We start from the raw sequence: 40976 nt of genomic DNA, 5'->3' as shown, positions 1-40976 counted from the left end.
TCCGCAACCGCGCAATCAGGGATGAAACAACGGGACGAAAACACCCTCTCACGGATGCGGTCGCATCTCACGCGTGAGAAGGAGCCCCGTGCGAAGGAGTCCCCCGCCGGTAGCTGCTGCCGTCCCGGGGCCGCTCCAGCAGGCCGGCCACCACCAGGTAGCGGCGCAGGGCCGAGCAGTCCTCGTGCACCGTGAGCAGCGCGTCGTTGACCTCGCGCTCGGTGTAGACGCGGTCGCGCTCGAAGAGTGTCTGTGCGAGGTGCACCAGCAACTGCTCGCGGCGGGCGGCCTTCCGGGGGATCGCCGTCAGGCGCCCGCCTGAGAAGAGGGCGGCCACCTGGTGCGAACTTCGGGGTTCCGTATGGGACATGCACGGAGCCTCGCAGGAGGTCATCGGCCCGGCAACGTCTTTTCCCACGATTCGAGCGCTTGTTGACGTTCGGGCGGACCGTCGTACGGTGTGACCATTCACTCACGCTCATGACATGAGGCGGTTCCGCATGGCCCTGTTCGACCTCCCCCTCGACGAACTGCACACCTACCGCAGCCGGTCGGTGGAGCCGGAGGACTTCGACGCGTTCTGGTCGGCCACGCTCGACGAGGCACGGACGCACGACCTGGACGCCCGCTTCGAGCGGCGTACGGACACCGGGCTCGTCACGGTCGACGTGTACGACGTCACCTTCGCCGGCTTCGGCGGCCACCCGGTCAAGGGGTGGTTCGTGATACCCGCCGGGACCACCGAACCCCTGCCGGTGGTCGTGGAGTTCATCGGGTACGGCGGAGGGCGCAGCCTGCCCCACGCCCATCTGCTCTGGGCCTCGGCCGGCCTGGCCCACTTCGTGATGGACACCCGGGGCCAGGGCAGCGGCTGGGCCCCGGGCGACACCGCCGACCCGGTCGGCTCCGGCCCGTCCCTGCCCGGATTCATGACCCAGGGCATCGAGGATCCGGCCACGTACTACTACCGCAGAGTGATCACGGACGCCGTACGCGCGGTGGAGGCGGCCCGTTCGCATCCGCTGGCCGACGCGTCCCGCACCGCCGCGATCGGTGCGAGCCAGGGCGGCGGGCTGGCCTTGGCCGTCGGCGGGCTGATCCCGGACCTGGCGGCCGTCGCCCCGGACGTGCCGTTCCTCTGCGACTTCCCCCGGGCGACCCGGATGACCGACCGCAAGCCGTACCGCGAGATCGGTGATTACCTCAAGACGCACCGGGGCCGCGCCGAGCAGACCGCCAGGACGCTGGCCTACTTCGACGGGGTCCACTTCGCCGCGCGAGGGCGGGCACCCGCCCTGTTCTCCGTGGCCATGGAGGACCTGACCTGCCCGCCGTCCACGGTGTTCGCCGCCTTCAACGCCTACGCGCACCCCGAGAAGGAGATCGAGGTGTACGACTTCAACGACCACGAGGGCGGCGGCCCGTTCCAGCACGCCCTGCAGCTCACACGGCTGCCGCGGCTGCTGAAGGCCTGACGCACGCGCGCGACCCGGACCCCTTGACCCGCCTCGCGCGCGGAGCCTAGGTTTCCCGGGAGAAAGCGCTTGCTATCCGGTGAGCGCCCCGATGTCTCCGCCTGAAGGGGTGTTTGTCACGACCAGCCATCCTTCGCACCGGAAGCCGGTGCGGGTCGCGATCGTCGGCACGGGTGCGATCGCGCGCGGCAGTCATCTGCCCGCGCTGACCGCGCTCGCCGCCGGGCAGCCGCTGGAGATCGTCGCCGCCGTCGATGTCGACGCCGCGGCGGTCGAGGCGTTCTGCGCCGAGGCGGGGATCACCCACCCGTACACCGATCTCGACCGGATGCTGGCCGAGCAGCGCCCGGACCTGGTCACGCTCGCCACCCCGCCCCGGTTCCACCGCGACCAGACCGTGGCCGCGCTGCGCGCCGGGGCGTGGGTGTGGTGCGAGAAGCCGCCCTGCCCGTCACTGGAGGACTTCGACGCGATGGAGGCGGCGGAGGGTTCCGGTGACGGCCCGTACGCGGCGATCGTGTTCCAGCACCGCTTCGGTTCGGGCGCCCGGCATGTCCGGGAGCTGCTCGCCGGCCGGGCCATGGGCAGGCCGCTGGTGGCCCACTGCCAGACCACCTGGTACCGGGACGAGGCGTACTACTCCGTTCCCTGGCGGGGCAGTTGGAGCAGCGAGGGCGGTGGCCCCACGATGGGGCACGGCATCCACCAGATGGATCTGCTGCTCGACCTGCTGGGCCCGTGGGCGGAGATCCGCGCGATGGCGGGGCGGCTGGTGCACGACGTGGAGACGGAGGACGTCTCGACCGCGCTCGTACGCTTCGAGAACGGCGCCGTGGCCACCGTCGTGAACAGCGTGCTCAGCCCGGACGAGGTCAGCCGTATCCGGATCGACTGCGAGCGTGCGACGGTCGAGCTCACCCATCTGTACGGGCATCGCAACGCGGACTGGCGCATCACACCGGCCCCCGGGGTCCCACCGGAGGAGGCGGATGTCTGGCGGGACTTCGGACCTGATGTGCCCAGCTCGCACGAGGCGCAGCTGACGGGCCTGCTGGAGGACCTGCGGGCCCGCCGCAGGCCGCGGAGCAGCGGGGCGGACGGACGCAAGAGCCTGGAGCTGGTCGCCGCGCTGTACAAGGCGGCCTTCACCGGGGCAACCGTACGGGCGGGCGAGATCGGCCCCGGCGATGCGTACTACGGCGCGCTGCACGGCAACGCTCCCGGCTGGGCGCCGCAGCCGGCGGACCGGGCCGCGGATCGGCCGGCTGATCGGTCGACGGCGCGGCCGGTGGAGCAGCCCGCGGAGGCACCGGCATGACGAAGGCAGTGGACCTGGTCCACCGGCACGGCGAGCACCTCTCCGTCATCGCGTCGGAGAGCGGCGTGGAACTGCTGCGTTACGTCTACCGGGCCGAGGGCGCGTGGGAGGCCCCGAAGCCGTACATCCACCCCCTGCGCACATTGTCCGGCCAGGTGGTGACCGGATACCGGCCCAACGACCACCGCTGGCACAAGGGTCTGCAGATGACAGCCTCGCATCTGTCGGGCGCCAATCTGTGGGGCGGCAACAGCTATGTGCACGGCGAGGGGTACCGCGCCCTGCCCGAGCGCGTCGGTTCCATGGCGCACGCCGGCTTCGACGAGGTCTCGGTGCACGACGGCGGGGCACGTTTCGCGGAGCGGCTGACCTGGCACCCGCGCAGTGGCGAGCTCTGGGCCGAGGAGACGCGCCGTATCGAGGTCCACGACGTCGACGCGGTGACCGGGAGCTGGGCGCTGACCTGGTCGTCCGCGGTCACCAACCGGCGCGGCGAACCCCTGCGGTTCGGCAGTCCCACGACGCACGGCCGCCCGGACGCCGGATACACCGGTCTGTTCTGGCGGGGGCCCCGCGCCTTCCGGGACGGGCGGATCATCGGCCCCGACGGCGAGGGGCCGGACCTGATGGGGCGGCAGGCGCCCTGGCTGGCGTACGGCGGCGAGCACGACGAGGCCGACGGGCACGCGACGCTCGTCTTCGTCCACTCCCCCGGGAACGACCACTCGGGTGCGGGCGGCGCGCATCCGGCGCACTGGTTCGTGCGCGCCTCCCCCTATGCGGCGGTCGCCCCGTCCTTCGCCTTCCACCAGGAGTTGGTGCTGGACCCGGGGGCGACCCTGACGCGGCGCTACCGGGTGCTGGTCGCCGACGGGGCCTGGGACCGGGAGCGGATCGCCTCCGCGGTCGGCGGGCTGTCCTGGTAGCGGGCTTGGGGGCCTGCCGACGGGCTTAGGGCCTGGTAGCGGGCTTCGGGCCTGCCGGCGGGTTTCTGGCTGCCGGCGGGTTTCGGGGCCCGCGCCGCACCTCGTGGCCGGGACGGTCCGTGCGGCGTACGGACCCGTCGGGCCGGCCGGCTCACCCGCGGGACCCGGCCGGTCCGGTCACGGCGTCCGGCTCAGCTCTTCCCGGCCGGGGCGAGGACGAAGACCGGGATCTCGCGGTCGGTCTTGGTCTGGTAGTCGGCGTAGTCGGGGAACGCCTCGACGGCACGCTCCCACCACCGGGCCTTCTCCTCGCCCGTGACCTCGCGAGCGACCATGTCCTGCTTCAGAGTGCCGTCGCGGAGCTCCACCTCGGGGTCGGCCTGCACGTTGTAGTACCAGACGGGGTGCTTGGGCGCGCCGCCCAGCGAGGCGACCACGGCGTACTCGCCGTCGTGCTCGACCCGCATGAGAGGGGTCTTGCGGACCTTGCCGCTCTTGGCGCCACGCGTCGTCAGAAGGATGACGGGCATGCCGCGCATGGTGGTCCCCTCCGTTCCGCCGGAGCTCTCGATGAGCTCGACCTGCTCACGGACCCACTGCGTCGGGCTCGGCTCGTACTCGCCCTCGATCGGCATGACACATGTCCTCTCGTCGGAGTGCTGCGGTCGTGCGTCCATCATGGCTCCGCCGCGGACCGGGGGCGCGCAGGGACACCGGCGTACAGCCTGCCCGCCACCCCTCGTCTCATTCCCTGGAACCCCATGAGACGACTGGAGAGAAATCCGTTCACAGAAACCGGACCTCTTCAAGCCCATACGTCCCTTTATTTCCGATATATGCACTCGCCCCACTCCAGGGGCTTCCGCGCACAGGCCGTACCGTGGGGGCAGCGGAGTAAGCCAAGCCTTACCCCGCTGCACTCTGCCCGTGCTCGTCCGCCCTAAGGAACATCACTCCATGACACGCCCCGTCCGCGTCGCCATCGTCGGAGCCGGTCCTGCCGGAATCTACGCAGCGGACGCGCTTCTCAAGTCCGAGGCCGCCCAGGAGCCGGGCGTATCGATCGACCTGTTCGAGCGCATGCCCGCCCCCTTCGGTCTGATCCGGTACGGAGTCGCTCCCGACCACCCGCGGATCAAGGGCATCGTCAAGGCCCTGCACCAGGTCCTGGACAAGCCGCAGCTGCGACTGTTCGGCAATGTCGACTACCCCAACGACATCGGCCTGGACGACCTGCGGTCCTTCTACGACGCCGTGATCTTCTCCACCGGCGCGGACGCCGACCGCGCGCTCGACATACCGGGGATCGAGCTCGAGGGCTCCTACGGTGCCGCCGACTTCGTCGCCTGGTACGACGGACACCCGGAGGTCCCGCGCACCTGGCCGCTGGAGGCCGAGAAGGTCGCCGTGCTGGGTGTCGGCAACGTGGCCCTGGACGTCGCGCGCATCCTCGCGAAGACGGCGGACGAGCTCCTCCCGACCGAGATCCCCGCGAACGTCTACGACGGTCTCAAGGCGAACAAGGCGCTCGAGGTGCACGTCTTCGGGCGACGCGGGCCGGCCCAGGCGAAGTTCAGCCCGATGGAGCTGCGCGAGCTGGACCACTCGCCGAACATCGAGGTCATCGTCAACCCCGAGGACATCGACTACGACGAGGGCTCGATCGCCACGCGGCGGGAGAACAAGCAGGCCAACATGGTCGCCTCCACGCTGGAGAACTGGGCGATCCGGGACGTCGGCGACCGCCCCCACAAGCTGTTCCTGCACTTCTTCGAGTCCCCGGTGGAGGTCGTCGGCGAGGACGGCCGCGTCGTCGCCCTGCGCACCGAACGCACGGAGCTGGACGGCACGGGCAACGTGAAGGGCACGGGCCGCCACACGGACTGGGACGTGCAGAGCGTTTACCGCGCGGTCGGCTACTACTCGGAGGAGCTCCCGAAGCTGCCCTTCGACGTGGTCTCCGGCACCGTCCCGCACGCTGCCGGGCGCGTACTGGCCGGCGACGAGCCGATGCCCTCGGTGTACGTCACCGGGTGGATCAAGCGCGGTCCGATCGGCCTGATCGGGCACACCAAGGGCGATGCGAACGAGACCGTGGCCTGCCTGCTGGAGGACCACGCCGCCGGACGGCTGCCCGTCCCCACGCAGCCGGGCGCCGACGCGATCGTCGACTTCCTGGAGCAGCGCGGTGTCCGCTACACCACGAAGGAAGGCTGGCACCGACTGGACGCCCACGAGCAGGCGCTCGGCGCCGAGCAGGGCCGTGAGCGGATCAAGGTCGTCGAGCGCGCGGCCATGCTGGACGCGTCGGGAGCCTGACCACCGACAGCCCCTTCCGCGCCCCGGTGCCCCTCCTCGCGAGGGGCACCGGGGCGCGGTGCGTCCGGGGGCTGGACCGGCGCCCCGCGTTCACGGACCGAGGGCGGGTACCGAGGGCGGGCCCATGGACGGACGCTCACGCGGCGGGAGCCCTGCCCTTCGCGGCCCCCGGACCGAACCAGAGCACGAGAGGCACCAGGATCGCCGCCACGGTGGTGAGGGAGGCCCAGACGAAGACCGAGGAGATGGTGTCCGCGGCCCCCTGGCCCGCCCCGGCGAACGGGATGAGCAGCAGGGCCAGTCCGACGGAGCCTCCGATGGTGAGTGCCGTCTGCAGGACACCCGCCGTGATGCCAGCGTGCTCGGCCGGGGCGGTGGCGAGGATGACCGTGTTGAACGGGACGATCGCCACGCCGACCCCGGTCCCGATGAGCACGATCTGGGGCAGCACCCCGGCCGCGTACGTGCTGTCCCCGTCCAGGAGGGTCAGCCAGGCGACCCCGGCGAGGACGACGACGAGGCCACCCATGGCACGGATCCTGAGGTCCACCGTGGAGACGAAACGGGTCAGGCCCTGCGTGGTGAGCAGCAGCGCGACACCGAAGGGCAGAATCGCCAGGCCGCTCCGCAGCGCGTCGAGGCCCTGGACGTTCTGCAGGTACTGGACCAGGGAGACGAGGAAACCGGTGAGCACCGCGGCGAGCAGCAGCAGCCCCGCGAAGGCGCCCGCCAGCTCCCGGTCGGCGAAGACGGCCCCGGGGCCTGGGCGTCGTCCCAGTGCCGGAAGCGTGGCGGCCCGTCGCCGGGCAGATAGCTGAACACGTCGCGGCCCGAGTCGTCGACGCCGAGATGGCGCGGGGCTCCGGCGAACCCGCGCCGCTCGTAGAGGTGGAGCAGATCGGCGACGAAGGGCGAAGCGTCCGTGGCGGGGCGCCGGACGGTGTCGCCCACGCGGACCACCGCCGTCGTCACCCGGCCTCCCCGCAGGGGGACTTCCACTTCCTCCGCCTCCTGTGCGCACATGACTTCACTCTCCCCCCGCCGGACGGATGCGACCGGTGCACGCCCCGCACGCCGTAAGCGGAACGCGATCGGCCCGAGGCCGTAGACTCGCCGAATGGCCAAGTACTTCGATGTGCACCCCGAGAACCCCCAGCGCCGCACCATCACCAACGTGGCCGAGAGCATCCGGTCCGGCGCGCTCGTCGCGTATCCGACCGACTCCTGCTACGCCCTGGGCTGCCAGCTGGGCAGCCGCGACGGGATCGACCGCATCCGGTCGATCCGGAACCTCGACGACCGCCACCACTTCACCCTGGTGTGCCAGAACTTCTCGCAGCTCGGCCAGTTCGTCCAGATCGACAACGACGTCTTCCGTGCGATCAAGGCGGCGACACCGGGGAGTTACACCTTCATCCTCCCCGCCACCAAGGAGGTGCCGCGGCAGCTGCTGCACCCCAAGAAGAAGACCGTCGGCGTCCGGATCCCGGACCACACCGTCACCCAGGCCCTCCTGGCCGAGCTCGGTGAGCCGCTGCTGTCCAGCACGCTGCTCCTGCCGGACGAGGAGGAGCCGCTGACGCAGGGCTGGGAGATCAAGGAGCGCCTCGACCACGTCGTGGACGTCGTGCTCGACTCCGGCGACTGCGGCACCGAGCCGACCACCGTGATCGATTTCTCCGGCGGCGAGCTGGAGGTCGTACGACGGGGAGCCGGCGACGTGTCCCGGTTCGAGTAGCGGACCGCCCGCACGGTCACTCCGCGCTTCCGGCGTCCTCGCTGAGATGCGCGCACCCCCGGGTGCCTGGTTCGGTGGAGGGGTCCGCTCCGCCCAGCCAGGGAGTGATCATGAGCGAGTCGGAAGACGTCCGCAGCCGCCTGAAGCAGATGCGCGGCCGGGCCGAAGATCTCGAGAAGGCCGCCGAGCAGGCCACCGATCCTGAGGAACGCCGTCGCCTCCAGGACGAGGCACACCAGCTCGAATCCCGGAGCGTGCAGGTCAGCGGCATGGCCAGCGGCGACATCTACCCCATGGAGTAGCCCGGGCCCCATGGTTCCCCGGACCGCGGGCCCGGTCTCCGTTTGCCGTCACCTGGATGGCGTGTTAACACCGGAATTGAGGTGACATGCGGTGGATGCGCGGAGGGCGGGGCACGGGCTTCCCCTCCCCCGCCCCGCTCTCCGCTCCGGCCGCGTCCGCGCTCCGTGAAGGGGAACTCGTGACGTACATGCGATGGCAGCCGTTCCTGGAAGCCGTCCAGGAACGCGGCGAATATCCATCGGGCCTGGAAGCGGAGCGGGCGTCCCGCGTGGTGCTGGCCCTGCTCGGCGCGCATCTGGTCGGTGAGGAGCGGAACGAGCTGGCAGCCCGGTTGCCGGAGACGTTCGCACTGATCCTCCTGAACCCGCTGCAGGCCGCCGAACCGCTCAGCTCCGAGCGGTTCGTACGTGCCGTGTCGGCCTGGATCGAGGGAGCGAACGAACAGACGGCCGCCTGGGACACGAGCGCAGTTCTCAGCGTGGTGGCCGATGCCGCGGGCGAGGAACTGCTCCAGCGCCTGCTTCTGCAACTGCCCCCGGGGTACGACCTCTTGTTCGGCCATCCCTCCGCCGGCTGACGGCCGGCGTCAGCCGAGGCCCGCGATCCCGGCGAGCCGCCGCATCGAGTCCACCAGCGCCTCACGGTCGTACGTACTGGTGGTCACCAGCACCTCGTCGGCGCCGGTCTCCTTGAGGACCAGCTCCAGCCCGGCCGCCACCGTGTCCTCGGTGCCCGCCAGATGTCCGCGTACGCCGCTCTCGAAGAGGCCCCGTTCCTTCTCCGTCATGGTCAGCGCCTCGATCCGCTCGGCCGGCGCCAGCGGCGGGAAGGAGCCATGGGTCCGCGAGTACGCCATGGCCCAGGCCTCCGGGACCAGCAGCCGGCGCGCCTCCTCCTCGGTCCCGGCGACGGCGACGGTGCCCGCCACGATCACATAGGGCTCCGGGCTCCACGCGGAGGGGCGGAAGCCGCCGCGGTAGCGCTCGACCGCCCGTATCAGCTTGTCCCGGCCCCGGAGATCGCCGATGACGAGCGGCAGGCCCGCGGCGGCGGCGATGTCGGCGCCTTCCCCGGTCGCCAGGACGTACGGGGGGATGCGCAGCCCCTCGGCGGGGCGGGCGTGGACCTGAGGATGGGCCTGCTGGGTGCCGTCCAGCCACCCGAGGAGTTCCGCGAGCTGCGCGGCGAACGCGCCGGCGTCCTCCTTGTCCCGGCCCAGGGCTCTGCGGATCCCGTCGGTGAAGCCGACCGAACGCCCGAGCCCCATGTCGATCCGGCCGGGGAAGAGCGAGGCGAGCACCCCGAACTGTTCGGCCACGACGAAGGGCTGATGGTTCGGGAGCATCACACCACCGGTGCCCACCCTGATGGTGCTGGTCGCCGCCGCGACGGCGGCGGCCAGCACCGTGGGCGCCGAACCGGCCACGCCGGGCACGCTGTGGTGCTCGGACACCCAGAAGCGGTGGTAGCCGAGCGCCTCGGCCGTGCGCGCCAGAGCGACTGTGTCCCGCAGCGCCTGCGGGCCGTCATGGCCCTCCCGGGTACGGGAGCGGTCGAGGAAGGAGAACCGGGTCGATGCGATGGAAGAGCTCACGCATGGTTCAACGCCCCTGGCGCACCGGGATTCCCGCCCGCGCCCGCGCGCTCGGCGCCAAGCGTCCGGCGGTCAGCGGCGTGTGGCCGCCGCGGTGATCTCGGCTGGCGTGTCACGGAGCCCCAGACGCAGGTGCTCGACGTGGTGGAGCGCCTGGTCGAGGAGTTCGGCGACATGATGGTCGTACAGGGCGTAGACGATGGAACGCCCCCGGCGCTCCCCCGCGACCAGTCCGAGGTTCCGCAGGAGACGCAGCTGGTGGGAGCAGGCGGAAGGCTCCATCTCCACCGCTTCGGCGAGATCACCGACCGCGCAGGGGCCCTCCTGGAGGCGCGCCAGGATCCGCAGCCGGGAGGGCGTGGCCAGCGCCTGGAGGGTCTCGGCGACCCGCGTCGCCCCCACGGCGTCCAGGCGCTCGCGGGTGGTGGCGGTCGTCTGCTCGTCGCGTCCATGACCCATGGTGCTCATTCTACGGATGACACCTGGGACCCACGGGTGACACATGAAGACCTGTTCATATGTTCCTGTACGGTGAGGGAGTCGTCGTCCCGCCACCCATGAGGGGTCGTTCCGTCATGCCCGCTGGTGTCCTCCCGCGCCCCTCGCGCACCACTCCCTCCCCCGCCGACGGGATCCCCCGGCGCCGCACGCGCGCCCTCGCCCTGACCGAGGCCCGCTGGGCGGGTGCGGCCCTGACGCTCTTCCTGCTCGCGCTCCCACTGGATCTCACCGGCGCCCCCGGCTGGACATGGGGCCCGCTGTACGCCCTCGTGTACGCCGCCGGGGGCTGGGAGCCGGCCCTTTCGGGGCTGAGGGAGCTCCGGGAGAAGGTCCTGGACGTGGACCTGCTGATGATCGTGGCGGCGCTCGGCGCGGCCTCGATCGGGCAGGTGAGGGACGGGGCGCTCCTGATCGTCATCTTCGCCGCCTCCGGCGCGCTGGAGGCGCTGGCCACCGCGCGCACCCAGGACGCGGTCCGCGGACTCCTCGACCTGGCCCCGACCACCGCCTCCCGCATCGCGGCGGACGGCGGCGAGGCGAGCGTCGCGACGGGGGATCTCGTGGTCGGGGATGTGATCAGGATCCGGCCGGGCGAGCGGGTCGGGGCGGACGGCCGGGTCCTCGACGGAGCGAGCGAGGTCGACCAGGCCACCATCACCGGCGAACCACTGCCCAGGGTGAAGGAGCCGGGGGACACCGTCTTCGCCGGGACGCTGAACGGCACGGGCACGCTGAGGGTAGCCGTGGAGCGGGACGCGTCCGCATCGGTCATCGCCCGGATCGTGGCCATGACCGAGGAGGCGTCCCGGACGAAGGCACCCACCCAGCTGTTCATCGAGAAGGTCGAGCAGCGCTACTCGCTGGGCATGGTGGCCGCCACCCTGGCCGTCTTCCTCGTACCCCTCCTCCTCGGTGGCGACATGACGGACAGTCTGCTGCGCGCCATGACGTTCATGATCGTGGCCTCGCCCTGCGCCGTGGTGCTGGCGACGATGCCGCCCCTGCTCTCCGCCATGGCCAACGCGGGACGCCACGGTGTCCTGGTGAAGTCCGCCGTCGTCATGGAGCGTCTCGGGCAGGCCGACGCGGTGGCCCTGGACAAGACAGGCACCCTCACGGAGGGCACTCCGCGGGTCACCCGTGTCCTGCCTCTGGCCGGGTCCGGGCTGACCGCCGACGCGCTGCTGACCCTGGCGGCCGCCGCCGAGCACCCGAGCGAGCATCCGCTGGCCCGCGCCGTGGTGAACGCCGCCCAGGAGGCCGGGCTGCCCCTGCTCCCGGCCACGGGGTTCACCTCGGCACCGGGCACCGGCGTCGCGGCCACCGTCGGGGGCCACCGGATCGCGGCCGGTTCACCGGAGCGGCTCCTGCGCGACCCCGCAGCACCCGATGCACCCGATGCACCCGAAACAGCCGAGGCGGCAGCAGCGGTCGCCGGGCTGGAGGAGACCGGCTGCACCGCGGTGCTCGTCCTGCGGGACGGCGTGCCGGCCGGGGTCCTGGGCCTCACCGACCGCATCCGGCGCGACGCCGCGGCGACCGTCGCCGCCCTGGCCCGCCTCACCGGCGGCTCGCCCGTGCTGCTGACCGGCGACCATCCGCGCGCCGCGGCCCGGCTGGCGGCCGAAGCGGGCATCACCGATGTCCGGGCGGGGCTCCTCCCCCAGGACAAGGCAGCCGCCGTTCGCGAACAGGAGCAGGCGGGGCGCAGGGTGCTGGTCGTGGGCGACGGAGTCAACGACGCGCCCGCGCTGGCCGCCGCGCACATCGGGATCGCGATGGGCCGCGCGGGCTCCGATCTCGCGCTGGAGACCGCGGACGCCGTCATCATCCGTGACGAACTGGCCACCGTGCCCGCGGTGGTGGCCCTGTCCCGTGCCACGCGCCGACTGGTGGCGCAGAACCTGACCATCGCCGGTCTGTTCATCTCCGTACTGGCCGTCTGGGATCTCGCCGGTCATCTCCCGCTCCCGCTGGGCGTTCTGGGGCACGAGGGCTCCACCGTCCTGGTCGGCCTGAACGGTCTCCGGCTGCTGCGCGCATCGGCCTGGCGGCGCGCCGCCGGCCAGGGCGGCGCCGGGCCGTCCGGGAGTGCCCTGACTGCCACCGCCATCGACTGAGCCCCCGTCAGCACAGCGCCTCCGGCTCCGCGGCGGCTCCACGCGACCCGCCGCCACCGCGATCCCCTTTCCTCCGTTACGTCCTGTTTGACGTTAAAGTTCCCTCGTATCTGCATCACATGAGGGGACGAGATGACCAGCTCCCGATCCGGCACCGACGTCCCTCAAGGCCCCACCACCGCGGTGAAGATGTCACTGCTCACGCTGACCACCATGGTGGTGGGCTCGATGGTGGGCGCCGGGGTGTTCTCCCTCCCGTCACGCTTCGCGCAGGAGACGGGTGTCGCGGGGGCGCTGATCGCGTAGGCGATCGCCGGTACGGGCATGCTGATGCTCGCGTTCGTGTTCCAGACCCTGGCCGTCCGCCGGCCCGACCTCGACGCCGGTGTCTACGCCTACGCCAGGGCCGGGTTCGGCGAGTACCTGGGGTTCTTCTCCGCCTTCGGCTACTGGGCCAGCGCCTGCGTCGGCAATGTGACGTACTGGGTGCTGATCACCTCGACCGTCGGAGCGGTCTGGCCCGCCCTCGGCGATGGCGACACCGTCCTGGCCGTCATCGTGTCCACGGCCGGTCTGTGGGCCTTCTTCCTCCTCATCCGGCGGGGCGTGAAGGAGGCGGCGGCCATCAACAGGGTGGTCACCGTGGCCAAGGTGGTCCCGATCATCGTCTTCGTCATCCTCGCCCTGTTCTTCTTCGACGCGAAGGTGTTCGCGGACAACTTCGGCGGCGCCGACTACGCGGGCTCCCTGTTCAACCAGGTACGCGGCACCATGCTGGCCACCGTGTTCGTCTTCCTCGGGGTGGAGGGCGCCAGCGTCTACTCGCGCCACGCGAAGCGCCGGGAGGACATCGGGAAAGCCACCGTCCTGGGTTTTCTCAGTGTCTTCGCCGTCTTCGCGTCGGTCACCATCGTGTCGTACGGCATCATGCCGATGGCCGAGATCGCCGACCTCCGCCAGCCCTCCATGGCGGCGGTCCTGGAGGAGGCGGTCGGGACCTGGGGGCAGGTCTTCGTGAGCGTGGGCCTGATCGTGTCCGTGCTCGGGGCCTATCTCGCGTGGACCCTGATGGCCGCGGAAGTCCTCTTCGTCGCCGCCAAGGACGACGACATGCCGCGCTTCCTCCGCCGCTCCAACTCCGCCGACGTACCCGTGCCCGCGCTGCTGATGACGACGCTGCTGTCCCAGGTCGTCCTGGTCATCACCTACTTCTCGGACGACGCGTTCAACTTCGCCCTCGATCTGACCAGCGCCCTGTCCCTGATCCCGTTCCTCCTCGCCGCGGCGTTCGCGGTGAAGATCATGGTGCGCCCCGACGAGCTGACCAAGGGACGGGGTCACGGGCGCTATCTGGTCGTCAGTGTCGTGGCGACGCTCTACACCGCTTTCCTGCTGTTCGCGGCCGGGCTGAAGTTCGTCCTGGTCTCCTTCATCGTCTACGCCCCCGCCACGATCCTGTTCGCGATGGCCCGCAGGGAACAGGGCCGCCGGGTCTTCTCCCCCGCCGAGCTGGTGATCTGCGCGGTCTCCGTCGCCGGAGCCGTGGTCGGGGTGATCGCCCTGGCCGCGGGCTGGATCAGCCTCTGACGGTCCCTCTCCCCACCCCGCACGGCCCTCCATGAGCAGGTGCCGTGGCCCCCGACCGAAAGGCAGCTTCATGACGAACGCATCCGCCGCGGGCGCCGGCCCGGCGCTCGGCGTCCATTCCGAGGTCGGCCGGCTGCGCAAGGTGCTGGTCTGCGCGCCGGGCCTCGCGCACCGCCGGCTGACTCCGAGCAACGCCGGTGACCTGCTCTTCGACGACGTGATGTGGGTGGACAACGCCCAGCGGGACCACGCCGACTTCGTCGATCAGCTCCAGCAGGCAGGTGTCGAGGTGGTCGAACTGCACGACCTGCTGGCCGCGACCCTCACGGACCCCGCGGCCAAGGCGTGGCTGCTCGACCGCAAGATCACCGCCAACGAGGTCGGCCTGGGGCTCGTCGATCCGACCCGCGCCTTCCTGGAGTCGCTGGACGTACGCACGCTGGCGGAGTACCTGATCGGCGGCATGGCCACCGCGGACCTGCCGGATGCCTACCGTTCCGGCTATCTCGCCCTGGCCCGCGAGTCGACGGGGGTACGCGAATACCTGATGCCGCCGCTGCCGAACACCCTGTACACCCGCGACACCACCTGCTGGCTGTACGGAGGCGTGACGCTGAACCCCCTGTACTGGCCGGCGCGCCACGACGAGACCCTCCTGATGAAGGCGGTCTACCGCTTCCACCCGGACTTCTCCGACGCCACGGTCTGGTGGGGCGATCCCGAGGTGGACTGGGGCCAGGCCACCTTCGAGGGCGGTGACATCATGCCGGTGGGCAAGGGTGTCGTCCTCATGGGAATGAGCGAACGCACCTCACGGCAGGCCATCACCCAGGTCGCCGCGTCCCTGTTCAGGCAGGGGGCGGCCGAACACGTCGTGGTGGCCGCGATGCCGAAGCTGCGGGCGGCCATGCACCTGGACACCGTCTTCACCTTCGCCGACCGCGACATCGTCACCGTGTACCCGAAGATCATGGACGCGGTCCACACCTTCTCCCTCCGCCCGGGCGACGGTTCACCCGGGGTGGAGGTCATCGACGAGGGGACGCGCCCGTTCACCGAGGTGGTCGCCAGGAGTCTGGGCCTGCCCGCCCTGCGCGTGATCGAGACGGGCGGCGACGTGTACGCCTCGGAGCGTCAGCAGTGGGACAGCGGGAACAACGCCGTCGCCCTCGAACCGGGGGTCGTCTTCACGTACGACCGCAACACCCAGACCAACGACCTGCTGCGCGCGGCGGGCGTCGAGGTCATCACGATCGTGGGGGGCGAGCTGGGCCGTGGCCGCGGCGGCGGGCACTGCATGACGTGTCCGCTGATCCGCGAGCCGGTGGACTTCTGAGCCCCCGCCCGGCCGCGGATGCCCGTGGGGCCCGCGGCCGGGGCTCAGCAGGTGCGGCGTACGTACCCCTTCTCGCCGGCGGGGAGCACGTCGAGGTCGCGCAGGACGAGGGAGATCCTGTCGCCCCACGCGGAGCATGCCTCGTCGAAGTCCACGTCACCCTCGCCCTCGTACTCGATCGCGAAGACCCGGTCGTCGTACGCGTCGGCGTAGGCACCGCACTCGTCGAACTGGGCGCACTCCTCCGTCACCGCGAAGTCGAAGCCGATCTCGTCGTGCCGGTCGAGGAGGTCGGTGGTGTTCTTCTGCCCGATCGCGAGTCCGGCGCTGTGGGCGCGTGCGGCCAGTGCCCCCGCGAAGGCTGCGTTGTGATTCTGCGTCAGCTTGCCCTGCGAGCGTTCGAAGGAGTCGAGGTTGTCGGGCTCGACCGCCTGGAAGCCGCTCTCCGCGCACCCGTCGATCCAGCCGCCGACGATCTCCGCGAGCTCGGTGCGGTTGGCGGCCGTCGAGGTGTCCAGGAGGACCTCGTCCCAGCCCTCGTCGATGATCAGCTCACCGTCGTCGTCGCGCAGCAGCAGGCCGGGGTGTTTGTCCTGCCACCAGCTCAGTGCGCCGGGCTGTGTCTGGAATGCGTTGACGTAGCAGACGTTGTAGAGGCCGGGGGCCGGTTCGTCCTCGCGGTCCCGGGAGACCGCCCGCACCCCTTCGGGCGGCGTGTAGCCCTCGCCGATCTGGTAGTCGAACTCCATGCCGGCGGTCGGCAGGAGCACGTCGGCCGCCCGGGTCGGCTGCCCGGATCCGGCGGTGCCGGGCGCTCCCTCCGCGACGGAGCAGCCCATCAGCACTCCCGCTCCTACGACGGTGGCGAGGGCCGCCACCAGGCAGGCCGCCACGCGCCCACGGCGGAAGGACAGGGAAAGGGGGCGGGTGTTCACACGTGCTCCAGGTGTCGGGGATCCGGAAGAGTATCTACGTATCCTCCGTCACCGTGTCGGCGAGCTGCTGCGCCCGGTCGATCTCGGCCATGTGCTCCTCGGCCCACCGGCGTACGGCCGCCAGCGGGACCTCCAGCGACAGTCCGAGGTCGGTGAGGCCGTAGTACACGCGCGGCGGGACGGTGCCCTCCACGCGCCGGCTGACGAGCCCGTCGCGGCACAGGGCCTGCAGCGTGACCGACAGCATCTTCTGCGAGACGCCCGCCATGCGCCGCTGCAGTTCGGCGAAGCGCACCTCGTCCGGTGAGGCTTCCGCCAGCACCTTGACGGCCATCGAGGTCCACTTGCCTCCGATCCGGTCGAGAAGCCGCCGGGTCGGGCAGAGAGGGTCGAACAGATCACCGCGGGCGCCCTCTTCGGGCGTCCGTGCGGTCCGTGGGGTACGGGGGGCCACCTGGAGCTCACCACCTGGGATGAAAGTGCGGTCTTGGCCGGTCCAGAGTAGTTACCTATCGTTGTGTTGTCACCATTGGTAACCACCGGAAGGCCGACATGTCCGTACCTCCGATCTCCTCACCGGCGGGCCCAGCGCCGGAGCCCCGGCTGCACCGGGTCGGCGTCGGCGGCGTCGAACTCAACGTGGCGACCGCCGGGACCGGCCCGGCCGTGCTGCTGCTCCACGGGTTCCCGCACACCTGGCGGCTGTGGACCCACGTCATGCAGGACCTGGCCGGCCGGTACCGGGTGATCGCACCCGACCTCCGGGGTCTCGGCGCGAGCACGCGAGCCGCGGACGGCTACGACCCCGGGACCCTCGCCGAGGACTGCCTCGGGCTGCTGGACGCGCTCGGCGAGGCGTCGGCGTCCGTGATGGCCATCGACGCCGGTGTCCCGCCCGCCTTCCTGATGGCCATGCGCAGCCCCGGGCGCGTCCGCCGTCTGGTGCTCATGGAGTCGCTGGTGGGCACCCTGCCCGGCGCGGAGCGGTTCCTGGCCGGAGGGCCGCCCTGGTGGTTCGGCTTCCACTCGGTTCCCGGCCTGGCCGAGACCGTGCTGCGGGGCAACGAAGCGGCCTACATCGACTGGTTCCTCGACGCGGGCACTCTGGGGCAGGGCGTCGGAGGCGAGTTCCGTGACGCCTTCGTCGACGCGTATTCCGGTTCCGAGGCCCTGCGTTGCGCCTTCTCCTACTACCGCGCCATGCCCACGGGCGCGCGGCAGATCCGGGAGGCCGTGGAGGCCGGCCGGCTGTCCGTGCCCACGATGGCCGTCGGCGCCCAGCCGGTGGGGAACGCGCTCGAACAGCAGTTGCGGCCCGTCACCGACGACCTCACCGGCCACCTCGTCGAGGACTGCGGCCACATCATTCCGCTGCACCGCCCGGAGGCGCTCCTGCGCCTGGTCCGCCCGTTCCTCGTCTGAGACGGTGTCGGGCCGGTTCATGGGGACGTCAGCTCACCGAGATGTTGGAGCTCCCGCTGCTCTGGTAGCCCTCCGTCGCCATGATCATGTAGTAGTTGAAGCTGCCCAGCGGCATCCCGTAGCGGGCCCACGCGTCGAAGTGGTTGCCGGCGGTGATGCTCCCGCCCGTCCGCTTCGACTGGCGGACGCTCCAGTACTGGTTGAAGGTCTTGGTGCCTTCGACGGACGGGGCGTTGACCCGGGTCGTCTGGTAGACGTCGTACGTACCGCCGTCGCTGGTGACCGTGCCCTTGTACGTCCCTGTGGGCCGGTAGGTGCCCCAGTTGTCGACGATGTAGTACTCCACGAGCGGGTTGGCGGTCCACCCGTAGAGGATCAGGTACGCATTGCCGGACGGGTTGAAGCTGCCGGAGTAGTTCACCGTCCGGCGTGCGCCGTTGGCCCAGCCCTTGCCTGCGACGAAGTTGCCGCAGTTGGTCCACGAGGTGCCGTAACTGCCGCCGGACGCCAGGTTCATGGAGACCGAGCCGCCGCCGTCGGTCCAGAACGAGTATTAGTAGCCGTTGTTGGTGCCCGTCTGGTTCGTGGTGATGACCGTGTCGGCGCGGGCCGTGCCAGGCAGCATCAGTCCGGACGTCGCCAGCGCCAGGGCGCCGGCCCGGCCGATGAAGCCTCTGCGGCTCACCGGTCGGATGGGGGTGTTGTCCTTGGTCACGCTTCCTCCTTGTGACGGCGTGCGGGCAGCCAGGGAGCACGTGGGCCCTACGGCCCTGGCGATGCCGACAGTGTTGAGCCGCACCCGTCAACAGTTTCCGCACGGATTGCAAAACTCTCGACCCTGCCCGGAGTGCACCGATCAGTAATATCCGCAGGTCCAAGCCAACTTTCGCCACACCGTGCGGAGTTGACCGAATGGAGTCCCGAATTCCTGGGGCGTATTCGCACTGCAGATTCTCGAAAGTTTCGAACTTCTTTCGGATCTCCGCACCGGCCACAGCCGCCGCGATCGGGCTAGAGCGTGCGGTCCTTCTCCACCTCGGCGACCCGGGCGAGGAGTTCCTCCCGGCCGATGGCATCGGTGCGCGTCGACGGCACGGTGCACGCGTAGGCGCCGGCCACGGTTCCGTACAGGGCGCAGCGCCGGGGGTGTTCGCCGTCCAGCGTGCCGAGGAGGAAGGCGGCGGCGAAGGCGTCGCCCGCGCCGTTGGAGTCCACCACCGGGACGGGCGGGGTGACGGCGGGCGTGTGCGTCAGCTCGTCGTCGTACAGGAGGTACGAGCCGTCGGCGCCCGCGGTGGCGACGACGGTCCGGGCCCTCCCCCGGGCGGCGATGTCCCGCAGGGTGCGCTCGGGATCGTCCAGGTCCGTGGTGGACAGGAAGACCAGGTCCGCCTGGAGGGCGAACGCTTCGTGGTACCGGTCGGTGCCGTCCCAGTTGTGCAGGTCGGTGGAGATCGTGACACCGGCCTCGCGGAGCACCGGCAGTGCGAGGGCGCACGGCTGGGTGATGACCACGTGGGCGTGGCGGGCGGCGTCGGCGAGCTGACGGACGGCCGGCTCGTCGAACCGGTCCGTCTCCCGTGAGCGGGTGGCGTCGTACAGGGAGAGCCGGCGCCCGTCAGGTCCGACGAGGTTGACCGCGCGCTTGGTGCCGCCCGGCGCGGGGACGGCGGTGAGCGGGATGCCCCGGTCGCGGTGGAGGGCGCGGACCAGGTCTCCTTCGTGGTCGTCGCCGATCATGTCGAGGTGGCGCGTACGCAGGCCGAGGGCGTGGAGCCCGAGCGCGACGAAGTCGCCGCTCTGCCCGGCGCGGGTCTCGATGCCTGGCCGGATCATATAGCTGTCGGCGAAGGGGAGCGGGAGTTCGGGGACGTGGACGATGGTGTCCACGCCCGCACCGCCCAGGACGAGAACGTCGGTCTGCTTGCTCATGAAGGCGGTCGTGTTGCTCATGAAGGTGGTCGTGCCTCTCTGTTCGGGGCGTCGGGGCGGCGCCGCTCCCACGCAGGACGCGCAGGACGGAGAGGACTCCGCCCTGCGCGTCGTACGTCCGTGCTGTCGTCCGGGACTGTCAGCCGGCCTGGGCTCCGGTGTGCAGTGCCAGCGCGCCGCGGGCCGGCACCGTGGCCTGGACGGTGCCGTCGTCGCCGACCGTGACGGTGTTGCCGTCGCAGTCGTCCGGAGAGGCCGCGGCGACGTTGCAGTAAGTGCCTGCGGGCAGGGAGGTCGTGAAGGTCTCCGTCAGGGCGTCGTCCGCGTTGTTGAGGGCGACGAATCCCTTGTCGCCACGGCCGAAGGCGAGCGCGCTGCCTCCGTTGTCCCACCAGTCGGTCAGCTCGGCCGAGCCCACGGCGTTACGGAAGCCGACCAGGCCCGTGATCGTCTGCTGGGCGTGCGTGTCCGTCCAGCCGTCGGCGCCGCTCGGCGGGCCCGCGTCCGCGTCGGACCACTCGTAGCCGGAGTACACGTTGGGCGAACCGTACGGCGAGGCGAGCATGAACACGTTGGCGAGGGTGTAGGCGGCGCCGTCCTTGTAGGTCAGTGTCGAGCCGTTGCGTTCGGTGTCCCAGTTGTCGACGAACGTACGGGCCGAGGCGCTGCCCAGCTTGCCGTCGGCGACGGCCTTCAGCTGCGCGATGCCGCCGCCCTGGAAGGCGCTCTTGAGGTGGCCCCCGTACCGGAATTCGTCCACGTCACCGATCTCGGTGTACTCCTCGGGCTGGACGGCTTCGCCGCCGCCCTGGATCACCTCCGAGACCCAGAACCCGGGGTCGCTCATCCTGCCCTTGATGGCGGCGACGTCGTCGGCCGCCATGTGCTTGGCGGCGTCGATGCGGAAGCCGTCGACGCCCATCGACCGCAGGTCGTCGAGGTAGGCGGCGATGGTGGAGCGGACCTCGTCCTTGCCGGTGTCGAGGTCGGAGAGCCCCACCAGTTCGCAGTTCTGCACGTCGCCGCGGTCGGTGTAGTCCTTGATGGCGGTGCGGCAGGTGTGGAAGTCGGCGTCCCCGAAGTACCCGGGGTAGTCGTACTTCGTGTAGGCGGTTCCGCCGGTGCCCGTGCCGGAACCCGCGGCCATGTGGTTGATGACGGCGTCGGCGATGACCTTGACCCCTGCGGAGTGGCAGGCGTCCACCATGGCGGCGAACGCGTCACGGTCTCCCAGACGGCCGGCGATCTTGTAGCTGACCGGCTGGTAGGAGGTCCACCACTGGTCGCCCTGGATGTGCTCGGTGGCGGGGGACACCTGCACGTAGCCGTAACCGGCGGGGCCGAGCTGGTCGGTGCAGGCGGACGCCACGTCCGCGTACGGGCGCTCGAACATGGTGACGGTGACGGTCTTCTCGCCGGGCGGTGTCGCCTGCGACTGCCAGGGCGCGAGCGTGGTGAGGCCTGCGACGGTCAGGACTCCGGCCAGTGTTCCGCCGATGAGACGGGATCGGTGCTGCATGTGCGGCTCCTTCGACGACAGGGCACAGCTGTGCCCTCGAAGACAGCCACGCGCCAGGCTGCCGTGGGGGGAACGTGTGGAGCCTGCCGCTCCGCCTGGCCGTCGTCAAGGATTTCTGCAAGCTCTTTCAGATTCTTACGCAAACCCCTTCCGCCGTCTGCTGCTGTCAGTTGACCCGCTCCGGGTCCGGCGAGGAGGAGGCCGACGGCAACAGTCCGGCGGCCTTCCGCAGCGCCACGGCGTGCCGGGCCAGCTCGGACTCACCGCCCCGGTCCGCGGGCATGGACGCCATCAGGGCGAGCCGGTCACGCCAGCTGTTTCCGGCCAGCGGGACGGCGACGGTGTTCATCCCCGGCACCGACTCACCGACACTGTCGGCGCGGCCGAGGGTGCGGATTCCGGCCAGTTCGGAGAGCAGGGCGGTACGGGAGACCAGGGTGCGGCCGGTGAGGCCGGGGAGCCGTTCCTCCGGGTAGAGGGCGCAGACCTGTTCGGTGGTCAGCTGGGCCAGCAGCACCTTGCCCGCCGAGGTGGCGTGGGCGGGGTGGACCCGGCCGGTCTCCAGTACGGCGCGCACGGGGTGGGGCGATTCCCGGCCATCCGTGATGATCACCTGGTCGCCGAGCAGGGCGGCGGTGCCGACCGTCTCCCCGGTGGCGGTGGCGGCCTCGTCCAGCACCGCTTGGACGCGGGCCCGGATCTCGGGGCCGTAGCCGGCCGGGCGGCCGAGGGTGACCAGTTCGGGGCCCGCGACGTAGCCCCGCCCTGAGGTGTCGCGGGTGGCGAAGCCGCGCGACTCGAGGGTGCTGAGCACGCGGTGCGCGGTGGAGCGGGCCACCTCCAGTTCCCTGGCGGCGTCGGTGACGGACAGGGTGTCGTGGGTGAGGAAGAGGCGCATCAGGCGCAGCCCGGTGTCCAGCGACTCGATGATGTAGCTCTTGGGGTCGGCCACGGGGCGGGTCCTCTCGGTCGTGTCACGGGGGCCGTGTTCCTGGTGCGGCGCCCGGCACCCATGATTCCGCTCCCGCCGGGTGCCGCGAGCCGTTCCGTACGGGCCGCTTCGAGCTGTTCCGGCACGTGGGACCGCCCTTGACCGAGGGTCAGCCGTACTGCTTGGATCACCCGCATGAAGCGCTGCCAGGAGTTCACGCGACGACGCCATGTCGATCTCGTGCGAACCGCCGGCGCGCTCTGTCTCCGCACAGGCTGACATCTGCGGGCGGGCCGCTCCGCATCCGCTTCCCCGCCGCCGCCCTCCGGCCTCGGCCGTGAACGCGCGGACGCCCCAGCTGTCCGGTGCCCTTCTCCGACGGCCGCGCGCCGTCGTACCCGTCGCTTCCTCCCCTGCCCGTGGGGCCGTCGGCGTGCCCTGGAAGCGGGGTGACCGGCGACCCGCGCGCCCCCTCCTGCCCTCCTGGTACGTCCGTACCGGAAAGGACCGTACTGCCGTGTCCCTCTCCTCCACTCCGCACAGGTCCGCTCGCTGGAGAACCGTCGGCGCCGTCCTCGCGGCGCTCGCCCTCGGCTGCGCCGTGCCCGCCTCGGCCGTCTCCCCCGCGTCGTTCGGCCCGACGCCTCCTCATAACCCGTACGCGGGTCCTGACGGCACCGCCACCATGCACGGGGACACGGGTTCCTCGGACACCACCCCGCTGGCCGGGCCCGGGGCGGGCACGCTCTCATCCTCACGCACCGCACTGGCCTCGGCGTGCCCGACCGTCCTGGTGGGGGCCGACGGTTACCCGGTCGCCCTCTGCACCCCGATCTTCGGCCAGGTGCCCACGGTCCATCTCCTCGACCCTGCCGACGGGTCCTCCCTGACCACGCTGAAGCTGACCAAGGGGTCGCTGCTGGGCGGTGTCTACGCCTATATCGACGACCAGGACCGGCTGGTCGTCGCCGACGGCAGCCGCAGCCTGCTGCGGGTCGGACACCATCGGAACGGCGAAGGTGACTGGACCCTGAGGGTCGACCGGAGCCTGTCGCTGGCCTCCGTCATACCGGAGGGCGACGCGGTGACCGGGCTCGCGCCCGACTGGGACGGCCGCGTCTGGTTCGCCACCGGCGGAGGCGTGGTGGGCACCGCCGACGACTCCACCGGCACGGCGTAGGCCCTCACCCTGCCCGCGCGAACGCGTCGCCAACAGCATCTCCACGGCCCCCGAGGGCATCGCGGTGACCACCACCCACGCCACCTATCTGCTCGCCTCGGAGGGCGGTGCGCCGAAGATCCTCTGGCGCAAGGCCTACAACCGCGGGTCGGCCCGTAAGCCCGGTCTGCTGAGCTGGGGCAGCGGGTCGACGCCCACGTTCTTCGGCCCGTCCGGGGGCACCGAGTACGTCGCCATCGTCGACAACTCCGACACCGCGGCCAACCTGAAGGTGTATCGCACGGCCGACGGTTCGGACGTCTGCTCGGTCCCGGTCCTGAAGGCGGCGAACGGCCCAGGCAGCGAGAACTCCCCGGTGGGCGTCGGCCGCAGCGTCTTCGTCGCGGGAACCTACGGCTATCCGTACCCCGCCGTCCCCGAGGGCGCGGGGACCAGTGTGCCCGCCTCAGCCGACTTCGCGGGCGGTCTGTCCCGGGTGGACGTACGGGCCGACGGGTCGGCGTGCTCGCTCGTGTGGGACAACGCCCTGCGGTCCGCCGCCGTACCGAAGCTGTCGACGGCCGACGGCCGGCTCCACACGGTGGTGCGCGACCCGCTGATTCCCGGCACCAAGGGGACCAGCCTGCTGGACCCGTACCGCTATGTGCAGATCGACCCCGACAGCGGGCAGATCACCCGCTCCGCGAAGGTCGGGGTGGGATCGCTGTACGACACCTTGCAGATGGCGGGCACGATCGCGCCGGACGGCGCCTATCTCCAGGGCACCGTGACCGGGGTGCTGCGTATCACCGCGCAGTGACCGTCCGCGGCGGGCGGGCGAGCTCCCCGCCCGCCGCGGAAGCCGCACGGGAATCCGCGGAGTTCTCGTTCCCTCCGGGAGGCCGGGCGTCGTACTGCCCCCGGGCGTTCTCGATGTCCTGGCCGTGCTCCACGCCCCACTCGGCCAGGGCGGAGACCGGAATCATCAGGGACGCGCCCAGGGAGCTCAGCGCGTACTCCACCGTGGCCGGCACCGTGGGGTGGACGGTGCGGGTCACGAGGCCGTCCCTCTCGAGGGTGCGCAGGGTGCGGGTGAGTATCCGCCGGCTGATGCCCTCGACCGAGCGATGCAGCTCGTTGTAGTGCCGGGGCTCCTGGCCCAGGAGCACGACGATCAGCACACTCCATTTGTCGCCCACCCGGCGCAGCACGTCCGTGACGGGGCAATGCCCGTGCTCCTCGGAGGTGACGGGTGACCCCAGATCGACATCCAGCGCGGCGGGAACATTCATGTGCCTTCTCCCCTTCGTTCTCGGCCTCGTCCAAGGTGGACGCAAGCGTCGCACACCAGTCGCACACCAGTGGGGAGCACCGAATGATCGTCGTCACCGGAGTGGCCGGCCGGCTCGCACAGTTGACCGTCGGCCACCTCGTCCAGCGCGTACCGGCCGCCGAGGTCGTGGGGACGTCCCGCACTCCGGAGAAGGCCGCGGGCCTGCCGGTCCAGGTGCGCGCGGCGGACTTCGGCGATCCCGGTTCGCTCGTGACGGCATTCGACGGTGCCGACGCCCTGCTGATCGTCAGTCTCCACCCGCTCCCCGAGCGGTCGCAGCTCCAGGCGAACGCCATCGACGCGGCCGTCGAGGCCGGTGTGGGTCATGTCGTCTACACCTCGTTCACCCGGGCCGGCGAGCCGGACAACCCGGTCGGCGTCGCGCACGACCACCGCCTCGCCGAACAGGCACTTTCCCGGTCGGGGCTGACGTTCACCGCGCTCCGCTTCAACGTGGCCGGAGATGCTGCTCATGCTGGACACCGCGCGCCGCGCCGTGGCATCGGGAACGCTTCTCAGTAACTCGGGCGGTGGGGGCGTCGGTTACGTCACCAAGGACGATTCAGCAGCGGTCGCGGCAGCCGTGCTCGCCGAAGGCGGCGCCAAGGGCCTGCTGGAGGTCTCCGGCCCCTCGGCCGTCACCGACGCCGAACTCGCCCGGATCCTCACCGAGGTCACCGGCCGCCCGGTCGGCCACCGAGCCGTCTCCGACGAGGCGCTCGCCGCCGGGCTGCTCGCCGACGGCCTGCCCGGGCGGACGGCGGAGGCACTGGCCGCCAACGGTGCCGCACGCCGTGACGGTTGGTACGGAACGACGACACACGCCGTCGAGCGGCTGACCGGCCGGCGACCGACCTCGCTCGCCGACTTCCTCACGTCCCACCGCGCGGCCCTGTTGGCCGACTGAGCACCGGTTCGACCCAACTCCGTTCCACAGAGGCCTCATTGGCATGCCATACAGATGAGACACCTCCCGCGCGACAGACATTAGGTTAGGCTAAGCTTCCTACGTCTGGGGCGGCCCAGGGTGCGCAGTGTCATCAGTGCAATCAGTGGAGGTAATCGATCCGTGGACGTGCCCGCCGTCGAGCCCTTGCCGGTGCCGGAGCGCACCGTCATCCCCGGACCCACCTCACCCCGCCTCCCGGCGCGGGCGTCCCGCGACGTGGTCGTCGTGAAGTTCGGCGGGCACGCCATGGTGGACGAGGGTCTGCAACGGTCCTTCGCACAGGACGTGGTGGAGCTGCGGCGGGCCGGCCTGCGTCCCGTCGTCGTGCACGGGGGCGGGCCGCAGATCAACGCGATGCTCGGCCGCCTCGGCCTCCGGTCCCGCTTCGAGGCCGGTCTCCGGGTGACCACGCCGGAGACCATGGAGGTGGTGCGCATGGTGCTCACCGGGAGGGTCCAGCGAGATCTGGTGGGCCACATCAACGCCCACGGGCCCTTCGCCGTGGGGATGACCGGTGAGGACGCGCACACAATGACGGCGGTCCGGCGGCCGGCCTGGGTGGACGGCCGGCCCGTGGACATCGGGCTCGTCGGGGACGTCGTGGACGTGGACCCCGGCATGCTGCGCCTGCTGCTGGAGCAGGGTCACATCCCGGTGGTCTCCCCCGTGGCACGCGGCGAGGACGGACAGGTCTACAACGTCAACGCCGACCTCGCGGCGTCGGCCCTGGCCGTGGCGCTCGGCGCCGACCGGCTGGTGATGCTCACCGACGTGGAGGGCCTGTACGCCAACTGGCCGGAGAGCACCGAGGTGATCGAGCGGCTGACCGCCGAGGACCTGGACGAACTGCTGCCGGGGCTGGCGAGCGGGATGCTGCCCAAGATGGAGGGCTGCCTGCGGGCCGTGCGGGGCGGTGTCCGCAGAGCGCATGTGCTCGACGGCCGTACGCCGCACGCGGTGCTGCGCGGCGTCCTCGACGGGGCGGGCTCCGGGACCACCGTGGTGCCGGACGGCGGCGGGGACCTCGGGCAGGACGCCGCGCGACCGGCCCGGAGCACGCGGCCCTCGCGTACCGCCTGCCGGAGCTGAGGCCTGCGCGGACGCGGCACGCGCGGGCGGCACCCGCGGGCGGAGCCGACGCTTCGCCCCGGCGACCGGCGTTCACCACATGAGCGCGAGTACGCGGGCGTTCCGCCGCGGGTCCAGGGACTGCACCCACTGCCGGGGAGCGGGACGTGCGGCCGCCGCCGTGAACCCGTACCGCAGGAACAGGGCGCCGTCACCGGTCGTCGCCGTGAACAGCGCTCCGAGCGACCGGGCGCGCGCCCGGGTCAGTGTGGCGCGCAGCAGCCCGGCCCCCACGCCGTGCCCCTGCCGGTGGCCCGCCACGCAGAAGTTGTACAGGACGCCGGCGGGTCCGCCGGCCTCCCCCGCGTCGGCCGGGTACTCCCGCAGCCCCACGCAGCCTTCGAGGGAGCCGCCGGGGGTCTCCGCGACCAGGAAGTCGGCGGCACGGGCGGCGTACAGCGCGAGGGGACGCTCACGCAGCGCCCCCGAGCGCACGAACGGCCGCGCGAGAGCGGCGAGTGCGGCCGCGTCCTCCTCACGGGCGGGTCGCAGCCGGAACGCGGTCGCGCGCGGCTCCTGCGGCAGCGGGGCGGATCGCGGCGTGACCGTGATCAAGGCTGGTCCTTCCTCGGGTCCGGTCGGCGGCGGCTGCGCGCCGCGTCACTCCATCCGTGACGGATCAGGATGGAAGAGAAGACATTGATTAGGTTAGGCTCACCTAATCATTACGGGTGTCATTCTTTCAACTTTCCTCGCATCAGGAGGCGTTCGTGTCCTCAGGGACCCTCGACAGCTGCCCGGAGAACGCCTTCGCCGCGTTCGGGCTGCCCGGCACACCGGGCACCGACGCGTTCTGGGCCGCCGGGCGGGCGCCCTCCTCGGTGCCTGCCGACGACGGCGGCTGGGTGACGTTGTTCCTGTGGCGCGGGTCGCCCGCGACCCTCGACTTCGAGAGCTGGTCGGAGCCCGTGCCCCTGCGCCGGTGGGGCGGGACCGACTGCTGGTACGCCGAGGTGCGCATGCCGGCACGGCTGCGGGTGACCTACCGGTTCCTCGTGTACGACGTGCCGTACGCCGACCCGTCCAACCCCGTGGGGGCGGGCGGTGACCGGTCCGTCTTCGCGACCCCGGACGCCCCGCACCAGCCGCACTGGCCCGTCGTCGGCGCCGACGACGTCCTGCCCGTCCCGGGCACCCGGCTCCGCTGGGCCGGCGGGCGGCTCGGCGGGCGGCGCACCGTGCGGGTCCATCCGGTGGGCGGCGGCGGGCCGGTGGTCCTGCTGCTCGACGGCGACGACTGGCTGTATCTCCACCCGGCGATGACCGCTTTCGACGCGGCTTTCGCGGCCGGTGAGATGCCCGCGGTCACCCTCGTCTTCCTGCCTTCCAAGGACCGCCCGGCCGAGTTCGCGTGCAGGCCGGAGCTGTGGGAGGCGGTACGGGACGAACTGCCGCCGCTGGTGGCGGAGTCCGGCGTAGCGGCCGACTGGGACCGGCTGGTGGTCGCGGGGCAGAGCCTCGGCGGGCTGAGCGCCGTGTACGCGGCGCTGGAGTTCCCCGGGCTGGTGTCCCGTGTCGCCTGCCAGTCGCCGTCGTTCTGGTGGGCCCCGGGGGCCATGGACCGGGCGGACCTCGTGGACGGGCCGGTCGGCGGGGCCGTCGCCGACCGGCTGCGGGAGCGTCCGGACCTGTCCGGGCTGCGGATCGCGTTCGACGTGGGGGAACACGAGGCGCGGATGCTCCCCCACTGCGAGCTCGTGGAGGAGCTGACCGGGCGGGCCGGGGCCACCGTGCGCGTCTCGCGCTCGGCGTCGGGCCATGACCGGGCGGGCTGGCGGCACGCGCTGCTCAGGGACGTCGCCTGGGCGCTCGCGCGGTGACGGTCAGCGCGCCACGGCCCTGCAGTAGTCCTCGTCGGAGGCGAGAAGGTGACGGTGCGTGTCGTCGGCCGTGACGGCACCGTCGTCCAGGACGAGGACACGGTCGGCGGCGTCCAGCAGCGCGGGGCTGCTGGTGATGACGACGGTGGTGCGGCCCTTGCGGAGTTTCGCGATGTTACGCGCGATCAGCTGCTCGGTGACCGCGTCGACCGCCGTCGTCGGGTCGTGCAGCACCAGGACGTCGGAGTCGGCGGCGAGGGCGCGGGCCAGCGACAGCCTCTGGCGCTGGCCCCCGGAGAGGTTCGCCCCGCGGTCGCGTACCCCGTGGTCGAGACCCTCGCGGTGCAGGGCGACGACATCGGTCAGGAGCGACGCCTCCACGGCCTCGGGGACCGTACGGCTGGTACCGGACGGGTCGATGTTCGTGCGGAGGCTGCCGGCGAAGATCTCGGCGTCGTACGGGTTCACCAGCATGTGCTCCCGCAGCGCCTCCACGGACAGCTCCGCCATCTCCCGCCCGCTGACCCGGACGACTCCCCCGTACGTCCGGGGCGGCACGTTCGCCGCGAGGACCGAGGCGAGATCGGCCGCCGCGCGCGGCTGGTAGGGGGCGACCGCCACGAACTCGCCCGCGCGCACCCGGAAGGTGAGCCCGCGCAGGGACCCGTACGAGACTCCGTCGACCTCCAGGTCTCCGCCGGGAGCCGGGCTGTCCTGGCCCGGGGCCGTCACCGGCGGCGCGGCGAGCACCAGGGCCATCCGCTCGGCCGAGGCGCGCGCCATCATCACGTACTTCGGCATCTCCGAGAACATCTTCAGCGGTTCCATGATGAACTGCGCCAGCCCCACGGCCATGACGAGCTCCCCGATGGTGACGCTGCCCCCGTAGGCCAGCCAGCCCGCCGTCAGGGTCACGGCCGCGGCGAGGACGGCGTTGAGGGCCAGCGCGGTGCCTGCGTACACACCGTTCACCTTGGCGACGGTGATCGCCTGGCGCCTCGCCTCCGTGCTGACCTTGCGGTAGGAGAGGAACGCCGCGTGGTTGCCGCCGAAGCCGTGCAGCGGGCGCAGACCGCTGATCAGGTCGGCGACCTTCGCTCCCGCCCGCGCCACCCGGGCCTGCTGTTCCCGGGTGCTGGCGCCGATCCGTCTGGACATCACGCTCAGCACGGACAGGATCGCGACGGTCCCCACGACCACCAGCAGGCCCAGCCGGATGTCGGCCAGGGCCAGCGCGACCGACGCGACCACCACCGCGACCAGCGAACTGACCAGCAGCGGCACCACCTCGACGATGTCGGCCGTCTGGTCGGCGTCCTCGGTGGCGATGGTCAGCACCTCGCCGGACTTCAGGCCGACGTCCCGGGGCACCGGCTGGAGCCCGCAGGCCGCGACCCGCACCCGCCAGTGGTGTGCCTCGGTGGTGTTGGCCTTCTGCAGGACGCGCATCCCGAACCGCCATGACAGCGAGACGGTCGTGATGATCACGGCCAGCGAGGCGATCGACAGGCCGAGCGAGCCGAGGCTCCGGTCCCGCATCGTGTGCTCGACGATCAGGCCGAGCGCGATGGGGAAGGCGGTCTCGCCCGCCTGGTAGAGGCCCATGAGGACGGTGCCCCGGACCACCGCGCCGGCGTTGCGGCGCAGGGCGGTCCGGAGGATGTCGGCGCCCGGGCGGGGCCGCTGCACGTCAGGTGTTGTCTTCAAGGTGGCGCGCAATCGCTTCCGGGGTTCGAAGGGTGAGCAGATCACGGATGGTGATCACAGGACCGTACTCCCGGCGGAGCAGCCCGATGAGGCGCACCGCCAGCATGGAATGGCCGCCGAGGGAGACGAAGTCGCTGACCGCGCTCACCTCGTCGTCGTCGAGGTCCAGTGCCTCGGCGAAGAACTCGCAGACCGTCGTCTCGGTCTCCGTCTCCGGGGCGCGCTCGGCCCCCGTGGTCAGCACGCCGAGCGGCCTGGCCTCCGGGAGCGCCTTGGTGTCGGCCTTCCCGTTGACGGTCAGCGGGATGCCGTCGACCTCGGCGTAGTGCGTGGGGCGCAGGAAGTCCGGCAGGCCGGCTCCCACCTCGGCGGCCACCTCCGCAAGACCGGAGCCGCTCAGCACCAGGTAGGCGGCCAGCCGGTAGGCGCCGTCGACCTGCGGGTCGGGCTGGGCGACCGCGGCGGCGAACCGCACCGCCGGGTGCGCGGTGAACGCGGCCTCGACCTCGCCGAGTTCGACGCGGTGGCCCCGGATCTTGACCTGCTGGTCGGTGCGGCCGAGGTACATCAGGTTTCCGTCGGGCCTGCGGGCCACCAGGTCCCCGGTGCGGTACATGCGCTCGCCCGGCGCGCCGAAGGGGCAGGCGACGAACCGGTCCGCGGTCTGGGCGCTCTGCCCGAGGTAGCCGCGCGCGATGCCGATGCCCGAGACGTACAGCTCACCGGGCACCCCGTCCGGGAGGGGCCGCAGCCACGGGTCCAGTACGTACACATCGGTGTTGTCGATCGCCACGCCCACCACCGGGTCCTGGCACTCGAAGGTGCCGACGCCGAGGGTGTTGATGGTGTACTCGGTGGGGCCGTACAGGTTGTAGCCCGCCGTCCCCTCGGTCTCCGCGAGCCGCTGCCACAGCGTCGGGGTGACGGCCTCCCCGCCCAGCAGCACCAGTGCGGGGCGCCGTGCGGGGTCGTCGAGCAGCCCCTCGGCGACCAGTTGCTGTGCGTAGGTCGGGGTCACGTTGATGACGTCGACGGCGTGCTGCGCGCAGTACTCGACCAGCCGGGGCGCGTCGCGGCGCAGTTCCTCGTCGCAGATGTGCACCTCATGGCCGTCGGCGAGCCACAGCAGCTCCTCCCAGGACATGTCGAACGCGAACGAGACGGTGTGCGCGATCCGGAAGGTCCGGTGTCCGTGTTCCGCGAGGACCGGCTCGAAGATGCGGCGCTGATGGTTGATCAGCATGTTGGTGAGCCCTGCGTACTCGGTCACCACGCCCTTGGGCTTCCCGGTCGATCCGGAGGTGTAGATCGTGTACGCGGGATGGCGCAGGCGGTCCGGATCGTCCGGCGCGAACGTCGTGAACGGCTGCGCGTCGGGCAGGGGCCGGTCCAGCTCGATCAGCTCGCCGCTGAGCCGTGGCGACACGGCGCTCACGGTGAGGATCACGTCCGGGCGCGCGGCATCGATGATCGTCGCGATGCGCTCGTCCGGGTGGTCGAGCTCCAGCGGTACGTAGGCGGCTCCGGTCCGCAGTACGGCGAAGAGGGCCACGATCGAGTCGAGGGAGCGCGGGACCGCGAGGCCCACGGTCGTCTCCGGGCCGATGCCGCGCCCGGCGAGCACCCCGGCCACCGTGCGGCTCCGGTCGCGGAGTTGCGCGAAGGTCATCGTCCCGCCCCGGGCGACGAGGGCGATCCGCTCGGGGTCCCGTCCGGCTGCCAGGTCGAACCGGTCGACGACGGTGTCCGTGCCGATCTCCGTGCGCTCGGCGGGCTCGGGTACGGGACCGAGGCCGCGCAGCGCGCCGAGCGGTCCCGTCGCGCGGGCCAGCCGGTCGAGCACGCTCAGGTAGTCGTCGACGAGACGGCGGGCCCTGCGGCCGTCGCCGTCGCGGTGCTCCAGCTTGACGGTGAGCCGGTCGCCGGGGGTGACGACCCAGGTGAACGGGTAGTGCGTCGAGTCGTCGGCCTTCACCTCCGAGATGCCGTGCCGGGCGTTCATCGCGGCGAGGGCGTCCAGGTCCAGGAAGTTCTGGAGGACGAACAGGTTGTCGAACAGGCCCTCGTGGCCGCCGGCCCGCTGGATCTCGCCGAGCCCGAGGTGCTCGTGCTCCATGGCCTCGACCCGCGCGGTCTGTACGGCCGTGAGGTACTCCCGGACCGTGTCGTGGGGCCGTGCCCGCGTCCACATGGGGACGGTGTTGAGGAGTACGCCGACGATGTCGGACAGTCCCTCGCCCTCCCGGCCCGAGACGGTCACGCCGAACACCGCGTCGCTCCGGCCCGTGTGCGCGCCGAGCAGGAGGCCGAACGCGCCGGTGAGCACGGTGTTCAGCGTGACGCCGTGCGCCTTGGCCGTCTCCCGCAGGAGGTCCGACTGCTCGGCCGACAGCGTGTGGACGAGCGCGGGCGGCAGGCCCTCGGTGAGGGCCGGCTGCGGGCCGGCCAGGAGTGTCGGGCCGCTGAGGCCGGCCAGGTGCTCCGCCCAGAAGCGCTCCGACACCGCGGGGTCCCTCGCGTCGAGGGCACGGGCGTACTCCTCGAAGCTCGGCGTGGCGGGGACCGCGGCCGGGGTCTCCCCGGCCAGGACCGCCTCGTAGGCGTCGAACAGGTCCCGCAGCAGGATCTCGCGGGACCAGCCGTCCCACAGCAGCAGGTGGTAGCTCAGCAGCAGACTGTCGCGGCCGCCGGGCAGCCGCAGGACGGTCATCCGGATCAGCGGCGGTTCGCCCGGGTCGAATCCCGTGTCGCGGTCCTTGGCGCGCAGCGCTTCGGCCTCGGCCTCCGTCCGCAGCTCGACCGTACGCACGTCGACCCGCCGGCCCGCGGAGAGGACCTGGACGGGGTTTCCGTCCGGCCCGGTGGTGAAGCCGGCGCCCACGGAGGGGTGCCGTGCGATGACGTACGCCATGGCCTCGGAGAGCGCGCCGGTGTCCAGACGCCGGTCGAAGGTGAAGTAGCTCTGTGCGACGTAGTGTCCGGCCGGGCCGGCCATCTGGGCCTGGAAGAACAGGCCGCGCTGGAGCGGGGTGACCGGTGCTGTGCGCTCGGCCGTGGCGGATGCGTCCGCGAGGCGTTCGAGGGCGGCCAGCCAGTGCCCGGTCACCTCGTCGGGAATGCCGTCGGCAAGGGTGAAGGCCGCGTGCAGGCCGCCGGTCGTCCCGTCGGTCCAGGCGTTGACCTCGACGGCGTACGGGCTGCCCTGGTCGCCGCCGGTGACGTGCGGGACCTCGGACTCGCTCCCCCGGCCGAGGTAGTTGAAGAGCACCTGGGGGCGGGCCGTCAGCAGGGGTGCCGTCTGCGGGTCGAGGTACCGGAGCCGGCCGTAGGCGACGTGGCCGGCCTCGTCGGGCTGGCGTTCGGCGACCTCACGGGCCGCCGCCACGGGGTCGGTGTGCGCGGTGAGCCGTACGGGGGCGATGGAGGTGAACCAGCCGACGGTCCGGGTGTAGTCGTGGTGGTCCAGGGCCGGTACGCGGCCGTGCCGTTCCAGCTCGACGGCGAGATCGGTGGGCGACTGCTGTACGTGGGTCAGCGCGACCCGCAGCGCGCCGCACAGCAGCTCGGTCAGTCCGATGCCGAGTGCGGCGGGCGCGGTGCGGGTCAGCCGGTCGCTCACCTCGGGCGCCAGCACGGCCGTCGTCTCGCGCAGGGTGCCGATCGTGGGCAGCAGCGCGGGCGCCCGGAGCGTCGTGATCCAGTCGCCGAGGCCGTCGGTGTCCTGTGCGGGCCGGGAGTTGAGGGCCTCGGCGTACTCGGCGTAGGAGGTGGTCGGCGGGGGCAGCTCCGCCCCGCGCATGGCGGTGGCCAGGTCGTCCAGGAGGATCAGCCAGGACACGGCGTCGACGGCGAGGTGGTGGACGGTGACCACCAGGGTCCGGCTCGGCTCCAGCCACGAGAACGCGACGACCTCGCCCGACCCGGGATCGAGCCGCCCGGCGGCCTCGTTCGCCGCTGCGGTCGCGTCGGTGGTGTCCGTCCGGGCCACGGTGACCGCATGGGCGGCGTCGGTGCGCAGCGCCCACACCCCGTGCTCCACATGGAGGCGCAGCCGGAGCACCGGGTGGGCGGCCACGACGGCGTTCGCCGCGACCACGGCCTCGGCGAATCCGGTGCCCTCGGGCGCCACCAGTGTCCTGGCCTGGGCGAACCGGGCGAGCGACCCGCCCAGCTCCCGCTGGCGCAGGATGACCGGGGTGGGCGCCAGCGGGCCGTCCTCGCGGCGGGCGGGCGCCGGGGCGACGGCCTGAGGGGTACGCGATCCAAGGTGCTCGGCGAGCGCGCGTGGTGTCCTGAACAGGAACACGTCCCGTGGCGCGATCGACAGGCCCAGCGCCCGGGCCCGGTTGATCACGGTGATGGCGACCATGCTGTCGCCACCGGCCATGAAGAAGTCGGTGTCTCCGTCGACGGCCGGGGAGCCGGGCAGGGCCCCGGCGAAGATCTCGACCAGGGCGGCGAGCGCGGGCCCGCTCGCGGTGGCGTGGGGGACGGCCCTGGCGGCGGCCTGTGCGGCGCGCTCGGTGAGGGCCTTGCGGTCCAGCTTGCCGTTGACCGTGAGCGGCAGGGCGTCGGTCCGGAGCACCTGGCCCGGCACCATGTGCACGGGCAGCTTGGCGGACAGCCGTGCGGCGAGGTCGTCCGGCACCCGGCCCACCACGTGGGCGACCAGGTGGTCACCGCTGTCGGCCACGGTGACGGCCACGTCGGTCACGCCGTCGAGTTCCCTGACGGCGGACTCCACCTCGCCGAGTTCGATGCGGAACCCCTTGAGCTGCACCTGGTCGTCGGCGCGGCCGGCGAACTCCAGCTCACCGTCGAGCGTCCGGCGGGCCAGGTCGCCCGTGTGGTACATGCGGGAACCGTCGCCCGCGAAGGGGTTCGCCACGAACCGGCCCGCCGTGAGCCCCGGCCTGCCCAGGTAGCCGAGCGACACCTGGTCGCCGGCGACGTAGATGGCGCCCACCCTGCCCGGCGGCACGGGCCGGAGCCGGTCGTCGAGCAGATAGGCGGACAGGCCGGGGATCGGGCCTCCGATCGGGCTGACGTCGCCGTCGAAGTCCTCCTCGCTGAGCACCCGGTGGGTGACGTGGACGGTGGTCTCGGTGATGCCGTACATGTTGACCAGCTCGGGTGAGCGGGTGCCGTGCCGCTCCACCCAGCCGCGCAGCCGCGCGGGGTCCAGGGCCTCGCCGCCGAAGATGATCCGGCGCAGCGCGGGGAGCGGTCCTGCGGCGTGCAGGTCGGCCTCGATGAAGCGGTAGAAGGCCGAGGGCGTCTGGTTGAGCACGGTGACGCCGCGTTCGCGGACCAGCCGGTGGAAGTCCACCGGGGAGCGGGTCAGGGCGTATTCGGGGACCAGCAGTTCACCGCCGTGCGCGAGCGCGCCCCACAGCTCCCAGACCGCGAAGTCGAAGGAGTACGAGTGGAACTGGACCCAGACGTCGTCGGGGCCGAAGTCCATGTCAGGCCGGGTGCGGGCGAGCAGGGTCACCACGCTGGAGTGCGGGACGACGACGCCCTTGGGCCTGCCGGTCGATCCGGAGGTGTAGATCACGTACGCCGGATCGTGCCATCCGGGCCCGTCGGTGGCGGGAGCGGGCCCGGTCTCCTGCGGGAAGTCCTCCCCCAGCACGAGGACGCGGGGCGGTGTGCCCGTTCCCCGGCCCAGGAGCTCCGTGAAGCGGTCGCGCTGTTCGCGGTCCACGAGGACGACCTGCGGCGCGGCGTCCGCGAGGATGTACTCCAGCCGCTCGTCCGGGTAGGCCAGGTCCAGGGGTACGTACGCGCCGCCTGCGGTGACGATCGCGACCAGGGCCACGATCTGTTCCGGGGAGCGCGGTACGGCGACGGCGACCCGCCTGCCCGGTCCGACACCGGCGGCGCGCAGGGCCGAGGCCAGCGCGTTCTTCGCTCCGGCCAGTTCGGCGTAGCTCAGGGACGTGGTCCGGCCGTCGAGTGCGCAGTGGGTGACGGCGGTGGCGTCCGGACGGCGGTGCGCGGCGGCGTCGAAGAGTTCGCCCAAGGTCGTGGGGGCGAGGGGCTCGAGGTGCTCGGCCTCGGCGGGCACCAGCTCGCGGACGGGTGTGTCCGGCCGGTCGAGCAGACCGGTGAGGGTGCGGGTGAACGTACGGAGGATCGCCTGGACGCTCGCCCCCCGCAGCAGTTCCTCGTCGTGGATGAGGTTGAAGCGGAGGGCGCCTGCGGTGGTGCGCTCCACGACGAGGGTCAGCGGGTAGTGGGGGGCTCCCTCGTTGGCGATGCCGGTGACGGCCAGCTCGTCGCCGGGCCGCCGCAGAGCGTCCACGTCGGTCGCGACGTCGAAGACCACCAGGGTGTCGAAGAGGGCGCCGCCGCCGGTCCTGCGGCCGGTCCTGGCGAGGGAGACGTGCTGGTGTGCCAGCACCGCGCTCTGGTGTTCCCGCACCGAGGCGAGCAGCTCACGGGCTGTGGTGCCGTCGTCCCAACGGGCCCGCAGCGGGACGGTGTTGATGAACAGGCCCACCATGTCCCCGATGCCGGGCAGCTCCGCGTCGCGGCCGGAGATTGTGGAGCCGAAGACCACGTCGCTGCCCCGCAGGATGCCGCCGAGCGTCACGGCCCAGGCGCTGTGGACCGCCACGCTCAGGGGCACGCCGGCCGTCCGGGCCGCGGCGTCGATGTCGTCCTCGGGTTCCACGGCGGTGTCGGCGAACCGGTCGGAGGGGGTGTGTCCTTCGGCGACCAGCGAGGGGCCGGGCAGACCGGCCAGCTGTTCGCCCCAGACCCGGTCGCTCTCGTCGTCGTCGAGCCCGGCGAGGTGGCGTACGTAGTCGGGGAAGCCGCCGAGCGGATAGCGGGCTCCGGGCGCGTGGTACTCGTCCAGCAGGGCGCGGAGCATCGGCGGCACCGACCAGCCGTCGGCGATGATGTGGTGGACGGTCTGCACGAGGACGTTCCGGCCGGAGCCCGCCCTGATCAGCGTGTACCGCATCAGTGGGCCGGTGGCCAGGTCGAATCCCGCGCGGCGGTCCCGCTCGGCGTGGTCGCGGATCTCCGCGTCGCCGATGCCGGGCCGGTCCAGCGTGGTGAAGGGCGCCTCCGTCCCGCTCTCCAGCACGGAGACGACGCGGCCGTCGGCGAGGGTCGTGAACCGTGCGGCCAGGTTCGGGTACAGGGTGAGCAGCCGGGTCGCGGCCGACGCCAGCCGGCCGGCGTCCACCTCGCCCTCCAGCGTGAGCAGTTGCTGCTCGACGTAGCTGCCCGCCGAGTCGTCGTCGAAGACCGAGTGGAAGTAGAGGCCCTCCTGCAGCGGGGTCAGGGGCAGGATGTCCCGCAGCTCCGGTGAGTCCAGGGCGTCGACGTCGGCCTGGGTGAGCGGCACCAGGTCGAAGTCGCCGGGCGAGTGGCCGCCGTGGTCGAGCGCGCCCAGCCCCGTCAGCGCCTCGCGCAGATACGCGCCGATGGTGGCGGTGTCCTCGTCGGTGAACAGCCCGTCGGGCCAGGAGAGGGTGGTGACCAGCTCGTACTCGCCGTCGGCGGCGGGTTCGGCGATCGCGTTGAACTCCAGGGCGCGCGGCAGGCGCATCCTCGGATCGCGCTTCTCGCCCAGCTGCCCGGTGGTACCGGCCGCCTGCCAGTCCCCCGAGGCGCCCGACTCGAAGCGGCCCAGGTAGTTGAACAGCACCTGCGGGGCGGCCGGGGCGTCGAGCCCGGCGTCGGTCAGATGGCGCAGGACCCCGTAGGAGAGGCCGTTGGCCGGGACCCGGCCGAGGTCGTCCTTGACCGCCTTGAGCGCGGCGGCCAGATAGGCGGGTGCGGTGAGGTCGGCCGCCGCACCGGGGTCCACGACCACGGGGAACAGGGTGGTGAACCAGCCGACGGTTCTGGACAGTTCGGGTTCGAAACCGGCCGTCCCGGCGACGAACCGCCCCTCGCGGCCGTGCCCTTCCAGCTCGATGTGGGCGAACGTCTGGTCCTGCCCGAGGTCGCGGCGCCACCGGGCGAGGGCGACGGCGAGCGCGGTCAGCAGGACGTCGTTGACGCCCGCGTGGAATGCCGCGGGTATCTCGCCCAGCAGCGCGGCCGTGGTGCCGGCTCCCACCGAGACGGTCCGGCTCCGTTCCCTGGCGACGGTGTCGGCCTCGGTCAGCGCGCGCCTGCCCAGCGGTCCGTCCGCTCCCGGCAGAGGGCGCTCGTGGAAGGCGCGGTCCGAGGTGAACGCTGCGCCCTCCAGCAGCTGAGTCCAGCGCCGGAACGAGGTGCCCACGGGGGGCAGTTCGACCGGGAGCCCCGATGCGTTCCGCTGCCAGGCGGTGGCCAGGTCCTCCATGAGGATCCGCCAGGACACGCCGTCGACGACGACGTGGTGGACGACCACGACCAGCTGCCGTGCCGCACGGCGCCATACGGCGCGCAGCATCACCCCGTGGTCCGGGTCGAGCCCCCCGGTGGCGAGCTCCACGCAGGCGTCGAGCGGCAGGCCGCTCTCCTCCCAGCTCACGCGGGCGCCGTCCGGCTCGGGGATGTCGAAGCTCCAGCGGTCGCCGCGCACGAGCCGGGCGCGGAGCATGTCGTGACGCCGCACCAGGGCGGTGAGGACGGTGTCGAGGGCCTCGTCGGTGAGGTCAGCCGGGGTGTTGAGCACGACGGACTGCACGAAGCCGTCGATCGCGTCCGTGGTCCGGCCGAGCCACTGCAGGATGGGCGATCCGGTGACGGTTCCGGTCGCCACGTCGCCGTGTTCCGCGGTGGAGACGTCCTCCCGGCTGACGACCGCCGCCAGGGCTCCCACCACGCTGTGGGTGAAGATCTGCTGTGCCGTGACGTAGAGCCCCGCGGCGCGCAGTGCGCTCAGCAGCGAGATGGCCAGGATGCTGTCCCCGCCGAGCCGGAAGAAGTCCTGGTCGACGCCGACCTCGTCGAGCCGCAGCACCGAGGCGACCGCCTCGCACACCAGGCGCTCGTTCTCGGTGGCGGGCGCTACGACCGTGCCGGTCCCGATCACGGGCTCGGGCAGGGCGGCGCGGTCGACCTTGCCGTTCGCGGTGAGCGGGAACTGCTCCAGCACGACCACATGGGTGGGCACCATGTACTCCACCATGTGCTGCTGGGCCCACGCCTTGATCTCGTCGCCGTGCGGTGCCTCGGCGCCGGTGGCCGGGATGACGTATCCGACCAGGTAGGTGCCGCCCGCCGCGTTCTTCTTCGCGACGACGCAGGTGTGGCGTACGGAAGGGTGCTCGGCGAGGCCCAGCTCGACGTCCTCGATCTCCAGCCGCATGCCGCGGATCTTGATCTGGTTGTCGGCCCGGCCGAGGAAGTCCAGTGATCCGTCCGGGGCGAAGCGCGCGAGGTCACCGGTGCGGTACAGCCGGGATCCGTCGGAGGCGAAGGGGTTGGCGACGAAGCGGGAGGCGGTCAGGCCGGGCGCGTTGACGTAACCGCGGCCCAGGAGCAGCCCTCCGGCGTACAGCTCGCCGCCGACACCGACCGGGACCGGGCGCAGCTCGTCGTCGAGGACGTACAGCTGGGTGTTGGGGTTGGCCTTGCCGATGGACGTCGACAGGCGCTCGGCCGCGCCGCGGTAGATGACGTGGGAGACCCCGATCGTCGTCTCGGCCGGGCCGTAGCCGTGGTACAGCGGGATGCCGAGCCGGGTGCGGAAGCGCTCGTACAGTTCGGGGGTCAGCACCTCGCCGCCGCACCACACGTGGCGCAGGCTGTCCAGCTTCCCGGAGCCGCCCTCCATCTCCAGCAGCACGTCGAGCATGGACGACACCAGGTAGGTGAAGGTGACGCGCTGTTCGTGCAGGACGCTCAGCAGATGGTGGGGGTCGCGTTCGCCGCCGGGCCGCAGGACGACGAGCCTGCCGCCGCGCACCAGGGGCAGGAAGATCTCGTTGATGGAGATGTCGAAGGAGAGCGGGGCCTTGAAGAGGGACGCGTCGTCATGGCCGAAGTTCAGGATCTCCCCGGACTGCCACAGGAGCCGCTCGCTGATCGCGTCGTGCCGGATCATGGCGCCCTTGGGGCGGCCGGTGGATCCGGAGGTGAAGATGACGTACGCCAGCGAGGCGCCGTGGACGGGGACCTCGGGTCCCTCGGCGGGGTACGAACCGTAGCCCCAGTCGCCGAGATCGACGGCCACCGCGGCCGGTTCGCCCTCCCGGGCTTCGCCCGATCCGGCGAGCTGCAGCACGACCCGGGCGTCCTCGATGACGACGGCCCGGCGCTCGGCGGGCCACTGCGGGTCGAGCGGGACGAACGCGCAGCCGGCCTGGAGCACGCCGAGCAGGGCGATCACCATGTCGGCCGAGCGGGGCAGCGAGATGCCGACGACCTGTTCGGCGGTGAGGTCGCGTTCGATCAGGTGGTGGGCCAGCTGGCCCGAGAGCTCGGCTGTCTGGCGGTACGTCAGTGAGCGGTGGTCGTCGGTGACGGCGACGGCGTCCGGCCTGGCCCGTGCCTGCTCGCGGAACATCTCGACGACGGTCGGACGGTCCCGGTCGGCGGCGGTGTCGTTCCACTCGGTCAGGGCCTTGATCCTCGCCTCCGCGCCGACCGGGCCGATGGTGCCGACGGGCCGGTCCGGGAAGTCGGCCAGGTCGTCGAGCGCGAGCTGCGCGTCGGCGGGCGCGACGGCGGCGGGGACGGCGATGCTCCGGCCGTCGGCGCCCACCTCCCAGCCGGCGGGGGCGGACTCGCCGTCGTCGACCCACCGGAGTACGTCGGCGAAGAGGGTGCCCGGGGTCAGATCGATGCCCTCGGGGCTGCGGCCGGTCGCCCAGTACGACAGACCGATGGCGCAGGCAGCCGCGATGGTCCTGTCCGAGCGGTCACCGGTCCGCCTGCGTACGTCGTCGAGGCTCGCAGAGGAGAGCAGCACGGGGCGGGGGGTGGGGTCCGTCATCGGAGACTCATCGTCCTTCCAGCGTAGGAAAGT

The 40976-nt window shown here is 71.9% G+C and carries 29 protein-coding genes and 3 pseudogenes; 17 read left to right on the top strand and 15 right to left on the bottom strand.

The window, feature by feature from the left end; translation table 11 throughout:
• Positions 1-67 precede the first annotated feature (67 nt).
• Positions 68-370, bottom strand: coding sequence for a DUF2087 domain-containing protein (locus tag JKV81_RS13840; protein ID WP_129260081.1), 303 nt, complete (start codon positions 368-370; stop codon positions 68-70).
• Between the two features lie 130 nt (positions 371-500).
• Between JKV81_RS13840 and JKV81_RS13835 the strand changes: the two genes are divergently transcribed.
• The 3 genes from JKV81_RS13835 (at position 501) to JKV81_RS13825 (ending at position 3719) form a co-directional block, all read left to right on the top strand.
• A complete protein-coding gene (locus JKV81_RS13835; RefSeq protein ID WP_129260241.1) occupies positions 501-1475 on the top strand; it encodes an acetylxylan esterase in 975 nt (324 codons plus the stop codon).
• Between the two features lie 91 nt (positions 1476-1566).
• Positions 1567-2793: a Gfo/Idh/MocA family protein gene (locus tag JKV81_RS13830; protein ID WP_236056552.1), complete on the top strand. Its 1227-nt coding sequence runs from the start codon at positions 1567-1569 to the stop codon at positions 2791-2793.
• Positions 2790-3719, top strand: coding sequence for a DUF6807 domain-containing protein (locus JKV81_RS13825; RefSeq protein WP_129260080.1), 930 nt, complete (start codon positions 2790-2792; stop codon positions 3717-3719). Before JKV81_RS13830 ends, JKV81_RS13825 begins: the two co-directional genes overlap by 4 nt.
• Positions 3720-3910: 191 nt before the next feature.
• On the opposite strand, the gene JKV81_RS13820 is transcribed toward JKV81_RS13825, so the two are convergent.
• On the bottom strand, positions 3911-4354 hold the full coding sequence (locus JKV81_RS13820) for a nitroreductase family deazaflavin-dependent oxidoreductase (protein ID WP_129260079.1): 444 nt from the start codon (positions 4352-4354) through the stop codon (positions 3911-3913).
• A 322-nt stretch (positions 4355-4676) separates the two neighbouring features.
• Between JKV81_RS13820 and JKV81_RS13815 the strand changes: the two genes are divergently transcribed.
• Positions 4677-6038: an FAD-dependent oxidoreductase gene (locus tag JKV81_RS13815; RefSeq protein ID WP_129260078.1), complete on the top strand. Its 1362-nt coding sequence runs from the start codon at positions 4677-4679 to the stop codon at positions 6036-6038.
• Positions 6039-6174: 136 nt separating this feature from the next.
• Here JKV81_RS13815 and JKV81_RS13810 read toward each other — a convergent pair whose 3' ends face one another.
• Positions 6175-7059 (bottom strand): MFS transporter, encoded by an 885-nt coding sequence (locus tag JKV81_RS13810; RefSeq protein WP_202076118.1) that lies wholly within the window; start codon positions 7057-7059, stop codon positions 6175-6177.
• A gap of 96 nt (positions 7060-7155) precedes the next feature.
• Here JKV81_RS13810 and JKV81_RS13805 point away from each other — a divergent pair, with 96 nt between their 5' ends.
• The 3 genes from JKV81_RS13805 (at position 7156) to JKV81_RS13795 (ending at position 8656) form a co-directional block, all read left to right on the top strand.
• Positions 7156-7776, top strand: a complete 621-nt coding sequence (locus JKV81_RS13805; RefSeq protein ID WP_124279331.1) for an L-threonylcarbamoyladenylate synthase — start codon at positions 7156-7158, stop codon at positions 7774-7776.
• Positions 7777-7886: 110 nt separating this feature from the next.
• Positions 7887-8078, top strand: coding sequence for a DUF6381 family protein (locus JKV81_RS13800; RefSeq protein WP_129260076.1), 192 nt, complete (start codon positions 7887-7889; stop codon positions 8076-8078).
• Positions 8079-8266: 188 nt separating this feature from the next.
• Complete coding sequence (locus tag JKV81_RS13795; RefSeq protein WP_124279467.1) at positions 8267-8656, top strand: DUF2267 domain-containing protein; 390 nt, start codon at positions 8267-8269, stop codon at positions 8654-8656.
• Positions 8657-8665: 9 nt separating this feature from the next.
• Here JKV81_RS13795 and JKV81_RS13790 read toward each other — a convergent pair whose 3' ends face one another.
• Entirely contained in the window at positions 8666-9673 is a 1008-nt protein-coding gene (locus JKV81_RS13790) for an LLM class flavin-dependent oxidoreductase (protein ID WP_202076117.1), read from the bottom strand.
• A 72-nt stretch (positions 9674-9745) separates the two neighbouring features.
• A complete protein-coding gene (locus JKV81_RS13785; RefSeq protein ID WP_129260074.1) occupies positions 9746-10132 on the bottom strand; it encodes an ArsR/SmtB family transcription factor in 387 nt (128 codons plus the stop codon).
• Between the two features lie 116 nt (positions 10133-10248).
• Here JKV81_RS13785 and JKV81_RS13780 point away from each other — a divergent pair, with 116 nt between their 5' ends.
• The 3 genes and pseudogenes from JKV81_RS13780 (at position 10249) to JKV81_RS13770 (ending at position 15217) form a co-directional block, all read left to right on the top strand.
• A complete protein-coding gene (locus tag JKV81_RS13780) occupies positions 10249-12294 on the top strand; it encodes a heavy metal translocating P-type ATPase (RefSeq protein WP_202076115.1) in 2046 nt (681 codons plus the stop codon).
• 132 nt (positions 12295-12426) lie between these two features.
• Positions 12427-13881 (top strand): annotated as a pseudogene (locus JKV81_RS13775) (basic amino acid/polyamine antiporter).
• Between the two features lie 70 nt (positions 13882-13951).
• Positions 13952-15217 (top strand): arginine deiminase, encoded by a 1266-nt coding sequence (locus JKV81_RS13770; RefSeq protein WP_202076113.1) that lies wholly within the window; start codon positions 13952-13954, stop codon positions 15215-15217.
• A gap of 44 nt (positions 15218-15261) precedes the next feature.
• Here JKV81_RS13770 and JKV81_RS13765 read toward each other — a convergent pair whose 3' ends face one another.
• Positions 15262-16152, bottom strand: a complete 891-nt coding sequence (locus tag JKV81_RS13765) for an endo alpha-1,4 polygalactosaminidase (protein ID WP_372444148.1) — start codon at positions 16150-16152, stop codon at positions 15262-15264.
• A 34-nt stretch (positions 16153-16186) separates the two neighbouring features.
• Positions 16187-16606, bottom strand: a complete 420-nt coding sequence (locus JKV81_RS13760) for a winged helix-turn-helix transcriptional regulator (protein WP_129260071.1) — start codon at positions 16604-16606, stop codon at positions 16187-16189.
• Positions 16607-16704: 98 nt separating this feature from the next.
• On the opposite strand from JKV81_RS13760, the gene JKV81_RS13755 reads away from it, so the two are divergent.
• Entirely contained in the window at positions 16705-17574 is an 870-nt protein-coding gene (locus JKV81_RS13755) for an alpha/beta fold hydrolase (RefSeq protein ID WP_129260070.1), read from the top strand.
• A 28-nt stretch (positions 17575-17602) separates the two neighbouring features.
• On the opposite strand, the pseudogene xynA reads toward JKV81_RS13755, so the two are convergent.
• The 4 genes and pseudogenes from xynA to JKV81_RS13730 form a co-directional block, all read right to left on the bottom strand.
• Positions 17603-18289, bottom strand: a pseudogene (gene xynA / locus JKV81_RS13750) (endo-1,4-beta-xylanase XynA).
• A 296-nt stretch (positions 18290-18585) separates the two neighbouring features.
• Positions 18586-19506, bottom strand: a complete 921-nt coding sequence (locus JKV81_RS13740; protein WP_202076120.1) for an adenosine kinase — start codon at positions 19504-19506, stop codon at positions 18586-18588.
• Between the two features lie 139 nt (positions 19507-19645).
• Positions 19646-21025, bottom strand: coding sequence for an alpha-amylase (locus JKV81_RS13735; RefSeq protein WP_129260069.1), 1380 nt, complete (start codon positions 21023-21025; stop codon positions 19646-19648).
• Between the two features lie 166 nt (positions 21026-21191).
• Complete coding sequence (locus tag JKV81_RS13730; RefSeq protein WP_129260068.1) at positions 21192-21977, bottom strand: IclR family transcriptional regulator; 786 nt, start codon at positions 21975-21977, stop codon at positions 21192-21194.
• 174 nt (positions 21978-22151) lie between these two features.
• Here JKV81_RS13730 and JKV81_RS36820 point away from each other — a divergent pair, with 174 nt between their 5' ends.
• Positions 22152-22235: a putative leader peptide gene (locus tag JKV81_RS36820; RefSeq protein WP_360365201.1), complete on the top strand. Its 84-nt coding sequence runs from the start codon at positions 22152-22154 to the stop codon at positions 22233-22235.
• A 322-nt stretch (positions 22236-22557) separates the two neighbouring features.
• Positions 22558-23935 (top strand): annotated as a pseudogene (locus JKV81_RS13725) (hypothetical protein).
• Here the strand turns inward: JKV81_RS13725 and JKV81_RS13720 are convergent.
• Positions 23922-24407, bottom strand: a complete 486-nt coding sequence (locus JKV81_RS13720) for a winged helix-turn-helix transcriptional regulator (protein ID WP_129260067.1) — start codon at positions 24405-24407, stop codon at positions 23922-23924. The pseudogene JKV81_RS13725 and the gene JKV81_RS13720 sit on opposite strands and share 14 nt — an antisense overlap.
• Positions 24408-24490: 83 nt before the next feature.
• Between JKV81_RS13720 and JKV81_RS13715 the strand changes: the two genes are divergently transcribed.
• The 3 genes from JKV81_RS13715 (at position 24491) to argB (ending at position 26486) form a co-directional block, all read left to right on the top strand.
• Positions 24491-24970: an NAD(P)H-binding protein gene (locus tag JKV81_RS13715; RefSeq protein ID WP_202076107.1), complete on the top strand. Its 480-nt coding sequence runs from the start codon at positions 24491-24493 to the stop codon at positions 24968-24970.
• Positions 24921-25355: a Rossmann-fold NAD(P)-binding domain-containing protein gene (locus JKV81_RS13710; protein WP_202076105.1), complete on the top strand. Its 435-nt coding sequence runs from the start codon at positions 24921-24923 to the stop codon at positions 25353-25355. The genes JKV81_RS13715 and JKV81_RS13710 overlap by 50 nt, the downstream gene beginning before the upstream one ends.
• Positions 25356-25643: 288 nt before the next feature.
• Positions 25644-26486, top strand: coding sequence for an acetylglutamate kinase (gene argB / locus JKV81_RS13705; protein WP_236056556.1), 843 nt, complete (start codon positions 25644-25646; stop codon positions 26484-26486).
• A gap of 72 nt (positions 26487-26558) precedes the next feature.
• On the opposite strand, the gene JKV81_RS13700 is transcribed toward argB, so the two are convergent.
• Positions 26559-27080 carry a GNAT family N-acetyltransferase gene (locus JKV81_RS13700; RefSeq protein WP_202076103.1) on the bottom strand — a complete coding sequence of 174 codons (522 nt, stop codon included), beginning with the start codon at positions 27078-27080 and terminating at the stop codon, positions 26559-26561.
• Between the two features lie 155 nt (positions 27081-27235).
• On the opposite strand from JKV81_RS13700, the gene JKV81_RS13695 reads away from it, so the two are divergent.
• The gene (locus JKV81_RS13695; protein ID WP_202076094.1) at positions 27236-28345 is read left to right on the top strand and encodes an alpha/beta hydrolase-fold protein; all 1110 of its coding nucleotides are present in this window, start codon (positions 27236-27238) and stop codon (positions 28343-28345) included.
• Positions 28346-28348: 3 nt separating this feature from the next.
• Here the strand turns inward: JKV81_RS13695 and JKV81_RS13690 are convergent, their stop codons facing one another.
• Together JKV81_RS13690 and JKV81_RS13685 are read right to left on the bottom strand one after the other, a co-directional pair.
• Positions 28349-30052, bottom strand: a complete 1704-nt coding sequence (locus tag JKV81_RS13690; RefSeq protein ID WP_202076092.1) for an ABC transporter ATP-binding protein — start codon at positions 30050-30052, stop codon at positions 28349-28351.
• On the bottom strand, positions 30036-40943 hold the full coding sequence (locus JKV81_RS13685; RefSeq protein ID WP_202076090.1) for a non-ribosomal peptide synthetase: 10908 nt from the start codon (positions 40941-40943) through the stop codon (positions 30036-30038). The genes JKV81_RS13690 and JKV81_RS13685 overlap by 17 nt, the downstream gene beginning before the upstream one ends.
• Positions 40944-40976 lie beyond the last annotated feature (33 nt).

The organism is Streptomyces silvae (assembly GCF_016745505.1).
Lineage (GTDB): Bacteria > Actinomycetota > Actinomycetes > Streptomycetales > Streptomycetaceae > Streptomyces > Streptomyces silvae.
Note: the sequence above shows the minus strand (reverse complement) of the source record. Positions and strands in the feature narration are given on the sequence as shown.

Coding starts and splice junctions, on each gene's coding strand:
- JKV81_RS13785 (WP_129260074.1), bottom strand. CDS start 10,132: ATGGGTCATGGACGCGACGAGCAGACGACCGCCACCACCCGCGAGCGC.
- JKV81_RS13720 (WP_129260067.1), bottom strand. CDS start 24,407: ATGAATGTTCCCGCCGCGCTGGATGTCGATCTGGGGTCACCCGTCACC.
- JKV81_RS13780 (WP_202076115.1), top strand. CDS start 10,249: ATGCCCGCTGGTGTCCTCCCGCGCCCCTCGCGCACCACTCCCTCCCCC.
- JKV81_RS13815 (WP_129260078.1), top strand. CDS start 4,677: ATGACACGCCCCGTCCGCGTCGCCATCGTCGGAGCCGGTCCTGCCGGA.
- JKV81_RS13740 (WP_202076120.1), bottom strand. CDS start 19,506: ATGAGCAAGCAGACCGACGTTCTCGTCCTGGGCGGTGCGGGCGTGGAC.
- JKV81_RS13715 (WP_202076107.1), top strand. CDS start 24,491: ATGATCGTCGTCACCGGAGTGGCCGGCCGGCTCGCACAGTTGACCGTC.
- JKV81_RS13795 (WP_124279467.1), top strand. CDS start 8,267: ATGCGATGGCAGCCGTTCCTGGAAGCCGTCCAGGAACGCGGCGAATAT.
- JKV81_RS13835 (WP_129260241.1), top strand. CDS start 501: ATGGCCCTGTTCGACCTCCCCCTCGACGAACTGCACACCTACCGCAGC.
- JKV81_RS13770 (WP_202076113.1), top strand. CDS start 13,952: ATGACGAACGCATCCGCCGCGGGCGCCGGCCCGGCGCTCGGCGTCCAT.
- JKV81_RS13820 (WP_129260079.1), bottom strand. CDS start 4,354: ATGCCGATCGAGGGCGAGTACGAGCCGAGCCCGACGCAGTGGGTCCGT.
- JKV81_RS13685 (WP_202076090.1), bottom strand. CDS start 40,943: ATGACGGACCCCACCCCCCGCCCCGTGCTGCTCTCCTCTGCGAGCCTC.
- JKV81_RS13710 (WP_202076105.1), top strand. CDS start 24,921: ATGCTGGACACCGCGCGCCGCGCCGTGGCATCGGGAACGCTTCTCAGT.
- JKV81_RS13825 (WP_129260080.1), top strand. CDS start 2,790: ATGACGAAGGCAGTGGACCTGGTCCACCGGCACGGCGAGCACCTCTCC.
- argB (WP_236056556.1), top strand. CDS start 25,644: ATGGTGGACGAGGGTCTGCAACGGTCCTTCGCACAGGACGTGGTGGAG.
- JKV81_RS13800 (WP_129260076.1), top strand. CDS start 7,887: ATGAGCGAGTCGGAAGACGTCCGCAGCCGCCTGAAGCAGATGCGCGGC.
- JKV81_RS36820 (WP_360365201.1), top strand. CDS start 22,152: ATGAAGCGCTGCCAGGAGTTCACGCGACGACGCCATGTCGATCTCGTG.
- JKV81_RS13840 (WP_129260081.1), bottom strand. CDS start 370: ATGTCCCATACGGAACCCCGAAGTTCGCACCAGGTGGCCGCCCTCTTC.
- JKV81_RS13805 (WP_124279331.1), top strand. CDS start 7,156: ATGGCCAAGTACTTCGATGTGCACCCCGAGAACCCCCAGCGCCGCACC.
- JKV81_RS13755 (WP_129260070.1), top strand. CDS start 16,705: ATGTCCGTACCTCCGATCTCCTCACCGGCGGGCCCAGCGCCGGAGCCC.
- JKV81_RS13735 (WP_129260069.1), bottom strand. CDS start 21,025: ATGCAGCACCGATCCCGTCTCATCGGCGGAACACTGGCCGGAGTCCTG.
- JKV81_RS13830 (WP_236056552.1), top strand. CDS start 1,567: ATGTCTCCGCCTGAAGGGGTGTTTGTCACGACCAGCCATCCTTCGCAC.